Origin of the sequence: Xanthomonas maliensis (genome assembly GCF_009192945.1) — a bacterium.
GTDB classification, from domain to species: Bacteria; Pseudomonadota; Gammaproteobacteria; order Xanthomonadales; family Xanthomonadaceae; genus Xanthomonas; species Xanthomonas maliensis.
In genome coordinates this window covers 1-46,673 of record NZ_NSET01000048.1, presented here as the reverse complement: position 1 = coordinate 46,673, position 46,673 = coordinate 1, and the positions used below count along the sequence as shown (strand labels likewise).

General features: G+C 67.3%; 39 protein-coding genes and 2 pseudogenes. 29 read left to right on the top strand and 12 right to left on the bottom strand.

From position 1 onward, the window contains the following. Positions 1–244: 244 nt before the first annotated feature. From CKY51_RS15185 to CKY51_RS15155, 7 genes are all read left to right on the top strand, one after another. The gene (locus tag CKY51_RS15185; RefSeq protein WP_022974584.1) at positions 245–478 is read left to right on the top strand and encodes an XAC0095 family protein; all 234 of its coding nucleotides are present in this window, start codon (positions 245–247) and stop codon (positions 476–478) included. Between the two features lie 167 nt (positions 479–645). Then, positions 646–1,098 (top strand): PAAR domain-containing protein, encoded by a 453-nt coding sequence (locus CKY51_RS15180; RefSeq protein ID WP_244952545.1) that lies wholly within the window; start codon positions 646–648, stop codon positions 1,096–1,098. After that, positions 1,095–1,598 (top strand): DUF4123 domain-containing protein, encoded by a 504-nt coding sequence (locus tag CKY51_RS15175; protein ID WP_022974582.1) that lies wholly within the window; start codon positions 1,095–1,097, stop codon positions 1,596–1,598. The genes CKY51_RS15180 and CKY51_RS15175 overlap by 4 nt, the downstream gene beginning before the upstream one ends. Next, positions 1,579–1,923: a hypothetical protein gene (locus tag CKY51_RS15170; protein ID WP_022974581.1), complete on the top strand. Its 345-nt coding sequence runs from the start codon at positions 1,579–1,581 to the stop codon at positions 1,921–1,923. The genes CKY51_RS15175 and CKY51_RS15170 overlap by 20 nt, the downstream gene beginning before the upstream one ends. A 7-nt stretch (positions 1,924–1,930) precedes the next feature. Beyond that, a complete protein-coding gene (locus CKY51_RS15165) occupies positions 1,931–2,644 on the top strand; it encodes a Tox-REase-5 domain-containing protein (protein ID WP_152249462.1) in 714 nt (237 codons plus the stop codon). 7 nt (positions 2,645–2,651) lie between these two features. Then, positions 2,652–3,065: a hypothetical protein gene (locus tag CKY51_RS15160; RefSeq protein WP_022974579.1), complete on the top strand. Its 414-nt coding sequence runs from the start codon at positions 2,652–2,654 to the stop codon at positions 3,063–3,065. A 57-nt stretch (positions 3,066–3,122) separates the two neighbouring features. After that, positions 3,123–3,413 carry an Imm52 family immunity protein gene (locus tag CKY51_RS15155; RefSeq protein ID WP_170292338.1) on the top strand — a complete coding sequence of 97 codons (291 nt, stop codon included), beginning with the start codon at positions 3,123–3,125 and terminating at the stop codon, positions 3,411–3,413. Positions 3,414–3,537: 124 nt separating this feature from the next. Here CKY51_RS15155 and CKY51_RS15150 read toward each other — a convergent pair whose 3' ends face one another. Then, positions 3,538–4,167: a TetR/AcrR family transcriptional regulator gene (locus tag CKY51_RS15150; protein WP_022974577.1), complete on the bottom strand. Its 630-nt coding sequence runs from the start codon at positions 4,165–4,167 to the stop codon at positions 3,538–3,540. Positions 4,168–4,330: 163 nt separating this feature from the next. On the opposite strand from CKY51_RS15150, the gene CKY51_RS15145 reads away from it, so the two are divergent. From CKY51_RS15145 to CKY51_RS15135, 3 genes are all read left to right on the top strand, one after another. Then, complete coding sequence (locus CKY51_RS15145) at positions 4,331–5,140, top strand: histidine phosphatase family protein (protein ID WP_052172325.1); 810 nt, start codon at positions 4,331–4,333, stop codon at positions 5,138–5,140. Between the two features lies 1 nt (position 5,141). Next, the gene (locus CKY51_RS15140; RefSeq protein WP_022974575.1) at positions 5,142–6,011 is read left to right on the top strand and encodes an NAD(P)H-hydrate dehydratase; all 870 of its coding nucleotides are present in this window, start codon (positions 5,142–5,144) and stop codon (positions 6,009–6,011) included. Positions 6,012–6,312: 301 nt separating this feature from the next. After that, a complete protein-coding gene (locus CKY51_RS15135) occupies positions 6,313–7,767 on the top strand; it encodes a glycoside hydrolase family 30 protein (RefSeq protein WP_031340989.1) in 1,455 nt (484 codons plus the stop codon). Between the two features lie 258 nt (positions 7,768–8,025). Here the strand turns inward: CKY51_RS15135 and CKY51_RS15130 are convergent, their stop codons facing one another. Next, a complete protein-coding gene (locus tag CKY51_RS15130; RefSeq protein ID WP_022974572.1) occupies positions 8,026–8,928 on the bottom strand; it encodes an SDR family oxidoreductase in 903 nt (300 codons plus the stop codon). Positions 8,929–9,198: 270 nt separating this feature from the next. Between CKY51_RS15130 and CKY51_RS15125 the strand changes: the two genes are divergently transcribed. Beyond that, positions 9,199–10,134: a hypothetical protein gene (locus tag CKY51_RS15125; RefSeq protein ID WP_152249461.1), complete on the top strand. Its 936-nt coding sequence runs from the start codon at positions 9,199–9,201 to the stop codon at positions 10,132–10,134. Between the two features lie 115 nt (positions 10,135–10,249). Here CKY51_RS15125 and CKY51_RS15120 read toward each other — a convergent pair whose 3' ends face one another. Beyond that, positions 10,250–12,607, bottom strand: a complete 2,358-nt coding sequence (locus tag CKY51_RS15120) for a GH92 family glycosyl hydrolase (protein WP_022974571.1) — start codon at positions 12,605–12,607, stop codon at positions 10,250–10,252. A gap of 195 nt (positions 12,608–12,802) precedes the next feature. On the opposite strand from CKY51_RS15120, the gene CKY51_RS15115 reads away from it, so the two are divergent. Beyond that, positions 12,803–13,456 carry an alpha-ketoglutarate-dependent dioxygenase AlkB gene (locus CKY51_RS15115; RefSeq protein WP_022974570.1) on the top strand — a complete coding sequence of 218 codons (654 nt, stop codon included), beginning with the start codon at positions 12,803–12,805 and terminating at the stop codon, positions 13,454–13,456. Positions 13,457–13,577: 121 nt separating this feature from the next. Continuing rightward, the gene (locus CKY51_RS15110) at positions 13,578–15,275 is read left to right on the top strand and encodes an FAD-dependent oxidoreductase (RefSeq protein WP_022974569.1); all 1,698 of its coding nucleotides are present in this window, start codon (positions 13,578–13,580) and stop codon (positions 15,273–15,275) included. Positions 15,276–15,304: 29 nt separating this feature from the next. Here the strand turns inward: CKY51_RS15110 and CKY51_RS15105 are convergent, their stop codons facing one another. After that, on the bottom strand, positions 15,305–16,051 hold the full coding sequence (locus CKY51_RS15105; RefSeq protein WP_022974568.1) for an EAL domain-containing protein: 747 nt from the start codon (positions 16,049–16,051) through the stop codon (positions 15,305–15,307). Between the two features lie 193 nt (positions 16,052–16,244). Between CKY51_RS15105 and CKY51_RS15100 the strand changes: the two genes are divergently transcribed. Continuing rightward, a complete protein-coding gene (locus CKY51_RS15100) occupies positions 16,245–16,889 on the top strand; it encodes an HD domain-containing protein (protein ID WP_022974567.1) in 645 nt (214 codons plus the stop codon). A gap of 77 nt (positions 16,890–16,966) precedes the next feature. After that, the gene (locus CKY51_RS15095; protein WP_031340986.1) at positions 16,967–19,486 is read left to right on the top strand and encodes an excinuclease ABC subunit UvrA; all 2,520 of its coding nucleotides are present in this window, start codon (positions 16,967–16,969) and stop codon (positions 19,484–19,486) included. Between the two features lie 313 nt (positions 19,487–19,799). On the opposite strand, the gene CKY51_RS15090 is transcribed toward CKY51_RS15095, so the two are convergent. Further along, on the bottom strand, positions 19,800–20,873 hold the full coding sequence (locus tag CKY51_RS15090) for an NAD(P)-dependent alcohol dehydrogenase (RefSeq protein ID WP_022974564.1): 1,074 nt from the start codon (positions 20,871–20,873) through the stop codon (positions 19,800–19,802). A 320-nt stretch (positions 20,874–21,193) separates the two neighbouring features. Here CKY51_RS15090 and CKY51_RS15085 point away from each other — a divergent pair, with 320 nt between their 5' ends. After that, entirely contained in the window at positions 21,194–21,691 is a 498-nt protein-coding gene (locus CKY51_RS15085) for a DUF421 domain-containing protein (RefSeq protein WP_031340985.1), read from the top strand. A 185-nt stretch (positions 21,692–21,876) separates the two neighbouring features. Here the strand turns inward: CKY51_RS15085 and CKY51_RS15080 are convergent, their stop codons facing one another. The 3 genes from CKY51_RS15080 to CKY51_RS15070 are packed head-to-tail and all read right to left on the bottom strand — an operon-like array spanning position 21,877 to position 25,810. Beyond that, the gene (locus CKY51_RS15080; protein ID WP_152249460.1) at positions 21,877–24,174 is read right to left on the bottom strand and encodes a xanthine dehydrogenase family protein molybdopterin-binding subunit; all 2,298 of its coding nucleotides are present in this window, start codon (positions 24,172–24,174) and stop codon (positions 21,877–21,879) included. Beyond that, the gene (locus tag CKY51_RS15075) at positions 24,171–25,259 is read right to left on the bottom strand and encodes an FAD binding domain-containing protein (RefSeq protein WP_022974560.1); all 1,089 of its coding nucleotides are present in this window, start codon (positions 25,257–25,259) and stop codon (positions 24,171–24,173) included. Before CKY51_RS15075 ends, CKY51_RS15080 begins: the two co-directional genes overlap by 4 nt. Beyond that, positions 25,232–25,810, bottom strand: coding sequence for a (2Fe-2S)-binding protein (locus CKY51_RS15070; RefSeq protein WP_022974559.1), 579 nt, complete (start codon positions 25,808–25,810; stop codon positions 25,232–25,234). The genes CKY51_RS15075 and CKY51_RS15070 overlap by 28 nt, the downstream gene beginning before the upstream one ends. Before the next feature lie 261 nt (positions 25,811–26,071). Here CKY51_RS15070 and CKY51_RS15065 point away from each other — a divergent pair, with 261 nt between their 5' ends. The 4 genes from CKY51_RS15065 to CKY51_RS15050 all read left to right on the top strand — a co-directional run bounded on the left by CKY51_RS15065 (position 26,072) and on the right by CKY51_RS15050 (position 29,059). Continuing rightward, on the top strand, positions 26,072–27,394 hold the full coding sequence (locus tag CKY51_RS15065; protein WP_031340983.1) for a DUF763 domain-containing protein: 1,323 nt from the start codon (positions 26,072–26,074) through the stop codon (positions 27,392–27,394). Next, entirely contained in the window at positions 27,391–27,984 is a 594-nt protein-coding gene (locus CKY51_RS15060; protein ID WP_022974557.1) for a GIY-YIG nuclease family protein, read from the top strand. The genes CKY51_RS15065 and CKY51_RS15060 overlap by 4 nt, the downstream gene beginning before the upstream one ends. A 64-nt stretch (positions 27,985–28,048) precedes the next feature. After that, positions 28,049–28,390 (top strand): cupin domain-containing protein, encoded by a 342-nt coding sequence (locus tag CKY51_RS15055; protein WP_022974556.1) that lies wholly within the window; start codon positions 28,049–28,051, stop codon positions 28,388–28,390. 150 nt (positions 28,391–28,540) lie between these two features. Further along, positions 28,541–29,059: a DUF6496 domain-containing protein gene (locus CKY51_RS15050; protein WP_022974555.1), complete on the top strand. Its 519-nt coding sequence runs from the start codon at positions 28,541–28,543 to the stop codon at positions 29,057–29,059. Between the two features lie 176 nt (positions 29,060–29,235). Here the strand turns inward: CKY51_RS15050 and CKY51_RS15045 are convergent. Next, positions 29,236–29,379, bottom strand: a pseudogene (locus CKY51_RS15045) (AbrB/MazE/SpoVT family DNA-binding domain-containing protein); the annotation flags it as partial. An 85-nt stretch (positions 29,380–29,464) separates the two neighbouring features. On the opposite strand from CKY51_RS15045, the gene lexA reads away from it, so the two are divergent. From lexA to CKY51_RS15020, 5 genes are all read left to right on the top strand, one after another. Next, positions 29,465–30,070, top strand: coding sequence for a transcriptional repressor LexA (gene lexA / locus CKY51_RS15040; RefSeq protein ID WP_031340981.1), 606 nt, complete (start codon positions 29,465–29,467; stop codon positions 30,068–30,070). A 1-nt stretch (position 30,071) separates the two neighbouring features. Next, a complete protein-coding gene (imuA, locus tag CKY51_RS15035; protein WP_022974552.1) occupies positions 30,072–30,725 on the top strand; it encodes a translesion DNA synthesis-associated protein ImuA in 654 nt (217 codons plus the stop codon). A 9-nt stretch (positions 30,726–30,734) separates the two neighbouring features. Next, positions 30,735–32,153 carry a Y-family DNA polymerase gene (locus CKY51_RS15030; protein ID WP_022974551.1) on the top strand — a complete coding sequence of 473 codons (1,419 nt, stop codon included), beginning with the start codon at positions 30,735–30,737 and terminating at the stop codon, positions 32,151–32,153. A gap of 166 nt (positions 32,154–32,319) precedes the next feature. Beyond that, entirely contained in the window at positions 32,320–35,571 is a 3,252-nt protein-coding gene (locus CKY51_RS15025) for an error-prone DNA polymerase (protein WP_170292337.1), read from the top strand. A gap of 463 nt (positions 35,572–36,034) precedes the next feature. Continuing rightward, the gene (locus CKY51_RS15020) at positions 36,035–36,853 is read left to right on the top strand and encodes an HDOD domain-containing protein (RefSeq protein WP_022974547.1); all 819 of its coding nucleotides are present in this window, start codon (positions 36,035–36,037) and stop codon (positions 36,851–36,853) included. A gap of 233 nt (positions 36,854–37,086) precedes the next feature. Here CKY51_RS15020 and CKY51_RS15015 read toward each other — a convergent pair whose 3' ends face one another. The 3 genes and pseudogenes from CKY51_RS15015 to CKY51_RS23030 all read right to left on the bottom strand — a co-directional run bounded on the left by CKY51_RS15015 (position 37,087) and on the right by CKY51_RS23030 (position 40,229). Then, positions 37,087–37,932 carry a trypsin-like serine protease gene (locus tag CKY51_RS15015; RefSeq protein WP_152249459.1) on the bottom strand — a complete coding sequence of 282 codons (846 nt, stop codon included), beginning with the start codon at positions 37,930–37,932 and terminating at the stop codon, positions 37,087–37,089. A 248-nt stretch (positions 37,933–38,180) separates the two neighbouring features. Next, entirely contained in the window at positions 38,181–38,495 is a 315-nt protein-coding gene (locus tag CKY51_RS22745) for a hypothetical protein (protein WP_238319593.1), read from the bottom strand. After that, positions 38,485–40,229, bottom strand: a pseudogene (locus CKY51_RS23030) (pyrroloquinoline quinone-dependent dehydrogenase). Before CKY51_RS23030 ends, CKY51_RS22745 begins: the two are co-directional and overlap by 11 nt. A 96-nt stretch (positions 40,230–40,325) precedes the next feature. Between CKY51_RS23030 and CKY51_RS15005 the strand changes: the two are divergent. The 4 genes from CKY51_RS15005 (at position 40,326) to CKY51_RS14990 (ending at position 46,639) form a co-directional block, all read left to right on the top strand. Next, a complete protein-coding gene (locus CKY51_RS15005) occupies positions 40,326–40,610 on the top strand; it encodes a hypothetical protein (protein ID WP_152249458.1) in 285 nt (94 codons plus the stop codon). A gap of 179 nt (positions 40,611–40,789) precedes the next feature. After that, the gene (locus CKY51_RS15000) at positions 40,790–42,760 is read left to right on the top strand and encodes an OPT family oligopeptide transporter (RefSeq protein WP_022974544.1); all 1,971 of its coding nucleotides are present in this window, start codon (positions 40,790–40,792) and stop codon (positions 42,758–42,760) included. Positions 42,761–43,576: 816 nt separating this feature from the next. Then, entirely contained in the window at positions 43,577–44,419 is an 843-nt protein-coding gene (locus CKY51_RS14995; protein WP_031340977.1) for a transporter, read from the top strand. A 114-nt stretch (positions 44,420–44,533) separates the two neighbouring features. Continuing rightward, entirely contained in the window at positions 44,534–46,639 is a 2,106-nt protein-coding gene (locus CKY51_RS14990; protein ID WP_152249457.1) for a S9 family peptidase, read from the top strand. Positions 46,640–46,673: the final 34 nt, after the last annotated feature.

The following is a 46,673-nucleotide window of genomic DNA, read 5'->3' as shown; positions in this document are numbered from 1 at the left end:
CCCCCCCCCCCCCCGGAGCCTCGAAACTCCGCTAACAGCGGTCCCCACCTCCGACAAACCGGTGGGTTTTTTGTGACTGCAGCTTTGCTGGTGCAACCGACGTGATGCTCTGCGTCGGGAGGGCGGCTAATACAACACCCGCAAGGGGAATGCGCCCGCCGGCTGTTAGCGCTTTCGAGCCTCCCGACTTCCCGTCCGTCGCTTCGCGGCGGGTGGGCTGATTCCATGGAATGAGGAGCAGGCCATGTCGGATGTCGAGGATACGGTGCCGTCTTTCCCGGGTTACTTCCTGCCGGAAGAAGCCCGCTACCATCTTGAGCAATTGCGCGACCATATGCGTTTCTTGGCGCGGTTGGCGCAGCCGCGCACGCCGGGCGAACTGCAGCAGCGGCAGCCGGCGGTGCATTTCGACGAGTTGGTGTTTTGCCTGGAGTTGCTGACCGACCATCTGACGCGGGTGCTTTCGCAGGTGCAATAGCCGGCACGATTGGAGGCAACAGGCGGCGAGAACCACTTTTAGTCAGAATAGCTATCTATGCCTATAAGGCTATGCATTAATATTAGCTCGCTAACTACCGCTGTAATTCGGTTCTATCCGCAAAATTTTCTGCTCGATCGCTAGCCCCTAGCCATCGCATATCTTTTGTGCGACGCTCGATGTACAGCAATACTAACGTCGCGAGCGATGCCATGCGCAGGATGTGGATCGTGGTCGGTGACCCGACCAGCAGTGGGGGGCGGGTGATCACGGGCTCTCGGGAAACCGACATCGATGGGGTGCCGGTGGCGCGGGTGGGCGACCGGGCGAGTTGCCCTCGCCATGGGGGTGTGTTCGCCATCGTCGATGGCGATGCGTCGATCCTGATCGATGGTCAGCCGGTTGCGCTGGATGGGGCGCATCTTGCGTGCGGTTGCACGGTGACCACGCAGCGGCAAACGCGGGCCTATGTGGAGGTGGGCGATGGCTCCGCCGGTTTGGCGATGTCTGCGGTGGCCGGGGCGGAGCGGGTGCCGTCACTGCTGGCCAAGCCGCCGGTCTGTCTGGAATGTCTGTTGTCTGGGGCTGCGGCGGGTGCACCGCTGCTGCTGCGCGCATGAGCGTGTGCCATGCCTATGCGCTGGTCGATTGCGCAGGCGATCCTGCGCGATTGCCGGTGTTGCAGCACCACGCGGCCACTGCGGGCATGCAGGCAGCCTCATTGTTCGCGCAGCAGCCGGAGGCCGAGCATGCGGCGGCCGGGCCGTGGCTGTTGGCGCTGCCGGTTGGGGCGATACAGCCGGCGCTGGATGCGTGGCTAGCACAGCTGGGGCGCACGCCGTCCGGGGTGATGCGGCTGATCGCCGAGGTTCCGTTTGCACAGCTGCTGGCGCATCTGGACGGGGCGTTGGACATCGCCTTGCCCGATGGCAGCCTGGCCTTGATGCGGTACTACGATGCGCGTGCGTTCGCGCGCTATGTCGAGGTGCTGACGCGGCCGCAGCAGCTGGAGTTGCTTGGGCCGATCCTGGAATGGCAGGTGGTGGCGTACGACGGGCAGTGGGCGTTGCAGCGCAGCGCATTGGCACAGGAGGCCGCCGATGTTGCAGCTGAGCGCTGAGCAGTACGCCAAGCTCTGTCTGCCCGATCCGGGGTCGTTTCTGCCACGGCTGGCCGCGGAGGTGCGGCGCGACCACCGCGCGGCGGTGGCGGGGCGCGACGATACGCGGCTGTTGGCCGAGGTGCAGGCGAGCTACCGGCATGCGGTCGGCGCGTTGAATCTCACCCATCTGCCGACACTGGTGCGTTGGGTCAAGGCCGATGTCGCATGGGCACGCGGCCTGCGCACGCTGCCGCTGGTGCGTGTGTGGTTCGCGCAGACCGACGCCCCCAACGCCACCGCGGCCGATCTGCTGGCCCTGCTGGCCGCCGACCTTGGTTCGTAAGCCCGTCATGGTCGCCGTCCCCCTCCCGCTTCCGCCGCCGCCCATCACCCGCCCTGGCGGGTGGGATCCGTCCCGGCCCGATCCCCTTGGCGGGCCGACCATCGGCCAGGTCTGGGATCGTCTCAAGGAGGCGCTGGGCGTCCGGCCCGACAGCCAGGTCGAGCCACGCGTGGAGCCACGCGAGGCCGATTGCGCGCAAACCCTCAATCAGAACCAGTGCAACAGCTGCAAGTTGGCGCAAGGAGTGCAGATGCCTGCGACCTACACGATTCCGCTCCGGCAGTATCGCGACTTCGACTATCAGCTCCGCATCGCCAATCTACGCGCAGGGCCAGAACGTTTTCGCTACACCTATGGAGGCAGCGACTTCGACCGTGCTCGCCTGCGGCTATTGGGCGGAAAAAATACGATCACCCTCGATGAGTGGCAGCACGGGCCGCTACGCTTCGATGGTTTCTGGCGCCCGTCCTGTACCGCTGTCGAAGCAAAGGCGCATTACAAGCAGTTCCTGACCAGGACAGGCGATCTGCAACCGTGGGTGCAGTTGCACCCTCCCACCGTCTTCGACGCTTGGCTTCGTCAGGTCGCGACGCAACAGGCGCATATCGACCAGTTAGGAAGTCCGGCAAAGCTGGAGTGGCATTTCCTGGAAGCGCAGTGCTTTACGGCGGCCCGCAACCTCTTTGGCCCTTACGGCCGCGTTTGCCGGCTCACCGAGTAGACCGCCGATGATTCGCGTCCAGATCGATGTCTCCATTCCGCAAGAGACCCTGAGTGTCGACGCTGCCTATGACCAGTTGCTGGGCATCGCACAGCGACTGCAAGCCGTCCATCCGTCCTTCGATGGGTGGGTGCAACATCCGCGGCCGGGCGATCGTGGGCCACTGCCGCTGTCGGATCGCTCCGGGACGATCGAGCGCCTTTCCCGCTACGCCGCTCAGGACGCCGAGGCATTTCCTGGCATGCCACACCCCGGCTCGGCGGAAGCCACGCTCACCACCGCCCATGTGGAAAGCCAGTGGCTCACGCCAGGACGCGGGCTGATCAAGTTCCAGCCGGGCTTCGGCCGGGTGTTGTTCGAGATCTATCGGCCCGTCGCTGCATATGGCCCGGCGGATGCACCACGGATCGTGCAGCGCTGAGTGGCCGCGCTGGGTGCGGTGCTTCCGGCGCGCTTCATCGGGACTGACGCGCATGCGATGAAGGCGGGCGGGAAAGATGGCTTCGACAGCTATGCATTCGACCATCAGTTGTTCCCCCACCGCCGCTGGCTCGGCTGGATGGGGTTTGTGCCGCATCGGGTGGAGGCGCGGCATGTCCCCGAGGCGGCGTCCGTCATTGCCGTCGGCCATCAGGGCACGGTGATCGTCGCGGTCCAGGAGTGCTTCGATCTGCATAATCCTGCGCATCTGCAGCGTGCGCATCGGGTCGAAGCCCGCCTGGCGCATCTCGGCTTGCTCGATGTCACCGATGTGTCGTTGCTGGGATAGCGGTCGTGCCGATGGTGTCGGCAGGTGGGCGTGCCGGGCCGGTCTTTGTGATCTGCAAGGCCTGCGGTTACGCGGCATCGCGATCGGCGATCGGCGAGTGGCGTGAGTGCGTGCTGGTGCTGCCCTACACCGGCGCCGACTTGAGGATGCCTGACAGGCTCTCGCGCAGGATCAGTTGCAGGTGCATGCGGTTGAGTTCCAGTCCGCTGGTCATCACGGTGTGCAGGCCGCCGCACATGGCGGCCACGGCATAGACGCGGGCCTGGAATTCCTGTTCGCTGCTGGCGGGGTCGGCGTGGCCGCGCAGCAGGCGCTTGAGCAGGGCGCTGAGGTGTTCGATCAGCGAGGCGCTCTGGCGGCGCAGGAAGGCGGCCAGCACCGGGTCGCGCAGGGTCGCCAGGTGCAGCTCCAGGTCGATGCGGGTGCGCTTGATGTTGATCTCCTGCAGCAGCCATTCCTCCAGCAGGCCGGCGATGAAGTCCACCACGTGCACGCCGGGCGGGTGTTCGACCAGCCACATCTGGCGGATGGCGCGCATGTAGTTGCGCTCCAGCAAGGCGCGGACCAGTGCGTCCTTGTCCTCGAAGCGCTGCAGCAGGGCGCCGCAGCTGACCTTGGCGCGCTCGGCGATCAGCTCGAAGCTGGTGGCGCCCAGGCCGATTTCGTCGATGCATTGCTCGGTGGCATCCAGCACCTCGTCCACGAGCAATTCTTCGCGTTCTTTCGCTGTACGCAGCACCAGGACGTTGGACATGGGGGGCAGGCGGGGCGGGGGAGTGCAGTATACCGGGCTGGCGGCGGTGATCTGTCGGGCCTGCCTGCCTCTGTGTCACCGGTCACGCTCGCGTTCCGGCCGTGCACGGATGGCGATGGCAACGGTCTGCGCACGGGCGGTCGACCACCTGTTCACGGCAGGCATGCGACATCTGGGGCTCATCGTGCAGGAGCAGCATGTGAGCGAGCACAGTGCAGTCGCAGGGGTGTCGGCGCAGTGGCCGGCGCGGTTGTGGGTGGTGCGGCATGGACAAAGCGCAGGCAATGTGGCGCGCGATGCCGCCGAGTCTGCGGGCGACACCTTGATTGCGCTGGAGCACCGCGATGCGGACGTGCCGCTGTCGGCGCTGGGCGAGCGGCAGGCGCGGGGGTTGGGCGAGTGGATCGCCAGCCTGCCGGAGCCGGAGCGACCGGACCTGATCCTGAGCTCGCCGTATGTGCGGGCCCGGCAGACAGCCGCGGCGGTGGCGCAGGCGCTCGGCCAGCCGGCCGATGCGGTCAGCGTGGACGAGCGACTGCGCGAAAAGGAATTCGGCGTGCTGGACCGCTATACCACCGCCGGCATCCTGGCCACGTTCCCGGAGTTGGCCGAGCAGCGCAAGCTGGTGGGCAAGTTCTATTTCCGCCCGCCGGGTGGGGAGAGCTGGTGCGATGTGATCTTCCGTCTGCGCAGCGTGGTGGGCGATCTGCAACGCAACCACGTCGGCGCACGCGTGCTGGTGGTCGGGCACCAGGTCATCGTCAATTGCTTCCGCTACCTGATCGAGCGCATGGACGAGGCCACCATCCTGGCGATCGACCGCGAGGGCGACGTGCCCAATTGCGGCGTCACCGAATATGCGGCAGCGCCCGACGGGCAGACGCTGCAACTGGTGCGAACCAAGTTCCTGCCGCCGGCGCTGGCGCAGGCGCCGGTGACCAGCGCTTCCGATCGCCCGGCCGGGGCACGCTGAGATGGCCAGCGCTCGCGTGCGCACGCTGACGGCTGCACGCTTGCGCGCGCTGCCGTTGCCGGCGCCGGGCGGCGATAAGGAACAACGCGGGCGCGTGCTGATCGTGGGCGGTTCGATGCGCGTGCCCGGTGCGGTACTGCTGGCCGGCGAGGCGGCGCTGCGTGCCGGCGCGGGCAAGCTGCAGATCGCCACGGCAGCCAGTGTCGCGCGCGGGCTGGCGCTGGCCATGCCCGAGGCACTGGTGCTGGAGCTGGCGCAGAGCCGCCAGGGCGAAATTCAGCGCGGCCATGCCGACCTGGACAGCGCACTGCGCGCTTGCGATGCGGCGGTGATCGGCCCGGGCATGGCGTCCACCGGCACGACCGCTGCGTTGGTCAAGCGCGCGGTCGCGCAGGCGGTCTGCACCCTGGTGCTGGATGCCGGTGCGCTGTCGCCCAGCTTGCGCGCGCCGCTCGGTCGGCCATTCGTGCTGACGCCGCATGCGGGCGAGATGGCGGCGCTGGCGGGCGACGACAAGGCCTCGGTGGAAGCGGCGCCGGCGGACTATGCGCAGGCCTTCGCGCGCAAGTTGCGCAGCGTGGTGATCGTCAAGGGCGCCGACAGTCATATCGCCGCGCCGGACGGAAGCCTGTGGGTGCACCGCGGTGGCGTGCCGGGGCTGGCGACCTCCGGCTCCGGGGATACGCTGGCCGGCTTGATCGCCGGATTCGCCGCGCGTGGCTGCGATGCCTTGCGTGCCGCGTTATGGGGCGTGTACGTGCATGCCAGTGCCGGCAAGCAGCTGGCGCGGCGGATCGGCACGGTGGGCTTTCTGGCGCGCGAAATTCCGGCGGAAGTGCCGGGGATTGTGGGCCGGCTATCGCGCATGTGAGAGGCGGCCTGCGCTCGATGACCGGCGTGGCGATCGATGGGGCTTAGGTGGCGGCGTGTGTAGGCGCTGGCGTGCTGTGGGAGCTGGCACAGGCCATCGGTGCTCGCGCTGGGGCACGCACCTGTCTGGCAGCGCGCAAACGCTGGTGCCGGATGGGGGCGTGCCCGACTGCCGTCGTCGACGACCCGCTGTGCACCATGAGCAGATCTCGCGCTAGCGCCCGTTTACGCAGCGATGGTGCGGCGCGCTGGTCGGTTAGGCTGGCGCGATCTCTCTGGGAGGATGCGCAGTGAAGCGAGCGATGGCGTGGGCGATGGCGACGACGGTAGGGTTGGCAAACGCTGCGACGGGGCCGTCGGTGGCGGCAGCGCCGGCACCTGCGGATGGCCATGTGTTGCGTGTCTATACCAGTGCGCAGGGCGCCAGTCAGCAGATGCATCCGAGCACGCTTGCCGCGCCAGCGGCCGGGCATGTGTTGACCGAGAAGGAGAACTCCATCTTCGTCAATCCGCAGCGGCGCTTCCAAACGCTGCTGGGCATCGGCGGGGCGATCACCGATGCCAGTGCCGAGACCTTCGCCAAGCTGCCCAGGCGGGCGCAGCAGGCCCTGCTCACGGCCTATTACGATCCGCAGGACGGCATCGGCTACACCTTGGCGCGCACCACCATCCACAGCTCGGATTTCAGCAGCGGCAGCTACACCTATATCCGCGAAGGCGATGCGACGCTGCGCAGTTTCTCGGTCAAGCACGATCAGCGCTATCGCATCCCAATGCTGCGCCAGGCCATCGCCGCGGCTGGCGGCACGCTGACCACCTTCGCCAGCCCGTGGAGTGCGCCGGCGTTCATGAAGGACAGCAACAGCATGCTCAAGGGCGGCAAGCTGCTGCCGGACTATGCGCAGGCCTGGGCGAACTACTACACCCGCTTCATTGCCGCCTATGAAAAAGCCGGCGTTCCGATCTGGGGTATCAGCCTGCAGAACGAGCCCATGGCGGTGCAGACCTGGGAGTCGATGCTGTTCTCCGCCGAAGAGGAGCGCGACTTTCTCAAGCACTACCTGGGGCCGACGATGGCCAAGGCCGGTTATGGCGATCGCAAGATCATCGTGTGGGACCACAACCGCGACATGATGGTGCATCGCGCGCATGTGATCTTCGACGACCCGGAGGCCTCCAAGTACGCCTGGGGCATGGGCTTTCACTGGTACGAAACCTGGGCCGGCTTCGCGCCGATGGTGGAGAACGTGGCGGAAGTGGCGCAGGCCTATCCGGACAAGCATCTGCTACTGACCGAAGCGGCGGTGGAGAAGTTCGATGCGGCCAAGCTGCAGTACTGGCCCAACGGCGAGCGGTACGGCACCGCAATCCTCAACGATCTCAATCACGGTGCGGTGGGCTGGACGGATTGGAACATCCTGCTGGACGAGCAGGGTGGCCCCAACCATGTCGGCAACTACTGCTTTGCGCCAGTGCATGCGGACACTCGCACCGGTGAGGTGATCTACACGCCCAGTTACTGGTATATCGGCCACTTCTCCAAGTTCATCCGGCCTGGGGCACAGCGGGTGAGTGCAGCCAGCAGCCGTAGCAACCTGGCCACCACCGCCTTCCTCAACACCGATGGCAGCCTGGCGACGGTGGTGATGAATGCCACCGACGTGGCGATCCGCTACAACCTCTACGTGGGCGAGGCCTCGCAAGTGGTGGAGATCCCGCCGCATGCGATCCAGACGGTGGTGCAGCAGCTGCGGTGATGCGCACCGCCGTGCTGCCTTGTCGGTGCGGGCGGGGGACCTGCCGCACTGCCTGCGGCGCCGGCGCGAGGCAGCCGCCGGCGGCGGCATCGAGCGGGTGATCGAACCGCGGTGGTGCATCCATCGTCGGCAGGCATCACCAGTCGATGCTGCCATCGGCGCCGCAGAGCGCGACCGAGCGGCCAGCCACGATCTCCGCGCAACCGGCGATCGGTAGACTGCCCGCGGCGCGGCGCCCGAACTGGGCGCCGTCCCCGCTCAAGACAGCAACAAACCGCCGGTGGCGCCGAATACCTCGCCGGTCACATAGCTGGATTCCTGCGAGGCCAGCACGACGTAGAGCGGTGCCATTTCCACCGGCTGGCCGGCCCGTTTGAGCGGGGTCTCGGCCCCGAACTCGGGAATCTTCTCCGGCGGCTGGCCACCGCTGGGCTGCAGTGGCGTCCACACCGGGCCCGGTGCCACCGCGTTGACGCGGATGCCCTTGTCGGCCACTTGCTGCGCCAGGCCCTTGGTGAAGTTGACGATCGCGGCCTTGGTGGAGGCGTAATCCAGCAAGGTGGGCGAGGGCTGGTAAGACTGGATCGAGCCGGTATTGATGATCGATGCGCCCGGCGGCAGGTGCGGGATGGCCGCCTTGCACAGCCAGAACATCGCATACACGTTGGTCTTGTAGGTGGCGTCGAACTGCTCGGTGGTGATGTCGGCGATGTCTTTGACTGCCGTTTGCTTGCCGGCCACGTTGACCAGAAGGTCCAGGCCGCCGAGTTCCTGCACTGCGCGTTCGACCAGCTGGTTGCAGAATGTCTCGTCCTTGAGATCGCCGGGAATGCTGATCGCCTTGCGGCCTTCGGCCTGGATCAGCGCCACGACGTCGGCCGCGTCGGCTTCCTCTTCCGGCAGGTAGTTGAGCACGATGTCGGCGCCTTCGCGTGCGTAGGCGATCGCGGTCGCGCGGCCGATGCCCGAGTCGGCACCGGTGATCAGCGCCTTGCGACCCTGCAGTCGGCCGAAGCCCTGGTAGCTCTGCTCGCCGTGATCGGCCTTGGGCTGCAGCGCGTGGACGGTGCCGGGCGCGGGCTGGGTCTGTTCGGGGAAGGTGGGTTGGGGGAATTGGGTGAGCGGGTTTTGCATCGTGTACTGGTTCTGCGTGCTGGACATGCACGGTCTCCTTCTTGGGGGGGCACCTGGCTGGTGAATGCTCAGTCCAGTGTGTTGGCGGCGACGCTGTGCAGCAGTGAATAAATGCTGTGGATGGCGTGAATGCGCCGACCGGTCTGTGGCGCCCAGTGATGCCCATAGGGGCCATACCGCCGGATCGGCCCATAGGCAGGCTCAACAATAGGGCGGCCTCCCATTTAAGATCGGTGGGGCGTCACAGCGTGGCGCGGGGATGGCCGACCGACGGCAGCAAGGACTACAGGGGACGTCATGTTGAAGATGACCGCAATCGTTGCGATTGCAGCGGTATTGAGTGGGTGCGTCAGTAACAAATTGGTCAAGACCGATCCTGCCACCTTGGGAAGCGGCAAGAGCACGCAGATCACCGTGGTGCGGCATGAAACGCCGACCTTTACGGCCGCCACCGCGGGAACCATGACCTTTGGCCTGATCGGCGCGCTGGTCGCCGTTTCCAATGGGAAGGACATCGTGCGCGAAAACGCGGTAGAGGATCCGGCGCCCTCCATTGGGATGACGCTTGCGCAGACCCTGAGCAGGCAACTGTCGCTGCCGGTCGTCGATGGCGGGATGATTGCGCCCACCAGTGACCCGGCGGCGATCGCGCGGCAATTCCCTCAAGGCGGCTTGGTGCTGGACGTACAGACCACTAATTGGAGCTTTTTCTATTTTCCGACCGACTGGAACAACTACCGAGTCAACTATGTCGCCAAGCTGCGGCTGTTTGATAGCGCTCGCAAGACGATCGTCGCGGAAGCGCTCTGTGTGCGTATTCCCGAGTACAGCGCCGACGCGCCATCGCATGCGCAACTGCTAGCCAACAGGGCGGCGGTGCTGAAAGCGCATCTTCGCCGCTCTGCCGATGCGTGTGTAGGCGAATTCGCTCAGCGTGCCCTGGGTTTGTCCTCGTTCGTCGCGGACAGTTCGCGCCCCGGCTCTGCGGTGCCGCCCCAAGCAGGATCGCAGGGATCAATCGCGGCAGTGAGCAGTACGTCGACAGATGTGGCGAGCATCGAGCGTCCGCAAGGCGATATCGCAGCGCCGTCAGCTACGTCAACGCCGGCGTCGGCGCCGGTCGTCGGAGCGACGACACCCGGCCCAAGTAGCCAATGGATCGATGGCTGGAATCGTCGACGCCGCGCAGCTGGTGCTGTGGTACCACCGGCCGCAGAGGCGGCAGCGCGCTAGCCAACTGCGCGATGGGCGCGCTGCCCCACCTTTGTGGGGCGCTGTTCTGTGCATGCTCGGACAGTGCGAGATTGTCCGAGCTTCATCGGGACCGGAATGGGTGAGCAGTTGACGCTTACTGCGCCGACATCGAATACGGGCGCTGCGCGGGGTCGGTGGCCCATTGCCGGTTGGGTGTGGCCTGCATGCGGAACCGCAGTTCGCCGCCGGCCTGCAGTTGCGCATGGGTCAGGTAGGCGCGGGTCAGCGGCTGGCCGTTGAGGGTGGCGCTGCCGATATACGGGTTTTTCGCGCTCAGCCCGTCGGCGATCACGCGGAAGCGCTTGCCGTTGGGCAGGTGCAGCGTGGCACGCGGCAGGAACGGCCGACCGATGATGTACTGGTTGCTGCCTGGCGCCACCGGGTAGAAACCCAGCGCGGTGAACACATACCAGGCCGACATCTGGCCGAGGTCGTCGTTGCCGGCTAACCCTTCCGGGCCAGCATGGTATTGGCTGGCCATGATCTGGCTCAGCCGCTGCTGGCTGCGCCACGGCTGGCCGGCATAGGCATAGAGATAGGCGACGTGATGGCTGGGCTCGTTGCCGTGCGCGTACCAACCGATCAAGCCGGTGATGTCTTCCATGTGCGCGAAGAGCTTGGGGTCGACCTTGGCATCGAACACGGCATCCAATCGCGCCAGCAGGCGATCTTCGCCGCCATGCGCGGCGGCCAGCCCGGCCACGTCCTGCGGCACGTACCAGGAGTATTGCCAGGCATTGCCTTCGGTGTAGTCGCTGCCGTAGCCGCTGGCGGCGGGGTCGAACGGTTCGCGGAAGGCGCCGGCGCGGGTGCGGGCGCGCATGTAGCCGGTGGCCGGGTCGAAGGCGTGTTTCCAGTTGGCCGCGCGCGTCTCGAAGGTGGCCGCGATGTCGGTCTTGCCCAGCGCCCGCGCCATGCGCGCGATGGTCCAGTCGTCGAAGGCGTATTCCAGCGTCTTGGAGGCGGCTTCGCCTTCTTCGTCGATGGGTACGTAGCCTAGCTCGCGATAGGCCGCGATGCCATCGTAGGGGCCGTAGTTGGCGCTGGCGACCATCGCTTGCAGCGCTTCGTTCGCATCGAAGCCGCCGATGCCCTTCAAGTAGGCATCGGCAATCACCGGCACGGCGTGATAGCCGATCATGCACCACGTCTCAAGGCCATGGAACGCCCATACCGGCAGGATGCCGTAGGCGCTGTGGCGACGTGCGGCCAGCAAGGAATTGACCATGTCGCTGGTGCGCTGCGGCGGCTGCACCAAGGTCAGCAAGGGGTGCAACGCACGGTAGGTGTCCCACAGCGAGAACGTGGAATAGTTGGTCCAGCCCGTGGCCTGGTGCACGGCGTTGTCGGGGCCGCGGTAGCGACCATCGCTGTCCATGAACAGCGTCGGGCCGAGCAAGCTGTGGTAAAGCGCCGTGTAGAACTGGGTGCGTTGCTGCGCGTTACCGTCGACCTCCAGCGCCGACAGCGCCTGCGTCCATTGCGCACGTGCGGCGGCGCGCACGCGATCGAAATCGAAGTCAGGTACTTCGGCATCGAGGTTGGCGATGGCGCTGTCCTCGCTGACCGGCGACAGCGCCACCTTCACCACCAGCGGCGTGCCGTCGTTGGCGACGGCGAACACCCCGACCAGTTGCCGGCCTTCGATCTGCGCGCGCTGGCTGGGATCCTTCTCGCCCGGTGGCGGGAAGCCCTTGTACGGCACGTCCTGCTCGGTGTCGTGCAGCTGGGTGGCGGTGAGCGGGCGCGAGAAGCGCATGGCGAAGTACAGCTGCCGGCCCGGCGCCCAGCCGCGGGTTTCGCGGAAGCCGGTGACGGTGCCGTCGCTGCGCACGCGCAGCCGCGACCACTGCACCTTGCCCGGATAGTCGTACAGGCTGGTGCGCAGATCCACCAGCACCTGCGCCGGTGTGCCGCGCGGAAAGCGATAGCGATGCACGCCGACGCGCGCGCTGGCGGTGAGCTCGGCGCGGATGTCGCGATCCTTCAAGGTCACCGCGTAATAACCCGGCTGCGCCTGTTCGCTGGCATGGTCGAACTGCGCGGTATAGCCGCTGCCCGGCCGCGCTGGATCGCCGCGTTCCAGCTGCACGGCGCCGGCCAGCGGCATCAGCAGCACATCGCCCAGGTCCGAATGCCCGGAGCCGGAGAAGTGGGTGTGCGAGAACCCGACGATGCTGGTGTCGCTGTGGCGGTAGCCGGCCGCCCAGCCATACGCCTCCTTGCGCGGACGGATCTGCGTATCCGGGCTCAGCTGCACCATGCCGAACGGCACCGTGGCGCCCGGATAGGTATGGCCTTCGCCGCCGGTGCCGATGAACGGGTCCACCGCGGCATAGGCGCGGCTGCCGGCGTCGCGCGCTGGTGGCGCTGCGGCAGCAAGCGAGACGGCGACGGCAGCAAGCAGCGCCCACCAACGGCGGCGCAGCGGGGCGGATGGGCGATGCGACATGCAGGCGGCTCCGGACGATGCAGCGCCGGACCGTAGCACAGGCGTCGCGGCGCCACCGCGCGGCGTGCATGGGCCCGCTTGCCTGCCCGGGTGAGCGCGCTTGCAGGCAGCGCCGCAGCGCATGCATCGGCACTGTCCGACGCACCGCCGGGTGCGTGGCGATGAAATCCCTCACGCCATCCCCATCTTGTTGCAATGGATCTGTTCGACACCGCCGCCGACGCCGCGCCGCTGCAGCTGCTGGACGATGCCGAGGGCGGTGTGCGGTATTTCCCGCGCGTGCTGCCCGCTGCCTTGGCCCAGGCCTGGTTTGTCGCCCTGCGCGCGCATGCCGACTGGCGCAGCCATCAGCGCGCGATGTACGAGCGGGTGGTGACCGTGCCACGGCTGCTGGCGGCCTACCGGCTGGATGCGCCCTTGCCGCCGGAGTTGCCGTTGCTCGCGTTGTGCGCGCGGGTGCAGGCGCACGCGCCGGCGCCCTACAACACCGCCGGGCTGAACCTGTATCGCGATGGTCGCGACAGCGTGGCCATGCACCACGACAAGCTGCATACCTTGCTGGCTCCGCATCCGATCGCCTTGGTGTCGCTGGGTGCGCCGCGGCGGCTGGTGCTGCGGGCCAAGCAGGGTGCGCAGCGGGCGCAGCGCATCACGCTGGCGCCAGGCAGCCTGTTGCTGATGAGCCATGCGTCCCAACTCACCCATGAGCACGGCATTCCCAAGACCACCCAGGCGGTCGGCGAGCGCCTGAGCGTGGTGTTGCGGGTGCGCCCGGCAGCGCGATTGGCGGCCGGCGAGTACGGGCCGCACTGGCAGCCCCGTGCAGAGACGCCGGCCGGCCGCGACTGAGCGCGCGCTGGCAGCGGCGAGCGTGCGCGAGCGCGGCAACCGCGATGGCCCATTTGGGTGATTGTCATTGCCATCACGGCTGGCCATGCTTGGATGCCCGTCCCTCTTGCGTGAGCGCCCCATGGCACTGGCCGATACACGCCACCACCAGATGTTTCCCGAACTGGACGCCGCCCAGGTGGCGGTGGCGCGCCGCTTCGCCAGCGGCCCCGCGCAGCGATTCTCCGCTGGCCAGGCCGTGTTCGAGGTGGGCGATGCGCAGGCGCCGGTGTGGCTGGTGCTGCAAGGGACGATTGCGGTAGTGCGCCGCGACGGCCTGGGCAACGAGAAGCCCATCACCGAGCACACGCCGGGACAGTTCACTGGCGAGGTGAGCCAGTTGGCCGGGCGTGCGTCGCTGGCAGCCGGGCGCGCGGGGGCGGAGGGCTGCCAGGCGCTGCCATTCGATACCGCGCATCTGCGCGCCTTGATGATCAGCTCGGCCGAAGTCGGCGAGGTGGTGATGCGCGCACTGATCCTGCGGCGGGTGGGATTGATCGAGGACGATGCCGCCGGCTCGGTGTTGATCGGCGCGCCCAACGATCCGCATCTGACGCGCCTGCAGGGCTTTCTGACCCGCAATGGCTATCCCAACACGGTGATGGATGTGTCCGATGCCGAGGGCCAGGCGCTGGTGCAACGGCTGGGCCTGCAGGACGCCGAGTTGCCGGTGCTGGTCTGCCCCAGCGGCAAGGTGTTGCGTCGACCCAGCGATGCCGAGGCGGCACACTGCCTGGGCATGACGCCGGACATCGATCCGCAGCGCCGCTACGACGTGGCCATCGTCGGCGCCGGCCCGGCGGGGCTGGCCGCGGCGGTGTATGCCGCCTCCGAAGGCTTGACCGCGATCGTGCTGGACCAGCGCGCCATCGGCGGGCAGGCCGGTGCGTCGGCGCGGATCGAGAATTACCTGGGCTTTCCCACCGGGATTTCCGGCCAGGCGCTGGCCGGTCGCGCCTACAACCAGGCGCTCAAATTCGGTGCCGAACTCGGCATCCCGCTGCAGGTCAGCGCACTGGAGTGCGGGCGCGAAGATGGCGCCCTGCGGCTGGACCTGGACGAGGACAAGCAGCTGCTGGCCAGCACGGTGGTGATCGCCTCGGGCGCGCGCTATCGGCGGCCGAAAATCGATGGGCTGGAGCGCTTCGAAGGCCATGGCGTGTCGTACTGGGCCTCGCCGGTGGAGGCGCGCCTGTGCGAGGGCGGGGTGGTGGCCCTGGTCGGTGGCGGCAATTCGGCCGGTCAGGCCGTGGCCTTCCTGGCGCCGCGGGTCAAGCACCTGCACCTGATCATCCGCGGCGACGGCCTGGAGGCCTCGATGTCGCATTATCTGATCGAGCGTATTGCCGCGTTGCCGAACGTGCAGCTGCATACCGGCACCGAGGTGGCGGCGCTGGAGGGCGATGCCGAGCATGGCCTGCAGGCGGCGGTGCTGCGCGACCGTGGCGATGGCGCGCAATGCCGCGTCGAGCTGCGTCATCTGTTCCTGTTCGTCGGTGCCGATCCCAATACCGGCTGGTTGCAGGACTGCGTGGAGACCGATGCGCATGGCTTCGTGTGCACCGGTGCGGCGCGTGGCGATGGCGTACCGGCCTGCCTGCCGCTGGAAACCAATCGCCCAGGCGTGTTCGCTATCGGCGATGTCCGTGCCGGGTCGGTCAAGCGGGTGGCCGCGGCGGTGGGCGAGGGCGCAGCGGTGGTGGCGCAGATCCACCAGTATCTGGCGCATTGCAGCGCTGCCGTCGATGCGGCACCGCCAGCGGTGGCCAGCGCGTCCTGACCTGCGCCGACCTCGGCGGCGCGCATCGCTCAGTGCGGCCAGTGCGGCGCAGGCAAACTGCCGATTTGCGGGCGTGCGAACAGATAGCCCTGCTGCAGGCGAATGCCGAGATCCTGCAGGGCGCGCGACTCGTCGGCCTGCTCGATGCCTTCGGCGATGACCGTGATGCCCAGTTCCTCGCACATGCGGGTGACGTGGCGCACGATCGCTTGGCGGTTGCGGTCGTTGGCGATGCCCCGCACCAGGGCGATGTCCAGCTTGAGCAGGTCCGGCTGGAAGTCTGCCAGCAGGCCTAGCCCGGAATAGCCGGCGCCGAAGTCATCGATGGCGGTTTTCATGCCGCGTGCCTGATAGGTTTGCAGGATCGCCAGCAGGTGCGCGGGGTCGGTCAGGCGTTCCTGTTCGCTGACCTCGAAGATAATGTCCTGCAGCGGCCAGCGGTAGTGTTCGGTGGCCTCCAGCGTGGCCCGCAGGCAGTGTTCTGGGTTGTACACGGCATTGGGCATGAAGTTGATCGACAGCAGCGCCGGTAGGGCGATGGCCGCCGCACACTCGATCGCCTTGATGCGGCACGCCTGGTCGAAGGCATAGCGGTTACGCGCATCGACCTGCGCCAGGATCTGCGCGGCCGATTCGCCGTGCACGCCGCGTACCAGCGCTTCGCCGGCGTAGATGCGGTGTGTATCCACGTCGACGATGGGCTGGAAGGCCATGGTGATGGCGGTCGGAAAGTCCTGGCCATCGCGGCAGGCGTGGCAGACGGGCAGTGGCGACATGACAGGACAACCGGAAGGTGTGGCGAGCAGGGTAAACGCTGTGGCCGCCAAATGGTGCGAGTCACCTCGTACGCCGGTAGGCGCATCTGACAGTGTGACCAGTTGCCCGACTGTGCGGCGTACGGCCGTGCATCCTCACCTGGTGATGGACGGGCTCGGCGATAATGCGCCATTTCCCCGTCACGGATCGTCCATGACTGCGCTCACCGAACGCTATGCTCTGGCCGTGGACTATGCCCGCATCGCCCATGCCGGGCAGGTACGCAAAGGCACGCAGGTCCCGTATCTGAGCCACGTGCTGGGAGTGTCCACACTGGTGCTCGAATGCGGCGGCGACGAGGAACAGGCCATCGCCGGGTTGCTGCACGATGTGGTCGAAGACTGTGGCGGTGGCCACGAGGCCTCGATCCGCGCGCAGTTCGGCGATGCGGTGGCCGACATCGTGATGGCCTGCACCGATGCCACCGCCGAGGACAAAGCCGATGGCGACGACAGCGCGCGTGCGCGCCGACGCGACTGGCGCGCACGCAAGCAGGCCTACCTGGAGCATCTGCGCCATACGCCAGCGCGCGCGCTGTTGGTATCGGCCTGCGACAAGCTCTACAACGCCCGCAGCATCGTGCAGGATCTGGAGGATCCGGCGGTAGGCCAGGACGTCTTCCAGCGGTTCACCGCCGGGCGCGAGGGCACGCTGTGGTACTACGCGTGCCTGGAAGACATCTTTCGCAGCCGGCAGGCGGCCACCGCGCGGCCCTTCACCGCCTTGGTGGCACGCATGCAGGCGCTGGCCGGACCACCGAGCGAGGCGCCCGCCGTGCCGGCGCATGCGCTGGCATGAGCGAGCGCCCGCAGTGCTGACGTCGGCTGCATCGCTCACGCGGTAGGCTTGCCGCCCCGCGTTTGGATCCGAGTGCCATGTCCACGTCTTCGTCGTCCTCTCCCGCCGGTCTGGTGCGCGTGCGTGGCGCGCGCGAGCACAACCTCAAGAACGTGGACGTGGACATCCCGCGCGATGCGCTGGTGGTGTTCACCGGCGTCTCCGGTTCGGGCAAGTCGTCGTTGGCCTTCGGCACCTTGTTCGCCGAAGCGCAGCGCCGTTACCTGGATTCGATCTCGCCTTATGCGCGGCGTTTGATCGATCAGGTCGGCGTCCCGGAGGTGGACGCGATCGACGGCCTGCCGCCGGCAGTGGCCTTGCAGCAGGCGCGCGGCGCGCCCAGCGCACGGTCGTCGGTGGGCAGCGTCACCACCATCTCCAATTCGCTACGCATGCTGTATTCGCGCGCTGGCGACTACCCGCCGGGGCAGCAGATCATCTATGCCGATGGCTTCTCGCCCAACACGCCCACCGGCGCCTGCCCCACCTGCCATGGCCTGGGTCGCATCTACGACGCCACCGAGGCGACGATGGTGCCCGATCCCAGCCTGAGCATTCGCGAGCGCGCCATCGCGGCCTGGCCAGGCGCCTGGCATGGGCAGAACCAGCGCGACATCCTCACCACGCTGGGGCATGACGTGGACCTGCCCTGGTCCAAACTGCCGAAGAAGACCCGCGACTGGATTCTGTACACCGACGAGCAACCGGTGGTGCCGGTGTATGCCGGTTTCAGCCTGGCCGAGGTCAAGCGCGCATTGCGGCGCAAGGAAGAGCCCAGCTACATGGGCACCTTCACCAGTGCGCGGCGTTATGTGCTGCATACCTTCGCGACCACGCAAAGCGCGCAGATGAAGAAGCGCGTGGCGCAGTACCTGATCAGCACCGCGTGCCCGCAGTGCGACGGCAAGCGTCTTCGGCGCGAGGCCTTGGCGGTGACCTTCGCCGGCCTGGACATCGGCGCGCTGTCGCAGCGCCCGCTGGACGAGGTGGCCGAACTGTTGCGCCCGGCCGCCGAAGGACGGCGCAAGGGCGCCAGCAAGCATCCGGAACAGGTCATCGTCGCACAGCGCATCGCCAGCGACCTGCGTGCCCGCATCGCGGTGGTGCAGGCGCTGGGCCTGGGCTATCTCACGCTGGAGCGGAGCACGCCGACACTGTCGCCGGGCGAGCTGCAGCGGCTGCGCTTGGCCACCCAGATCCGCTCGCAATTGTTCGGCGTGGTGTACGTGATGGACGAGCCCTCGGCCGGCCTGCACCCGGCCGATGCACAGGCCTTGCTCACCGCACTGGACCAACTCAAGGCCGCCGGCAATTCGGTGTTCGTGGTCGAACACGAGGTGGATGTGATCGCGCATGCGGACTGGATCGTCGATGTCGGCCCGGCCGCCGGCAGCCAGGGCGGGCAGGTGCTGTACAGCGGACCGCCGGCGGGGCTGGCGCAGGTGCAGGCCTCGTCCACGCGCCGCTATCTGTTCGGGACGCCGCCGGTCTTGCAGGCGCATGCCCGCAGCCCACGCGGCTGGCTGCAGCTGCGAGGCATCTCCCGCAACAATGTGCGCGAGCTGGACGTGGATCTGCCGTTGGGCGTGTTCACTACCGTCACCGGCGTCTCCGGCTCGGGCAAGTCCTCGCTGATCAGCCAGGCGCTGGTGGATCTGCTGGCGCGTCATCTCGGGCAGCCGCCGGCAGCGGAGGACGAACCGATCGATCCGCTGGAGCGGGACGCGCAATTGCCGTTGGGCGGAGCGATCGTGGCGGGACTGGAGCAGGTGCGCCGGTTGGTGCGGGTGGACCAGAAGCCGATCGGGCGCACACCGCGTTCCAACCTGGCGACCTATACCGGCCTGTTCGATCCGGTACGCAAGTTGTTCGCCGCCACCCCCGCTGCGCGCCGCCGTCGCTACGACCCAGGGCAGTTCTCCTTCAACGTCGCCAAGGGACGCTGCGCCACCTGCGACGGCGAGGGGGCGGTGAGCGTGGAGCTGCTGTTCATGCCCAGCGTCTACGCGCCGTGCCCGACCTGCCATGGCGCGCGCTACAACGCCAAGACGCTGGAGATCCAGCTGCGCGGGCAGAACATCGCGCAGGTGCTGGCGATGACGGTGGACCAGGCCGCGGAGTTCTTCGCTGCCGAAGCGAGCGTGCTGCGGCCGCTGCAGGTCTTGCGCGACGTCGGGCTGGGCTATCTGCGCCTGGGGCAACCGGCGACCGAACTGTCCGGCGGCGAAGCGCAGCGCATCAAGCTGGCCACCGAGTTGCAACGCGCGCAGCGACGCGACACCGTTTACGTGCTCGACGAGCCGACCACCGGCCTGCATCCGGCCGACGTCGACGCCTTGATGCGGCAATTGCAGGGCTTGGTGGAAGCGGGCAACACGGTGATCGCGGTCGAGCACGACATGCGCGTGGCGGCCAGCAGCGACTGGGTGCTGGACATGGGGCCGGGCGCGGGCGCTGCCGGCGGCACGGTGGTGGCGGCCGGCCCACCGGCGCAGGTGGCGCGCCAGCGTGGCAGTCGCACTGCGCCGTTCCTGGCGCAGGCACTACGCGCCGGCTAGCGCCGCATGCCGGCGCGTGCGCAGCCCAGCAGGTCGACGCTGGCGCTCAGTCCAGGCGCTTCAGCGAAGGCGCCAGCCGCACGTCGGACAGGCCCGGCTCTAGCGCGCGTCGAGCCGACGACCAGCAGATCTTCGCGGCGCGGCACGCACTCGCCGAGGCGCTGCCGCCGGCCGGCACCGCGCGTTTGCGGAACTCCTTCTTGCCCCCGGCCGGGCCACGCTGACGCGCGTGCACTTTGCTGAAGTGACGCGGCGGCAGGCCGATCGCCAGCCGGCGACCTTGCCCGCGCGGTGCGCTCGATCGGGGGGTGCGCTAAAGCGCCGACGCCGTCATATCCACCACGAAGCGGTAGTGCACATCGTTGCGCTCCAACCGCGCAAAGGCCTCGTTGATGTCCTGCATGCGGATCACCTCCACCTCGGCCACGATGCCATGCTGCTGGCAGAACGCCAGCATCGCGTGGGTGTCGGCGGTGCCGCCGGTGCCGGAGCTGGTGATCTTGCGTCGTCCCATCGCCAGCAGCACGGGACGGAAATCCAATTGGTCGGGCAAGCCGAGCGAGCACAGCGTGCCGTCGAGGTTCAATGCCATCAAGATGCTGTTCATCGGATAGCTGTGTGGTGCGGTGTCGAGGATGAAGTCGCAGCGGAATGCCTGCGCCTGCATTTGCGCCTCGTCGGTGGACAGCACCACCTCATGCGCACCCAGGCGTTCGGCCTCGGCGACCTTGTTCGGCGAGGTGGTAAAGGCGACCACGTGCGCGCCCATCGCGCGGGCGAACTTGATGCCGAGGTGGCCGAGCCCGCCGATGCCAACCACACCCACGGTATGACCGGGGCCAATGCCGTAGTGCTGCAGCGGCGAGAACACAGTGATGCCGGCGCACAGCAGCGGAGCCGCCGCTGCCGGGTCGAGCCCCTCCGGCAATGGGTAGACGAAGTGTGCGTCGCACACATAGAACTCGGAGTAGCCACCACGCGTGCGGCTGCCATCGACCCGGTCCCTGCCGTCGAAGGTCAAGGTCGGGAACTTGCGGCAATACACCTCCATACGCTCCTGACAGGGACCGCACTGGCGACAGGAGTCGATGATGGTGCCGATCATCACGCGTTGGCCAACCGCAAAACCGGTGACCTCGCTCCCCAGCTCGATCACTTCACCGACGATCTCGTGCCCCGGCACCACGGGGTATTCGCTGGCCCATTGATTCACCGTATGCAGATCGGTGTGGCAGACGCCGCAATACAGCACCCGAATGGCGACGTCGTTCGGACGCACGGCGCGGCGTTCGAACTGCCAGGGCACCATCGCGCCGCGCTTCTCGAGCGCAGCATAGGCGCGGGTGGGGCGGGGTTGCGCGTGCTGCGGGGTCTGGACAGAGGTCATGGCGGTCTGTCTGCGGTCCAAGGGCTGGGAGACTAAGATTTGCCGAGTGACGCCAGGTGTCAACCAGAACCGCCTCTCCATTGCTGCCGTCACCCGGTGGGCGACTCCCGGCCCACGGCGCGATGCGCGGCCGCGACCCAGCAGGCGCGCCATCGCTGCGGTCGCAGTGCGGGCCGGCAAGCAACCGCCTCAACCGCAACGGGCTGGCCTGCTGCCGAGTCCGGCTGGGATCGCATGCAACTGTGCGTGTAAGACCGGCGCACGGTCCGTTCACCACGTTGCCACTAGCGTGCGCGTGATCGGTCAGTGGAGTAACGGGAATGGACGTGGAGACACGCGTGCGCTTCTATGAAATGCTGCGCCTGGGCATGCCGTGGTGGGAATTCGTGCTGCGCGCGGTGGTGGTTTACATCGTGGTGCTGTTGTTGACCCGCATCACCGGCAAGCGCGCGGTCGGCCAGTCCACGCCATTCGATGTGCTGGTGATCGTGCTGTTGGGCACGGCCGTGCAGAACTCGCTGATCGGCGAGGATGTTTCGCTATTGGGCGGGCTGCTGCTGGCGGCGACCTTGTTGCTGCTCAACTGGCTGGTGGGTGTGGCGACCGCGCGCAGTCGGCGTTTGGACCGCTGGGTGCAGGGCACGCCCGCGCTGCTGGCACGCGACGGACACGTGTTCTGGGAAGAATTGGTGCGCCGCAATGTCAGCTATGCCGACTTCGAGGTCGCCAAGCGCAAGGCCGATTGCCGCGACGATGCCGAGATCGCGATGGCGATCCTGGAAACCTCGGGCGAGATCAGCATTCTCAAGCACCGTTGAAGCGGTGGCGACAGGCCAACGCGCGCCGGTCGCTCGCCGATAGCGCGTTGCTCGCCATGGTTCGGGCGCCGCGGCTGCTTCGGGGCCAGGCCAGCTGCGGATACCAGGCGATCAGGTCGTGCATCGGCGCAGGTGCGCGTCACGCGCGGTTGTCGCCGCATGCCTGCGGCATGCGGCGACAACGCTCAGTCGGCCATGATCTTCTCAGGCGTCATCGGCGTGCTGCGGATGCGCCTGCCGGTGGCGTGGTAGATGGCGTTGCAGACGGCCGCCGAGACGCCAACCAGGCCGATCTCGCCCACGCCCTTTGCGCCCAGGCTGCTGACCACGCGATCGTCCTCGTCGGCAAAAATCACCTCGATATCATGGATGTCGGCATTGGCCGAGACGTGATACAGCGCCAGGTCGTGATTCATGAAGCGGCCAAAGCGGTGATCGGCCTGGGTGAGCTCGTGCAAGGCCTCGCCGATCCCCCAGACCACACCGCCGATGATCTGGCTGCGCGCGGTCTTCAGGTTGAGAATACGTCCGGCGGCAATCGCGCTGACCACGCGGGTGACCCGCACGGTGCCCAGTTCCTCGTCCACCCGCACTTCGACGAACACCGCACTATGGGTGGCACGGGTGTATTTGCGCTGCTTCACGATGTTCGGCAGCAGCAGGAACTTGTCCTCGATCTGGTCCACGCCAGCGTGCGCCAGCAGCGTGGTCAGTGCGATGGCGCTGGCAGGATCGGCCCGCAGCGCCAGCGTGCCATTGGCGAACACCACATCGTCCTCGCCGGCCTTGCCGAAACGCGAATCCGGCAAGTCCTGGGCCATGCGCAGCAGACGTTTGCGCAGCTTGCCGCAGGCGCCGTCCACCGCCGAGCCCACCGTGGTCACATGCGAGGAGCCGCCTTCGATCGGTGCCACCGGCAAGCTGGAATCGCCCAGTTGGAAGCTGACCTGCTCCAACGGCAGGCCAAGCGCTTCGGCAGCAATCATCGTCATGACGGTGTAGGTGCCAGTGCCGATATCGCTGGCCGCGCTGCCGACCACCAGCCGACCATCGGCATGCAGTACGGCGTGGGCGCGCGCGAACATCTGCATCGCATCCCATTGGCCGGTGGCCATGCCCCAGCCGACCCATTCGCGGCCTTCCTTGCGTGCACGCGGTTGCGGCGCCCGCTGCGCCCAGCCGAAGCGCTCGGCGCCCTGTGCGTAGCATTCGCGCAGCGCCTTGCTGGAGAACGGCTTGTCGTCGGCTGGATTGACCTCGGCATAGTTGCGCAGCCGCAGTTCCAACGGATCGATGCCGACCTCGTAGGACAACTCGTCCATCGCCACTTCCAGCGCGTGCACGCCATGGGCCGCGCCGGGGGCACGCATGTCGATCGGGGTGTATTGATCCAGCTCGACCAGCCGATAGCCCAGGTGCACATTGTCGCAGGCATAGAGCTGCCCGCTCCAATTGACCACGACCTCGACGTAGTCTTCGATGCGCGAGGTTTCGGCGATGGCCTCGTGCCAGATCGCCTGCAGGCGTCCGTCGCGATCGGCGCCGAGCTTGAGTCGCTGCACGGTTTCCGGGCGATGCCCGAAGGTGAACATCTGTTGCCGGGTCAGGACCACCCGCACCGACCGGTCCAGCAGGGTGGAGGCCATCACCGCCAGCGCCAGCTGGTATTGCGGTCGCAGTCCAGAACCGAACGCGCCGCCGACATAGGGGTTGCGCACAGTCACCTTGCGCTTGCTCAGGCCGAACACGTGCGAGACATACCAGCGGCTGTTCTGCGAGCCCTGGGTCTTGTCGTAGATGGTGAAGTGTCCGTCGTCATCGCGGATCACCGTGGAGGCGAACAACTCCATCGGGTTATGGTGCTCCACGCCGCTGTAGTAGTCGCCCTGCACCTGGCAGGGGGCGTTGGCGAAGGCCGTGTCCGGATCGCCCTTGTCCTTGGGCGGTGCAGAAAAGCCGGCCTTCAGCGGCTTGGGCTTACGCGCGCGATCCAGGTTGGTCATCAGGTTGGTGTCGTGCGGTTCGGCGGCGTATTCGACCTGCACCAGATGGGCGGCATGCCGCGCGGCTTCGAAGGTGTCGGCGACCACCAGCGCGATTGGCTGACCGCTATAAAGAATGTGGTCGTCGTACAACGGCCGGAACGGCGACCCGGCTGGCGAGGTCATGTCCTTGTAGAACAGGTCCATGCCGCGCATATGCGGACGGTTCTCGTGGGTAATGATCTCCAGCACGCCTGGCACCGCGCGTGCGGCGGCCAGGTCGAAGGCGACGATGCGGCCTTTGGCGATCGCGCTGTTGACCACCACGCCATGGGCCAGATCCGGTACCGGCCACTCGGCCGCATAGCGGGCCTGGCCGGTGACCTTGGCGCGCCCATCGACGCGGCTGACGGCGGTGCCGGTGGGGCGATGGCCGGTGCCGGCATCAGCGCTCGGTGGAGTGAGCGGGGCACTGGCGAGCGAGGCGGGTAGGTGACTCATGGGGTGTCCTCCAGCGTCGTGTCGCCGCCGCGGTTGTCGATGGTGCCTTCGCGGGCCACGTCTAGCGCGCGCACGATGGTGCGATGGGCCAACGGAATCTTGAAAGCGTTTTCGCCTTGCGACTGTGCGCCTTGTAACAACGCATCGGCCAGGGCGGCGAAGTGTTCCGGGGTTGCCGGCTTGCCGATCAGCGCGTCCTCGGCGCTCGGCAGGCGCCAGGGCTTATGCGCCACGCCTCCAACTGCCACGCGCACCGCGCGGACGCTGCCATCGTCGGCCAGGTCGAGCGCAGCAGCGACCGAGACCAGTGCGAAGGCATAGGACAGCCGCTCGCGGATCTTCAGATACGCACTGTGCTTAACGAATCGCTGCGCGTCGGGCAGATCGATGTGCACGATCAACTCGTCCGGTTCCAGCGTGCTGTCGCGTTCTGGATGCGCGCCCGGCAAACGATGGAAGTCGCCAAATGGGATCGTGCGTTCGCCGGCCGGACCGCGCACCTGCACCACCGCGTCCAACGCGGCCAGCGCGACGCACATGTCGGAAGGATGGGTGGCGATGCAATGCTCGCTGGCCCCCAGAATGGCGTTGTACTTGGTCAGCCCGCCGATCGCAGCGCAGCCGCTGCCTGGCGCACGCTTGTTGCAGGGCGTAGCGCGATCGTAGAAGTACATGCAGCGAGTGCGCTGCAACAGATTGCCGCCATTGCTGGCCATGTTGCGGATCTGCGGCGAGGCACCGGCCAGGATGGCCGCGCTCAGCAGTGGATAGCGCGCCTCCACCTGCGGGTGATAGGCGGTGTCGGCATTGCGTGCCAATGCGCCCAGGCGCAGGCCGCCGCCGTCGATGTCGGTGATGGTGTCCAGTGGCAGGCGATTGATGTCCACCAGTTGCCGTGGCCGCATCAACTGCAGCTTCATCAGGTCGGTGAGGTTGGTGCCGCCGGCGATCGGTCGGATGGGCGCCTCGCTCGGCACGGGCTGCGTATCGCCGGTGCGTGGCGCCAAGGCGGCGAGTGCGGCGTCCACGCTGTCCGGGCGGCGATAGTCGAGCGGGATCATGCCGGCACCGTCCCGGGCGTCCACGGCGTGGTGGCGCTCTCGCTGCTGTCGCTGGGGTTGCCGAGCACGTCCATCACCGCATCGGTGATTTGCGGATAGGCGCCGCACCGGCAGATGTTGCCGCTCATCAGCTCGCGGACCTGGTCGCGATTGCAGGCCTTGCCTTCGTTGATCAGCCCCACGGCCGAGCACAGCTGGCCAGGGGTGCAATAGCCGCATTGGAAGGCATCGTGGTCGATGAAGGCGCGTTGCAGCGGATGCAGGTGCTCACCCTCGGCCAGGCCTTCGACGGTGGTGATCTCGGCGCCGTCCTGCATCACTGCTAGGGTCAGGCAACTATTGATGCGACGGCCATCGACCAACACCGTGCAGGCGCCGCACTGGCCGTGGTCGCAGCCCTTCTTGGTGCCGGTGAGATCCAGGCGATCGCGTAGCAGGTCGAGCAGGCTGATCCAGGCTTCCAGTTGCAATTGGTACGCCTGGCCGTTGATGCGCAGGTTCACCGGATAGGTGGCTGGCACGACGGCGGCAGTCGCCGGTGCCGCATCGCGGGCATTGGCGGGCGTGGCATTCATACGAACCCCGTGGCGATGGCTGAGGACAACCCCACAGTGGGCGGCTGCGGGTCAAGGCCAAGTGACCGTTTCAGCAAGATGCTGCGAGGGTGGCCATGGTTGCGTCTGAATGTGGCCTCGCTTGCAATGCACACCGATCATCCAACGCAGGCACGGTGCAGCATCGCTGAAGCCGTCAGCATTGCGCACGCGAGCGTGCCAACGTGTCGCAGCCACTGCGACATTGGCTCGCTATGCTTGTGCGATGGCAACGAGGTGGCAATGAGTCGACGGGCTGGCAGTGCGGATCTTCCCTTGCATGGCGGGCGCGTGCCGCGCTGGCTGGGCGAGCGGATGACGCGATTGGGTGCCGTGATATGCCAGGCCATCGTGCACAGCTATGGTCGCGACGAGCTGCTGCGGCGGCTGGCGCATCCGTTCTGGTTCCAGTCGTTTGGCGCGGTGATGGGCATGGACTGGCATTCGTCTGGCATCACCACCAGCGTCGTCGGTGCGCTCAAGCGCGGCCTGGCGCCGCTGTCCGGCGAGCTGGGAATCCATGTCTGCGGCGGCCGCGGCCGGCATTCGCGGGCGACGCCGGCAGAGCTGTTGGCCATTGGCGAGCGTATCGGCTGCGACGGTGCGGCATTGGCGCAGGCCAGCCGGCTGGTGGCCAAGGTCGACAGCGCTGCGGTGCAGGATGGGTTCGACCTCTATCTGCACAGCTTCATCGTCAGCGACGAGGGACGTTGGGTGGTGGTGCAGCAAGGCATGCACGGCGAGCGCAAGCAGGCGCGCCGCTACCACTGGCTATCGGAGGGGCTGAGCAGCTTCGTCGATGCGCCGCACGCCGCCATCGATGGGCCGCAGCAAGGCAAAATCGTCAATCTTGCCGATCGCCGCGCCGCCGCCGCACGCGATGCGCAGGTGGAATTACTGCGGACCACCGCGCCGGACCAGCTGGCGCGGCAGTGGCAGCGCATCGCCGATGCCATCGCGCCCACGCCGGTGGCGCACCCCACCACTGGCGACCTGTTTGCCGGCCAGGCCTGGGACCCGGCGCAGCAACCGCATCTGTGCATGCCCGATCATCATGAGGTGCGCAGCGACAATGTGATCGCGCGGCGCCTGCATGCCAGCCTGGCCGCGGCTGCAGAGGCCGGTCCCACCGATTTCACTGCCTTGTTGCAGGTGCCTGGGGTCGGCGCCCGCACCTTGCGGTCGCTGGCGATGGTGGCCGAGGTCGTGCACGGGGCACCGTGTCGGTTCAGCGACCCGGCGCGTTTCTCGCTGGCGCACGGCGGCAAGGACCGTCAGCCGTTTCCGGTGCCCACGCGCGTGCTCGATCACACCATCGGCGTGCTCAAGCATGCGATGCAGCAGGCCCGGTTGGGCAACGACGAACGCCTGCAGGCGATTGCGCGGCTGGATGCGCAGGCGCGGCGGCTCGAAGCCAGCGCGCACGGTCCCACCGTGGCGCAGTACATCGCACAGGAGCGTCGCGCTGCGCACCGCTACGGCGGCCGCAGCGTGTTCGGGTGGGAGCCGGCGCCTGCGATGGCGCAGGACGCCGCGCCGACGCGTGCAGGTGTGGGCCGGCGATGAGTCCACGCCAGCATGGCGCCACGACGGTGGCGACCGACGGGCGATGCTTTACCTATGTGTTCCCATGCCAGTGGGAAGATCACTGCAAGATCGGATTCTCGCGCGATCCACTGGGGCGCATCGCCAGCCTGCATCCGCGCTGGTTCGATTTTTTCGATCTGCGGCGCGGTCTGCTGGTGGAAGCCGAACGCGAGCGCGATGCACGCGATCTGGAGCTGCAGTTGCGCCGCCCGCTGCGCGCGCACAACGCGCCGGCCCCCATGGCGATCCGGGTGGCGGCCGGTGGGCAAACCGAGTGGTTCCGTGGTGCCGGCGATGCGCTGGCGCTGGCCGTGGCCGGCTTGCAGGCGCAGGGCTATCGTGTGTTTGCGCTGCACGATTGGTTGCAGGCCGCAATGGCGCAGAGGATCGACCGGCTGCACGATTGGTCGGCCGTGCAGCTGAGCCCGGACGAGCTGGACGGCTTGACCGGCCCAACACCGGCGCAACGCACGCTACGTGATCTACTCGATGGTTACCGGGCATTGGATCTGCCGCTGCAGGCACATCTGCCTGAGCGGGTCTGGGCGTGGTATCAGCGCAACGGATGAGCGTGTTGCCGGCGTCTTGACGCAGCGCAGTCCAGCATCGTTGCCGTTCTTCAGGAGATGCCGGATGCAGAGCGCACAACTGACACTGACCGAGGCCTTCAAGGTGCTGTTCTCGCTACATCAGGTGCAGGCGGCCGAAATGGTGATCGCGCCTGGCGATGGAGAGGGTGGGCCGGACAACCGTCATCGCGGCTGCGACCAGTGGCTCTACGTGGTGGATGGCAGCGGTACGGCGAACGTCGATGGACAGTCCCATTCGTTGCGGCCCGGCAGTCTGATTGCCATCGAGCGCGGTCAGACACACGAGATCCGCAACACCGGCCAGACGCCGTTGAAGACAGTGAACTTCTACCACCCGCCAGCCTACGATGAACACGGCGAGCCCTTGCCGGCCGGTGAATCCTGACCTGATCGTCAACGACGACGTTGCTGCTGTCGCAACTGGCAGTGCAAGTCGAACGCAATGAGGCAGTCAACGACAGGTGAGCCTTGTGCCGACTCTGGATTGACACGGTATTTGCTACACCGGTCGGCATTCATGCACCGGGAGTTTCCCATGCCAGAAGCCAAGACCCGCCGCGCTGTCGCCAAGGACAAGCGCGAAGGAAAGTCTGCCAACACGCAGGCCGGCGAATACGTCAAGGAAGAGATCGAACGCGTGCGCAAGGGTGCGCATGGCGTCAAGACCACCAAGCAGGCGATTGCGATCGGCTTGTCCAAAGCGCGTCGCGACGGCATCAAGGCATCGCCTTCCGCCTCCGCGTCCAAGGCGACCAAGAAGAAGGTCGCGCAGGATGCCGCCGCGGCCAAATCCGACAAGCCGACCTCGCCCACCCGCGCAGCCGGTGCGAAAAAGGCGCTCAAGACCGCGAGCAGGAACACCACTGCCAACAAGACGGTCGGCAAGCGGGCGTTGTCGACACAGACCCGGCAGGCCGCGCAACAGCGCACGGCCAGCGATCGCTCGGCGGCTGCGAAGAAGGCTGCCAAGACCAAGGGCCCAGCCGTGCGCAAGGCAGCGGCGAAGAAGGCGGCGGCGACACGCAAGCGTGCGGGGCACGACAGTCAGGCCTGACACGGCAGTCGCTGCTGCGCACGTCGGTGCAGCCGGCAACCATGGCGCATGGGCTGCGGCGTGTCAGCCGCAGGCAGGCGCCGATACGGTGATGCGCGGCTGGTGCCGCACGTGCAGATGGGGGCGCAACCATGCCGCGCATGCCGCTGCGTCCAGCTCCATTTGCGCGGCCGGGGCGGATCGAAGGCGGTCAGCTCGATGCAGTCCGAGGTCTCCAGTGCAGACAGTTCGTCGCCCTTACACAGGCGCAGGCGAGCCAGCAGTTCCTTGTGCAGGGTGACCTCGGCGGATTTTTGGTGATTGAGGGCTGCAAGTCGCAGAATGAGCGGCTCAGCAAGCCGATCTCGCTTGCTGCGACCGATCGGTGTACAAATGTACACCTTGTCACGCCGGTCCAGTCCGCCCATGCCCCTTCTGTCTCCCCAACGCGCCGCGGTGCTGGCCTATCTGCAGGAGCGCGCTCGCGTCGGCGTGGCGCCCAGCCTGGCTGAGATTGCGCAGGCCTTCGGGTTTGCTTCGCGCAATGCGGCGCAAAAGCATGTGCAGGCGCTGGCCGACGCCGGCTTGATCGAGCTGCTGCCCAATCAGAAACGTGGCATCCGGGTGCCGGGCAGTCCCACCCCCGATGCCTTGCTGGCCTTGCCGGTGCTGGGCCGGGTCGCGGCGGGCCTGCCGATCGGGGCGGACATCGGCCTGGACCGCCAGCTGTGGCTGGACCGTGGCCTGTTCGCGCTGCGCCCGGACTACCTGCTGCAGGTGCAGGGCGACTCGATGATCGACGACGGCATCCTGGATGGCGACCTGGTCGGCGTGCATCGCAGCAACGAAGCGCGCGATGGCCAGATCGTGGTGGCACGGGTGGATGGCGAAATCACCATCAAACGGTTGGAGCGCGGTGCCGAACGCATCCGGCTGCTGCCGCGCAATCGCGCGCACGCGCCGATCGTGGTGGCGGCCGATGCCGACTTCGCGATCGAAGGGCTCTACTGCGGCCTGATCCGGCAGGGCTGAGATGGCAGCCGAACCGGCCCACGGTGCACAGGCAGGGGGCGCAGCGCTGGCTTTGCCGCTGGATGCCTTGCTGGCGGCACGCACGGTCTGGCGCGCTGGCCATGGCACCGCCACGGCCAATGGCGGCGAACCCAGCGGGCATGCCGCGCTGGACGCGGTGTTGCCCGATGGCGGCTGGCCGCGGCGGGCGCTGACCGAATTGCTGCTGCCTGCCCATGGCGTGGGCGAGCTGGCGCTGCTGCTGCCCACGCTGGCGCGCATGACGGCCGCTGGCAGCCGGGTGGTGCTGGTCGCGCCGCCCTTCATTCCCTACGCTCCGGCCTGGCAGGCGGGTGGGGTGGTGCTGGCGCAACTGGAAGTGGTCCAGGCCGACCCGCGCGATGCCTTGTGGGCGTTCGAACAATGCCTGCGCAGCGGCGCCTGCGCGGCGGTGCTGGGGTGGCCGCAGACGGGCGATGCGCGTGCGCTGCGGCGGTTGCAGGTGGCCGCCGACAGCGGCAATTGCTGCGCGTTCGCGCTGCGCGATCGCCGGCATGCGGTCAATGCATCGCCGGCGGCGTTGCGGCTGGAGTTTCTGCCCGAGCGCGCGGCCTGGCAGGTGCGCAAGTGCCGCGGTGGCCAGTTGCCGGCGCAGCCGCTGCAACTGGCGCATTGAGGCGCGCGCATGCTGTGGGCCTGCATATTGCTGCCGCAACTGGCGCTGGACGCTGTCCTGCGGCGGCTGGACGACCCGGCGCCGCCGCTGGCGCTGGTGGAAGGGCCGGCGCAACTGCGCAGCCTGCATGCGGTCAATGCTGCGGCTGCAGCGGCCGGTTTGAAGCCGGGGATGCGGCTGTCGGCAGCGCAGGCCTTGCTGGCGCACCTGCGCATGCACGACTACGACCCGCAGGACGAGGCGCGCCAGCAGCGTTTCCTGGCGGCATGGGCCTACCGGCATAGTTCGCTGGTGAGTCGGCAATGGCCGCGCGCCATCGTGCTGGAGGCCGGGGCCAGTTTCCGCTTGTTCGGTCCCTGGCCGCGCTTCGAGCGCCGCCTGCGCGAGGAGCTGCAGGCGCAGGGATTCCAGCACCGGCTCGCGCTGGCACCGACTCCCCGCGCCGCGCGCGTGCTGGCCGGGCTGCGCGATGGCATGGCGGTGACCGAGTCGGCCGCGTTGTCGCAGGTGCTGGACAAGGTGCCGGTGCGCCGCGCCGCACTTCCCGACGACGCTGGGCAACGCCTGCAGCACATGGGCGTGCGTACCTTGGCAGCGGTGCGCGCGCTGCCGCGCGATGGGGTGCGGCGGCGATTCGGCGCAGCGCTGCTGGAACACCTGGATCGCCTGTACGGCCAGGCCGACGATCCGCTGGAGTGCTACGCGCCGCCGGACCACTTTGACCAACGGGTGGAGCTGGGCTACGAGGTGGAGGCGCATCCGGCACTGCTGTTCCCGCTGCGGCGCTTGATCGGCGACCTGTGCACTTATCTGTCCATCCGCGATGGTGGCGTGCAGCGCTTCGTGCTGCGGCTGGAGCATGAAGAAGGCGCCACCAATGTCGAGGTCGGCCTGCTGACGCCCGAGCGCGCACCGGCCTTGCTGTTCGAACTGGCGCGCAACCGGCTGGAGCGGTTGGAGATTCCGCGGCCGGTGGTGGCCATGCGTCTGCTGGCCACGCGCCTGCCGCCATTCGTGCCGGCCATGCGCGATCTGTTCGATCAACGCGCACAGCAGGCGGTGGATTGGCCGCAGCTGCGCGAGCGCCTGCGGGCACGCTTGGGCGATGCCGCGGTCTACCGGGTGCTGCCGGCCGACGACCCGCGGCCCGAACGCGCCTGGCAGTGCGCCATCGGCGATGCGTTGCGCGAGGTCCGCGCGCCCGCGCGCGCGCCGCGTCCGACCTGGTTGCTGCCGCAGCCGGTGCCCTTGCACGATCCGCAGCTGCGCGTGCTGTCCGGGCCGGAGCGGCTGGAAAGCGGCTGGTGGGACGACGCCGAGGCACGCCGCGACTATTACGTGGTCGAGACCGGGCGTGGTCGGCGCGGTTGGGCCTTCGTCGCCCCGGGGCAGCGCGATGGCTGGATGCTGCATGGGTGGTTCGCATGAACATCAGCGCAGCGGATCTGGTGCGGTCCCGTGCAGCGGCGGCTGGCGTGGGCACGGCCAGCTGCCAGCGGGCGAGCCCTGCGCCGACGCCACGCCTGGAGCTGCACGCAGCGCGCATCGGCGCAGCGATCGCGCTGGGTCGTCTGCACGACGGCAGAGACGGCAGATGAGCTGGGACGACGCCATCGACGGGGTGGATCGCGACACTCCCGGCGGACGCATGCCGCGTGCCTGGAACGTGGCAGCGCGCCTGCGCGCAGCCAACGACGACATCGTCCACGCCGGTGCCGACGATGGCCTGCCGGCGTATGCCGAGCTGCATTGCCTGTCGGACTTCGCATTCCTGCGCGGGGCGTCCAGCGCCGAGCAGTTGTTCGCCCGCGCCCAGCACTGCGGCTACAGCGCGCTGGCGATCACCGACGAATGCTCGCTGGCCGGCATCGTGCGCGGCCTGGAAGCATCGCGCGCCACCGGTGTGCGGCTGATCGTCGGCAGCGAGTTTGCGCTGGTCGATGGCACACGCTTCGTGCTGCTGGTGGAAAACGCCCATGGCTATCCGCGCTTGTGCGAACTGATCACCAACGCCCGGCGCGCGGCCGGCAAGGGCAGTTATCGCCTGGAACGGACGCAGGTGCAGGCGCTGTTCGGTGCCGACCCGGACGGCGTGTTCGCGTTGTGGCTGCCCGGTGCCGTGCCGCTGGCCGAGCAGGGTGCCTGGTTGCGCAGCGTCTTCGGCGAGCGCGCCTTCCTGGCGGTGGAACTGCACCGCGAACAGGACGATGCCGCCCGCCTGCAGCAACTGCAGACGCTGGCGCGGCAGCTGGGGCTCACTGCGCTGGCCAGCGGCGACGTGCACATGGCCGAGCGCCGCGAGCGGGTGGTGCAGGACACCTTGACCGCCATCCGTCATGGCCTGCCGCTGGCCGAGTGCGGTGCGCATCTGTTCCGCAATGGCGAGCGGCATCTGCGCACGCGGCGGGCGTTGGGCAATATCTATCCGCAGGCGCTGCTGGAGGCGACGGTGGCGTTGGCACGACGCTGCTGCTTCGACCTGTCCAAGATCAGCTACCGCTATCCCAAAGAACTGGTGCCCGACGGCCATACGCCCACCAGCTATCTGCGCCAGCTCACCGAGGCAGGCATCCGCGAACGCTGGCCGAATGGTGTCTCGACCAAGGTGCGCCAGGATATCGAAAAGGAGCTCGCGCTGATCGCACTCAAGCAGTACGAGGCGTTCTTCCTGACCGTGCACGACGTGGTGCGGTTTGCGCGCTCCCAGCGGATTCTCTGCCAGGGGCGGGGGTCCTCGGCCAATTCGGCGGTGTGCTACGCGCTGGGCATCACCGCGGTCAATCCCGACGAGACCCGGTTGCTGATGGCACGCTTCCTGTCCGAGAAACGCGACGAGCCTCCCGACATCGACGTCGATTTCGAGCACGAACGGCGCGAGGAAGTGTTGCAATACGTCTACAGCAAGTATGGCCGCGAGCGTGCCGCGCTGGCGGCCACGGTGATCTGCTACCGCGGCAAGAGCGCGGTGCGCGACGTGGCCAAGGCCTTCGGCCTGCCGCCGGACCAGATCGCGCTGCTGGCCAACTGCTATGGCTGGGGCAATGGCGATACGCCGATGGAGCAGCGCATCGAAGAGGCCGGCTTCGATCTGGCCAATCCGTTGATCAACAAGATCCTGCAGGTGACCGAGCATCTGCGCGATCATCCGCGCCATCTGTCGCAGCATGTCGGCGGTTTCGTCATTTCCGACGCGCCCTTGTCGCTACTGGTGCCGGTGGAAAACGCCGCGATGGCCGATCGCACCATCATTCAGTGGGACAAGGACGATCTGGAAACCATGAAGCTGCTCAAGGTCGACTGCCTGGCCTTGGGCATGCTGACCTGCATCCGCAAGACGCTGGAGCTGGTGCGTGGGCACCGTGGTCGCGACTGCTCCATCGCCTCGCTGCCCGGCGACGACGCTGCCACCTACAAGATGATCCAGCGCGCCGACACAGTGGGCGTGTTCCAGATCGAATCGCGCGCACAGATGGCGATGCTGCCGCGGCTCAAGCCGGCAAAGTTCTACGACCTGGTGGTGGAAGTGGCGATCGTGCGGCCCGGCCCGATCCAGGGCGACATGGTGCACCCGTATCTGCGCAGGCGGCAGGGCCGCGAGGAAGTGAGCTATCCATCGGCCGAAGTGGAAGACATCCTCAAGCCGACGCTGGGCGTGCCCTTGTTCCAGGAGCAGGTGATGGAACTGCTGATGCATGCGGCCGAATACAGCGAAAGCGAGGCCGATCATCTGCGGCGCTCGATGGCCGCCTGGCGGCGGGGTGGCGACATGGAACAGCATCGCGAACGGGTGCGCGAGCGGATGCAGAAAAAAGGCTATGCCTCCACCTTCATCGACCAGATCTTCGAGCAGATCAAGGGCTTCGGTTCTTACGGGTTTCCGCAGAGCCACGCGGCCTCGTTCGCCAAGCTGGTGTATGCCAGCTGTTGGCTCAAACGCCACGAGCCGGCCGCCTTCGCCTGCGGTCTGCTCAACGCACAGCCGATGGGCTTCTATTCGCCCAGTCAGATCGTGCAGGACGCACGTCGCGGCAGCCCGGAGCGCCAGCCGGTGGAGGTGTTGCCGGTGGACGTGTTGCACAGCGCCTGGGACAACACCCTGGTTGGCGGCCGCCCCTGGCGCAGCGCCGACGATCCCGGCGAGCAGCCGGCCATCCGGCTGGGGATGCGGCAGATCAGTGGCCTGTCGCAGGTGGTGGCCGAGCGCATCGTCGCCGCGCGCGCGCAGCGACGCTTTGCCGATATCGCCGACCTGTGCCAGCGCGCCGCGCTCGACGAGAAGGCACGGCTGGCGTTGGCTGAAGCCGGCGCCCTGCAAGGCCTGGTCGGCAATCGCAATGCCGCGCGCTGGGCGGTGGCGGGCATCGAAGCGCGGCGGCCGCTGCTGCCGGGCAGCCCGGCCGAGCGCACGGTGGAGTTGCCTGCGCCGCATGCGGGCGAGGAGATCCTGGCCGACTATCGCGCGGTGGGGCTGAGCCTGCGCCAGCATCCGATGGCGCTGCTGCGCCCGCAGATGGCGCAACGGCGCATCCTGGGCCTGCGCGACCTGCGCGGCCGTCGCCATGGCAGCGGCGTGCACGTGGCCGGCCTGGTCACCCAGCGCCAGCGTCCGGCCACCGCCAAGGGCACCATCTTCGTCACCCTCGAAGACGAGCACGGCATGATCAATGTCATCGTCTGGGCGCACCTGGCCCTGCGCCGCCGCCGTCCGCTGCTGGAGTCGCGGCTGCTCGCCGTGCGCGGACGCTGGGAACGGGTGGACGACGTCGAGCATCTCATTGCTGGCGACCTCTACGACCTGAGCAGCCTGCTGGGCGACATGCAGCTGCCGTCGCGAGACTTTCATTAGCGCATTGCATAGCGGCTGTTGGGCTGGAGTCGCGCGCTTCGGAGGCCGAGACGGGAGCCGTTGCTGCGGGCGCGTGTGGTCCCGTGACCTCGGGTCTGTCGCCGGCCGGCTTGCAGACCCCAGCGCTGGTCGAGGTCCTCGATTGTGTCGGACATGACAAATGCATCGGTGTCACGCGCCCATCCCGGCGATCATGGCGCGCTTGAACCACGGTTTGAACGTGCTTTTCGCGTTCGAACACCATGCCTGCGCCACCCATGTCCGGAGCACGCGAGTGCCACCCCTCAGCGTGCCAAGCAGTGGTAGGGCTCGCTTTGCGCTGCTGGCCCAGCGCCCGGGAGCCGGCAGGCGTGTCGCAGCGGGCGCAGGCGCGACGCTTCCGCATCGCCTGCCAAGCGGTCTGTGTTGCATCATAAGCGCCCCCCAGGGCCATGCCGGCCCGCTCCTGACCCACGAGGCGACCATGAAGTTGGAGGATTTGTTCGAGCAGTTGCACACCTTGCCCACCGTGCCCAAGGTGGCGCAGGACCTGATCCGTCAGTTCGACGATCCCAACACCAATATCGATACGCTGGCGCACAGCATCGAGCGCGACCCGGTGATCGCCGCCAAGGTGCTGCGGCTGGCCAATTCGGCGCGCTTCCATGGCCTGCGCGACTCCACCAGCGTGGAAGACGCAGCCATGCGGCTGGGGTTCAATACCTTGCGCACGCTGGTGCTGGCTTCGGCGATGACCGGCGCGTTCCGCGCTGGCGAGGGCTTCGATCTCAAGGCCTTCTGGCGGCATAGTTTCGAGGTGGCCGGCATCTGCCGGCTGCTGGCGCGCCAACATGGGGTCGATGCGGAGACTGCGTATACCTGCGGCATGATGCACAACATCGGCGAGCTGCTGATCCAGTCCGGCGCGCCCGAATACGCCAGCCGCATCAACCACGAAACCACCTCCGCTGGCCATGCGGCTGAAGAAACCCTGCAACTGGGCTTCGGCTATCCGGAAGTCGGCGCCGAGCTGGTACGCCGCTGGCAGCTGCCTGCGGTGATCCAGGAAGCCATTGCCTACCAGGTGCGTCCTGCGGCCGCGCCGGCGGGCGCGCGGATGCCGTTGCTGGTCGCCCAGGCGGTGCAGGTTTCCGATGCCTTGCACGCGCATGGCGGCGCCACCGCCGCGGCGCAGGAGTCCGTACGCGGGCCGCTGATGCAAGGTGTGGATCTGGACGTGCTGTTCGCGGCGCTGCCGGAGGTCATCGAGGCCGATCGCGCGTTCGCCGAACTGCTGCACTGAGCCTCTGCGGTCCCCAATCCATCGCCTGGGCAATGGGTTGGGGACTCTCCCGATGGCATGGATCGTTTGCTCGCAGCCTGGCGATGTGAGCGGCGGCAGGTTTGTCAGTCATGCGGTTGGCCGTGCCGCAAGCGCTGACGCCGCTGTAGCCTGCGTGGACTGTCGTGATCTCCATGCCAGCGGGGTTGTTGGCGGCCAATCGCGGCCAGTGTGAGCGATCGTTGCCGGCCGCCTCAGTGGTCAAGACGTGGGCGAGGCCCTGCGCAAGCGCTATCTGCCGCGCACATTGCTTCATCGATCCAAGCGACGTATCGCGATATACGGACGTTGTAGGCCATCTGCCCATAGAAGCCAGCCTCCAGAGCGTGCTCTGGAACCGCTGAGATCCAGGATGCCAGTCCGATCAGCTGCCAATTGCGCTGTGCCTGCACAACCACCGGGCCACCGCTGTCGCCGCTTCCCAGCATGCCTTCCAGCGGCAGGCCATGCCCCGGGGGATCGAATCGGTACCACAGGTAACGGGCATTGGCTCCGGTGATGGCGTTGTAGGCCCGCCTCAGCGCGCCACGATGCGGAGCATCGGGACGCTGCCCATGGTCACCGTCACCTATAGCCCCTTTTCCCACCAGCATGGCGACTTGGGTGACTTCGTCATTCCCGCGATACAGCATCACGGGTGCAACCCGCTCCACTGGCGATTGCAGTTCGATCAAGGCGATGTCGTCCGAGTTCGCCAGAAAGGCATGGATGTTGGAAGGATCGCCGGACTTCAGCGCCTCCTGCGCGAGCGCATCCGGCATCGGCCTGTAGCCGGGATGGACCAGAACGCGCGCAATTTTGTAGGCATTTCCATTGACGGTCACTTCTGCAGCCATGCCTTGCATGGGAGCCGCGTGAGCGGCGGTGACGACCCATCTCGGCGCGATGAGAACACCATGTCCTTCGCCAGGCAGGTCGGCCAGCGCCGGAAATTCCGCGCCGTCGATCCGATACTTCGAATCGTCGACATCACCACGAATAACCACGCCTTGCGCCGCAAACGACATGCCGAGAAAGGCAAGAAAGAGCCATCGACCCATGTGCTGTTACTCCGTAGATGCGTTGAGCTGATGAGGTGTCCGCAACATGCTGCGAATGCTTCCGCAACATAGCGGGCAGTCTTCAATCCGGAAACCGGCATCTGACGAAGCCAGGTGGAATGCGACGAACGCCTGGAAACGACGACTCAAAAGCTCTTGCGTTTGCCTGGTATGACACTGCCGTTCCTCAGTCAGGCACAGACATCGCGGCGCGGCGCATTGCTTCGTAGCGCCGACAGGCCCATGCATCAACGGCGCCGGGCGCGCCGACGGCGCAGCCACCACACGGGTACGCTGACCAGCGCCGCAAGCAACAGCACACCGACGCTCGCCAGCACGCTCATGCGAACCGCGACGCCGTGTTGGAACACCGGGTCTGCGCCAGTGCCATCCAGCGTGTACACCACGACCGTATCGCCAAGTTTGCCGAAATCCTCGCGCCCGCCTGCGGCAATGGCGACGTATTGCCTGCCTGCCACCGCATACACCGCCGGTGTCGCGTTGCCGCCGGCGGGGAGCTTGCTATCCCAGCGCGGCGTTCCAGTCGCAGTCTCAAAACGCACGCAGGCGTAAATCTTCGGCAGCGGCAATGAAGGTCAGCCCGCCGGCGGTGGTCACCGCGCCGCCCAGCAGTGGCATGCCGACGTTGAGGGGCAGCCACGGCAGCCGCTCTTCCAACGAGCCTAACGGGCGCTCCCAGGCCACGCTGCGCGTTCGCAGGTCCACCGCCACCAGCTTGCCCCACGGCGGCGCCACGCAGGGAGTGCCATTGGGCGAGAGCAACGCGCCGCGGCGCAAGCCATAGGGGGGGCCTCCATGCCGTTGAAGTCCTGTCGCGGGAAGTTCTTTTCGTTCTTCCAGTCGAAACGCTCACGCGGGATCAATGCCATCTGCATCGGCAGGTCCATCACCGGCAGGATCGCCAGCTGCCGCTGCGGATCGATCGCAATGCCGCCCCAGTTCACCCCGCCAGCCCAGCCGGGCGAGGCGATCGTTCCGCGCACGCTGGGTGGGGTGAAGATGCCTTCCGAACGCAGGCCGCCAATCAATGCCTGGCAGGCGCTGCGTTCGCTCGGCGTCGGGCCCCACGCATCGGCCGCAGTCAGCGCGGCCATCTTGGCCAGGCGCAGCGCGGGCTCCGGCATGGGCTGGGTGGGCGAGGCCTGTTCGCCAGGTACGTCGGAGGCCGGCACCGGTACTTCGCTGATTGGGAACACCGGCACGCCGGTACGCCGATCGAAGGCGAACAGGAATCCGGTCTTGGTCGCCTGCAGCACCGCATCGCGTGGACCCTGCGCGGTCTGCAACGTGACCAGCGCCGGTTGCGACGCCAGGTCGTAATCCCACAGGTCGTGATGGATCAGCTGCTGTGCCCAGATGCGGCGACCGGTTTTCACGTCCAGCGCCACCAGTGAATTGGCATCGCGGTTGTCGCCGAGGCGCTGGCCACCGTAGAAATCCGGGCTGGCCGAACCGGCGGGCACCTAGACCAGGCCCAGCGCCGGGTCCACCGACAGCGGGGGCCAGGCATTGGCCGCGCCGACGGTGGCAGCCTGGTCGGCCTGCCAGCCGCTGGCGCGCGGATCGTCCGGTCGGCGCGGCACCGGATCCCAGCGCCACAGCTCGCGGCCGCTACGCACGTCATAGCCGCGGACCACGCCCTGTTCCTCGTGGTGGGCGCGGTTGTCACCGATCGAGCTGCCGGTGACCAGCACGTCGCCAGCAATCACTGGTGGCGACGTCACCGCATAGTTGCTCCAGTTCGAATCCTCCTGCTGCGGAATGTAGATGCCCTGGCGCAGGTCGACGCTGCCGTTCTGGCCGAACGCGGCGCAGGGCTTGCCATCGCGCGCATCCACCGCCAGCAACCGCGCATCCAGGGTGCCCAGCACGATGCGCTCGGCGCAGACGGCGTCGGTCGGCGCCTGTGGGTCGCGCCAGTAGCTGACCCCGCGTGCGGCGGGGTCGCTATAGCGTTTGTTGCGGGACACTTTGGGGTCAAAGGTCCACAACTTGGCCCCGGTGGCCGCATCCAGGGCGAACACGATGTTGGTGCCGGTGGTGAGGTACATGCGCCCATCGATGACCAACGGATTGACCTCGAACCGCATCCGCTGCGGGTCGGGCAGCCCGGCGCCCCGTTCGCCCGTGTGGAAGGACCAGGCGACCTTGAGCCGGCCGACGTTGTCCGGGGTGATCTGGGTCAATGGCGAATACTGGCCGCCCCCGGGGGCGCCGCCGTAGTACGCCCAGTTCCCTTCGGCTGCCACGCTGGCGCTCGCCAGCAGTGTCAGCATCAGCCCCGTCACCGCAGTGCTCCATTCCCGCATATCCGGTTCCAATGGTTTGGTGAGCGCCAGTCTGGGCACCGCCATTCACTCTTCGCCACCGCGATGGGACCATTCGCCGGATTTCTGCGACCAAAAACCGGGGAAATCGGTGACGAATGCGGGGGCGGTCAGGCCGCCACGACGGCATGGCGGCTTGTTCGCGCGACCCGAAAGCAGGCCGTGGAGCAGGTGTTCGGCACGCTCAAGACGTGGCTGGGCACGACGCCGCTGCTGACCAAGACGCTTCCGAAAATCAGAATGACGATCCGCTTGGCCGGGTTGGCCCGCCACATGAGGGGCATGATGGAAATCGCCGGATGCAGCGCATGCTGCGTGATCATGACCTGAGGTTCGACCTGCGGTGCGACATCGCAAACGCCCGATGGGGCGCTCCGAAGACCACGCATGATGGCTGCCGCGGTCCAGCTCACCCGCCACAGCAGGCACACTGTCACGCCGCGCCGCAGCTGGACGTGCCTGGGCGTAGGCGCTAGCGTTGTCGGGATTTTTTGCCACAGGGGATCCCCATGAGCCAAGACGCGCAGCCGCGCCAGCTCACCTTCCGCGCCGTCGTGCTGGCCATCGTGCTGGCGGTGGTGCTCTCGGCCGCCAATGCGTATCTGGGCCTGTTCGCCGGCCTGACCATCGCCACCGCGATTCCGGCGGCGGTGGTGTCGATGGGCGTGCTGCGCTTGCTGGGCGGCGGCACCATCCTGGAAAACAACATCGTCCAAACCGGCGCCTCGGCCGGTTCGTCGATCGCCGCGGGAGTGATCTTCACCATCCCGGCGCTGGTCATCATGGGCTACTGGCCGGACTTCAAATATTGGTGGGTGCTGGGCATCGCCGGCATGGGCGGCTTGCTGGGCGTGCTGTTCTCGGTGCCGCTGCGGCGCTCGATGATCGTCGAGGACCCGCTGCCGTTTCCCGAAGGCAAGGCGGCGGCCGAGGTGCTCAAGGCCGGCGAGAATCCCGGCCCGGGCCTGAAGATCCTGGCGCTGTCCGGCGCGATCGGTGCGCTGGTCAAGCTGGGCGCGGCCAGCGGCCTGCGGCTGATTCCCGACACCTGGGCGCAGGCCAGCTATGTCGGCAGCAGCCGCCTGGTCGCCTATCTGGGTACCAATCTGTCGCCGGCGTTGCTGGGCGTGGGCTATATCGTCGGTTTGAACGTCGGCATCGTGGTGCTGTCCGGGTCGATCCTGTCCTGGCACATCGCCATCCCGCTGTACCAGCAGTTCTTCATGGGCAGCGATCCGGACCTGGCGCAAAGTCTGGTCGGTGCGTCGGCGGCCGACGCGGCGTTCGGCATCTGGGGCGCGAAGATCCGCTACCTCGGCGTCGGTGCAATGTTGATCGGCGGTGTCTGGACGCTGTTCTCGTTGCGCAAGTCGCTGCTGTCCGGCGTCAAGAGCGGCTTTGCCGCAGCCCGCAAGGGCAGTGCCGGCGTGGTGGCGCACACCGAGCGCGACCTGCCGATGAAGTGGATGCTGGTGGCGCTGGTGGCGTGCACGCTACCGCTGCTGGGCCTGTACCAGGCCATCGTGCAGCAATGGCACGTGTCGATCCCGATGACCATCATCATGATCGTTGCCGGTTTCCTGTTCGTGTCGGTGTCCGGCTACCTGGCCGGCTTGATCGGCTCGTCCAACAACCCGGTGTCGGGCATCACCATCTCCACCATCCTGTTCGCCTCGGCGGTGCTGGTGCTGCTGCTCGGCAAGAGCGGGCTGGTGCCGGTGGGGATCAGCGCTGCACCGTTGGGCGCGGTCGCGGCGATCATGATCGGCGCGGTGGTGTGTTGCGCGGCGGCGGTGGGCGGCGACAACTTGCAGGATCTCAAGGCCGGTTATCTGGTCGGCGCCACGCCGTGGAAGCAGCAGCTGATGCTGGGCATTGGCGCGTTCTCCTGCGCGCTGATCATGGCGCCGGTGTTGAACCTGCTGGCGAGCGCCTATGGCATCGGCCCGGCCACGCCACAGCACCCCAACTCGCTGGGCGCCCCGCAGGCCACGCTGATGGCCTCGGTGGCCAAGGGCCTGTTCGGCGGGCAGTTGCCGTGGTCGATGATCGCCATCGGTGCCGGTGTGGGTGCGGCCATCATTGCGCTGGACGAATGGTTGAAGAAGGCCGGCAAGCGCTTCCGCGTGCCGGTATTGGCGGCGGCGATCGGCATCTACCTGCCGCTGGAGTTGATGGTGCCGATCTTCCTGGGCGGGCTGCTGGCGCATCTGGTGGAACGTTTCCACAAGATCCGTGCCGACGATGAGGAAGGCCGCGACCGCGTGCATCGTCCTGGCGTGTTGTTCGCGGCCGGCTTGATCACCGGCGAGGCATTGATGGGCATCGCCATTGCGGTGCCGATCGTGCTGTCCAGCCGTGCCGATGTGCTGGCGCTCCCGGCCAGCCTGCAGCTCAATCAGTGGGTGGGGCTGGCCATTCTTGCGCTGGTCGGCTGGCTGCTCTATCGCGTCGGCAAGCGCGGCGAACGCGCTGCCTGAGCCGCAGGACGGGTGCGGCCCTGCAGATGCAAGGCCGCCACCTGATGCATCGAGTGCCAGGCTTCCCCGGGAGGCTGCACGCCGTGCATGTCCCTGAGGGTCGCGCATGGCGCAGCCGGCGCGGGATCGGCAGCCGATCAACGCGAGATCGCTGGATGCACGCCTGCGTTGGGCGACAGTCCACGGCAGCGTCGTGGTCGACACGGCGCGCATGCGTCTGCCGGCAGGCAACGCAGCCAATGGCTGCCGAGGTCACACGATCGCGATCCAGCGCACGCTTCCATGGCTGCCAGCGCGGATCGCGGCCGGTGGCCATCGGCGCGTCCCTGTGCGCTGCATGCGTGCTGACAATGCTTGCGCACGGCAGTCTTTGCAGGCTCAGGCGGCTTGAATGCCCACGTGCTTCTATCGCAGTGGGGCTAGCCGCGAGTGCATGCGCTGTCGATGTCGTCGCACGCCTGACGCGACCTGCGTCTGATGGCGCGTCCGATCGCCGCCAACTTTGCGCGGAATTTACGCGTCACCCCAAGCGGATGCATAGCGATTTTATAGAGCTGGTCTCTATGGTGACGCCTCCTGCAGCTTGCTGCGCCAGGAGCCCTGTCCGCTGTCCACCTTCGCCGTGCGTCCGCAACGCAGCTTCGTTTGCGCGCGGTGATCGCTGATCCGACACACTGCGGTGCCGCATGTGCTGGACGCATCGCACTCCCTCCGCCCTCACGCCTGATGCCATTGCATCGCGTGTCTGCCATTTCGCTTCATCGCATGCTCGCCTGCCGTTTGGCGGCGCAGCGCATCGTCAAGGAATCCATCCCAATGCCGCTTGCCTCATCCCGCATTGCCCCGCGTGCCCTGCATGGATCGCTCGCCCTGGTGCTCACTGGTCTGCTGTGCAGCCTGGCGTCCACGGCGCACGCGCAGGACGCCTCCACCGCCTCGCTCTGTACCGACCGTCCCACCAAGGCCAATCTCACCTGCACGGTGCCGGCGGGAGCGTGGCAACTGGAAACCGATATCGGCAATTTCACCCGCGACAGCCAGCCGGCCACGCGCACCGAGCTGTCGTACTTCACCAACCCCACGCTCAAATACGGTGTCAGCGACCGCATCGACCTGCAGCTCAACTGGTCGCCGCAGGTGCAGTTGAAGACCACCGATCGGGCAACCGGCGCGCGCACCAGCCTCAGCGGCGGCGGCGATCTCTACTTGCGCATGAAGACGCGCGTGTTCGAAAGCGACACCGCCAGTGTCGCGCTGCTGCCATTCGTCAAGGCACCCACCGCGCGCACCGGGCTGGGTAACGATACTTGGGAGGGCGGGCTGGCCATGCCGATCGGGGTGGTGTTGCCGGACAGCTTTGCACTGACCTTCGGCCCGGAAGTGGATTGGCTGGCCGACAGCGATGGCAGCGGCAAGCACGCGGCCTTCGTCGGTCTGGTCAATCTGTCGCGTCCGCTGACGTCCAAGCTGTCGATGGCGGTGGAACTGTGGTCCTCGGTCAATCGCGATCCGGCCCGCACCATCACCCAGGCCTCGGCCGACGTGGCGGTGACCTATCTGCTCAATCCGCTGCTGCAGCTGGACGTGGGCAGCAACGTTGGCCTCAACGACCGCACGCCAGACGTGCAGCTGTATCTGGGGCTGTCGCATCGGTTCTGACGGCAGGCCTGCCCGCGTACGCTGCACTGCGGCAGGGCAGGCATGACTTCATGCCTTTGCGCCGCGTTGCCGGCAGCCCCTACCATCGGCGTTTTGCCGTTGCCGGAGAACCCGATGAAGCTTCGTTACGCTGCGCTGCCCCTGTGCCTGCTGGCCGCCCTGCCATCGCTTGCCGCTGCGCGCGGCTTCGATGTGCGCGACATGGTGGCGTTGGAACGCGTGTCGTCCCCCACGCTCAGCACCGACGGCAGCGTGCTGGTGTTCGCCAAGCGTCAGGCCAAGACGGCCAACGGCAAGCCGGCGACCGGCCTGTGGGTGCGCAACCTGCGCACCCGCGATGCCGCGCCGCCCAGGCAGCTGACCCCGGACGGTTGGAACGTCAACAGCCCGGCGCTGTCGCCCGATGGCAACACGGTGTACTTCCTCAGCAGCAAGTCCGGTAGCCAGCAGCTGTATGCGCAGCCGCTGGCTGGCGGCGCCCCGCGCCAGCTGACCGCCTTCGCGGTGGACGTGGACAGCTACAAGCTGTCGCCGGACGGCAAGCGTCTGGCTTTCAGCGCCGGCGTGTTCCAGGCCTGCGGCTCGGATCTGGGCTGCACCAAGAGCAAGCTGGCCGCGGCCAAGAATGCCAAGGCCAGCGGCGTGGTGTTCGATCAACTGTTCGTGCGGCATTGGGACACCTGGAACGATGGCCGTCGCAACACCTTGTTCGTCGCCGACCTGCCTGCCGCCGGTGCCAAGCCGGTGGTCGGTGCCTCGGCCATCAGCGCCACCCTGGACGGCGATGCGCCGTCCAAGCCGTTCGGCGGCAACGACGACTACACCTGGTCGCCCGATGGCGCCAGCGTGGTGGCCAGCATTCGCCTGCCGCGGCCGTTTGGGGCAGCTGCCGGCAAGGGGGCGCCGACCGGCAACGACGAACCCTGGCAGACCAACTTCGACCTGTATCGCCTGGATGCCAGCGGCAAGGCCGCACCGGTCAACCTGACCGCCTCCAATCCCGCATGGGATGCCGGCCCAGTGTTCAGCGCCGACGGCAAGACGCTGTACTACCGCGCGATGCGGCGGCCGGGTTTCGAGGCCGATCGCTTCGGCCTGATGGCGATGGACGTGGCCAGCGGCAAGACCCGCGAGATCGCGCCCACGTGGGATCGCTCGGCCGGCGAGATCGTGCTGAGCGAGGACGGCAACAGCCTGTACACCAGCGCCGATGATCTGGGCGAGCATCCGTTATTCAAGATCGACATCGCCACCGGCGCGGCGACCAAGCTGGTGGGCGAGGGCAGCGTGCATGCACCGACGCAAGCCGGCGGCACCCTGGCATTCACCCGCAATTCGCTCAGGAGCGGCGACCAGGTGTTCGTCAGCGATGCGCAAGGCCAGGGCCTGCGCGCGATCACGCAGAGCGCGGGCGAGTTGTTGCCGGACGTGCAGTTCGGCGACTACGAGCAGTTCCAGTTCAAGGGCTGGAACAACGACACCGTCTATGGCTACGTGGTCAAGCCGTACAACTACCAGCAAGGCAAGACCTATCCGGTGGCCTTCCTCGTCCACGGCGGTCCGCAGGGCAGCTTCGGCAATGGCTGGAGCAACCGCTGGAATCCGCAGACCTATGCCGGGCAGGGCTATGCGGTGGTGATGATCGACTTCCACGGCTCCACCGGTTACGGCCAGGCGTTCACCGATGCGATCAGCCAGCACTGGGGCGACCGCCCGCTGGAAGATCTGCAGAAGGGCTGGGCCGCGGCGCAGAAGCAATACGGCTTCCTCAATGGCGACAAGGCCTGTGCATTGGGCGCCAGCTATGGCGGCTACATGGTCTACTGGATGGCAGGCAACTGGAATCAACCATGGAAGTGCCTGGTCGACCACGACGGCGTGTTCGACAACCGCACCATGGGCTATGCCACAGAGGAACTCTGGTTCAGCGAGTGGGAAAATGGCGGCACGCCGTGGCAGAACCCGGCCGGCTACGAGAAGTTCAACCCGGTGCTTCACGTGGACAAGTGGAAGGTGCCGATGCTGGTCATCCACGGTCAGCTGGATTTCCGCATCCCGGTCGAGCAGGGCCTGGCCGCGTTCACCGCGCTGCAGCGCAAGGGCATCGAGTCCAAGTTCCTGTATTTCCCCGATGAGAACCACTGGGTGCTGAAGCCGGACAACAGCGTGCTCTGGCACGACACCGTCAATGCTTGGTTGAAGCAGCATATCGGCCAGTAGGAGCAGCTAACAAAACGACTGCGCAGCCGCCAGG

Excerpts from the sequence above, each read along its gene's own strand:
- CKY51_RS15170 (WP_022974581.1), top strand. The coding sequence starts at position 1,579 with ATGTTGCAGCTGAGCGCTGAGCAGTACGCCAAGCTCTGTCTGCCCGAT.
- CKY51_RS15050 (WP_022974555.1), top strand. The coding sequence starts at position 28,541 with ATGCCAGAAGCCAAGACCCGCCGCGCTGTCGCCAAGGACAAGCGCGAA.
- CKY51_RS15145 (WP_052172325.1), top strand. The coding sequence starts at position 4,331 with ATGCGACATCTGGGGCTCATCGTGCAGGAGCAGCATGTGAGCGAGCAC.
- CKY51_RS15055 (WP_022974556.1), top strand. The coding sequence starts at position 28,049 with ATGCAGAGCGCACAACTGACACTGACCGAGGCCTTCAAGGTGCTGTTC.
- CKY51_RS15165 (WP_152249462.1), top strand. The coding sequence starts at position 1,931 with ATGGTCGCCGTCCCCCTCCCGCTTCCGCCGCCGCCCATCACCCGCCCT.
- CKY51_RS15100 (WP_022974567.1), top strand. The coding sequence starts at position 16,245 with ATGACTGCGCTCACCGAACGCTATGCTCTGGCCGTGGACTATGCCCGC.
- lexA (WP_031340981.1), top strand. The coding sequence starts at position 29,465 with ATGCCCCTTCTGTCTCCCCAACGCGCCGCGGTGCTGGCCTATCTGCAG.
- CKY51_RS15175 (WP_022974582.1), top strand. The coding sequence starts at position 1,095 with ATGAGCGTGTGCCATGCCTATGCGCTGGTCGATTGCGCAGGCGATCCT.
- CKY51_RS15005 (WP_152249458.1), top strand. The coding sequence starts at position 40,326 with ATGGGACCATTCGCCGGATTTCTGCGACCAAAAACCGGGGAAATCGGT.
- CKY51_RS15020 (WP_022974547.1), top strand. The coding sequence starts at position 36,035 with ATGAAGTTGGAGGATTTGTTCGAGCAGTTGCACACCTTGCCCACCGTG.
- CKY51_RS15080 (WP_152249460.1), bottom strand. The coding sequence starts at position 24,174 with ATGAGTCACCTACCCGCCTCGCTCGCCAGTGCCCCGCTCACTCCACCG.
- imuA (WP_022974552.1), top strand. The coding sequence starts at position 30,072 with ATGGCAGCCGAACCGGCCCACGGTGCACAGGCAGGGGGCGCAGCGCTG.
- CKY51_RS15090 (WP_022974564.1), bottom strand. The coding sequence starts at position 20,873 with ATGACCTCTGTCCAGACCCCGCAGCACGCGCAACCCCGCCCCACCCGC.
- CKY51_RS15160 (WP_022974579.1), top strand. The coding sequence starts at position 2,652 with ATGATTCGCGTCCAGATCGATGTCTCCATTCCGCAAGAGACCCTGAGT.
- CKY51_RS15095 (WP_031340986.1), top strand. The coding sequence starts at position 16,967 with ATGTCCACGTCTTCGTCGTCCTCTCCCGCCGGTCTGGTGCGCGTGCGT.
- CKY51_RS14995 (WP_031340977.1), top strand. The coding sequence starts at position 43,577 with ATGCCGCTTGCCTCATCCCGCATTGCCCCGCGTGCCCTGCATGGATCG.
- CKY51_RS15110 (WP_022974569.1), top strand. The coding sequence starts at position 13,578 with ATGGCACTGGCCGATACACGCCACCACCAGATGTTTCCCGAACTGGAC.
- CKY51_RS14990 (WP_152249457.1), top strand. The coding sequence starts at position 44,534 with ATGAAGCTTCGTTACGCTGCGCTGCCCCTGTGCCTGCTGGCCGCCCTG.
- CKY51_RS15150 (WP_022974577.1), bottom strand. The coding sequence starts at position 4,167 with ATGTCCAACGTCCTGGTGCTGCGTACAGCGAAAGAACGCGAAGAATTG.
- CKY51_RS15085 (WP_031340985.1), top strand. The coding sequence starts at position 21,194 with ATGGACGTGGAGACACGCGTGCGCTTCTATGAAATGCTGCGCCTGGGC.
- CKY51_RS15155 (WP_170292338.1), top strand. The coding sequence starts at position 3,123 with ATGAAGGCGGGCGGGAAAGATGGCTTCGACAGCTATGCATTCGACCAT.
- CKY51_RS15025 (WP_170292337.1), top strand. The coding sequence starts at position 32,320 with ATGAGCTGGGACGACGCCATCGACGGGGTGGATCGCGACACTCCCGGC.
- CKY51_RS15130 (WP_022974572.1), bottom strand. The coding sequence starts at position 8,928 with ATGTCCAGCACGCAGAACCAGTACACGATGCAAAACCCGCTCACCCAA.
- CKY51_RS15120 (WP_022974571.1), bottom strand. The coding sequence starts at position 12,607 with ATGTCGCATCGCCCATCCGCCCCGCTGCGCCGCCGTTGGTGGGCGCTG.
- CKY51_RS15135 (WP_031340989.1), top strand. The coding sequence starts at position 6,313 with ATGGCGTGGGCGATGGCGACGACGGTAGGGTTGGCAAACGCTGCGACG.
- CKY51_RS15065 (WP_031340983.1), top strand. The coding sequence starts at position 26,072 with ATGAGTCGACGGGCTGGCAGTGCGGATCTTCCCTTGCATGGCGGGCGC.
- CKY51_RS15030 (WP_022974551.1), top strand. The coding sequence starts at position 30,735 with ATGCTGTGGGCCTGCATATTGCTGCCGCAACTGGCGCTGGACGCTGTC.
- CKY51_RS15060 (WP_022974557.1), top strand. The coding sequence starts at position 27,391 with ATGAGTCCACGCCAGCATGGCGCCACGACGGTGGCGACCGACGGGCGA.
- CKY51_RS15125 (WP_152249461.1), top strand. The coding sequence starts at position 9,199 with ATGTTGAAGATGACCGCAATCGTTGCGATTGCAGCGGTATTGAGTGGG.
- CKY51_RS15015 (WP_152249459.1), bottom strand. The coding sequence starts at position 37,932 with ATGGGTCGATGGCTCTTTCTTGCCTTTCTCGGCATGTCGTTTGCGGCG.
- CKY51_RS15070 (WP_022974559.1), bottom strand. The coding sequence starts at position 25,810 with ATGAATGCCACGCCCGCCAATGCCCGCGATGCGGCACCGGCGACTGCC.
- CKY51_RS15105 (WP_022974568.1), bottom strand. The coding sequence starts at position 16,051 with ATGTCGCCACTGCCCGTCTGCCACGCCTGCCGCGATGGCCAGGACTTT.
- CKY51_RS15000 (WP_022974544.1), top strand. The coding sequence starts at position 40,790 with ATGAGCCAAGACGCGCAGCCGCGCCAGCTCACCTTCCGCGCCGTCGTG.
- CKY51_RS15115 (WP_022974570.1), top strand. The coding sequence starts at position 12,803 with ATGGATCTGTTCGACACCGCCGCCGACGCCGCGCCGCTGCAGCTGCTG.
- CKY51_RS15140 (WP_022974575.1), top strand. The coding sequence starts at position 5,142 with ATGGCCAGCGCTCGCGTGCGCACGCTGACGGCTGCACGCTTGCGCGCG.
- CKY51_RS15185 (WP_022974584.1), top strand. The coding sequence starts at position 245 with ATGTCGGATGTCGAGGATACGGTGCCGTCTTTCCCGGGTTACTTCCTG.